This window comes from Arthrobacter sp. SAFR-179 (genome assembly GCF_059414945.1).
Window position 1 is genome coordinate 1 of sequence record NZ_JBPFDM010000009.1, and the last position, 56,737, is coordinate 56,737.

At 67.5% G+C, this 56,737-nt stretch carries 47 protein-coding genes and 1 pseudogene (1 of these 48 cut by a window edge); 28 read left to right on the forward strand and 20 right to left on the reverse strand.

The window, feature by feature from the left end:
* Positions 1-201 precede the first annotated feature (201 nt).
* Positions 202-1,917, forward strand: coding sequence for a thiamine pyrophosphate-dependent enzyme (locus ACR65K_RS14175; protein ID WP_440153514.1), 1,716 nt, complete (start codon positions 202-204; stop codon positions 1,915-1,917).
* Between the two features lie 101 nt (positions 1,918-2,018).
* Here ACR65K_RS14175 and ACR65K_RS14180 read toward each other — a convergent pair whose 3' ends face one another.
* The gene (locus ACR65K_RS14180; protein WP_440153516.1) at positions 2,019-2,366 is read right to left on the reverse strand and encodes a hypothetical protein; all 348 of its coding nucleotides are present in this window, start codon (positions 2,364-2,366) and stop codon (positions 2,019-2,021) included.
* Positions 2,367-2,579: 213 nt separating this feature from the next.
* Here ACR65K_RS14180 and ACR65K_RS14185 point away from each other — a divergent pair, with 213 nt between their 5' ends.
* Both ACR65K_RS14185 and ACR65K_RS14190 read left to right on the forward strand, forming a co-directional pair.
* A complete protein-coding gene (locus ACR65K_RS14185; RefSeq protein WP_440153709.1) occupies positions 2,580-2,789 on the forward strand; it encodes a hypothetical protein in 210 nt (69 codons plus the stop codon).
* A 199-nt stretch (positions 2,790-2,988) separates the two neighbouring features.
* A complete protein-coding gene (locus tag ACR65K_RS14190; protein ID WP_440153518.1) occupies positions 2,989-3,645 on the forward strand; it encodes a DUF4232 domain-containing protein in 657 nt (218 codons plus the stop codon).
* A gap of 127 nt (positions 3,646-3,772) precedes the next feature.
* On the opposite strand, the gene ACR65K_RS14195 is transcribed toward ACR65K_RS14190, so the two are convergent.
* Positions 3,773-4,246, reverse strand: coding sequence for a DUF4383 domain-containing protein (locus ACR65K_RS14195; protein ID WP_440153520.1), 474 nt, complete (start codon positions 4,244-4,246; stop codon positions 3,773-3,775).
* Positions 4,247-4,437: 191 nt separating this feature from the next.
* On the opposite strand from ACR65K_RS14195, the gene ACR65K_RS14200 reads away from it, so the two are divergent.
* The 3 genes from ACR65K_RS14200 to ACR65K_RS14210 are packed head-to-tail and all read left to right on the forward strand — an operon-like array spanning position 4,438 to position 12,089.
* Entirely contained in the window at positions 4,438-6,033 is a 1,596-nt protein-coding gene (locus ACR65K_RS14200) for an FAD-dependent oxidoreductase (RefSeq protein WP_440153522.1), read from the forward strand.
* Positions 6,034-6,082: 49 nt separating this feature from the next.
* Positions 6,083-11,266, forward strand: coding sequence for an Lhr family helicase (locus tag ACR65K_RS14205; protein WP_440153524.1), 5,184 nt, complete (start codon positions 6,083-6,085; stop codon positions 11,264-11,266).
* Entirely contained in the window at positions 11,259-12,089 is an 831-nt protein-coding gene (locus tag ACR65K_RS14210) for an Fpg/Nei family DNA glycosylase (protein WP_440153526.1), read from the forward strand. Before ACR65K_RS14205 ends, ACR65K_RS14210 begins: the two co-directional genes overlap by 8 nt.
* A gap of 68 nt (positions 12,090-12,157) precedes the next feature.
* Here the strand turns inward: ACR65K_RS14210 and yczE are convergent, their stop codons facing one another.
* Positions 12,158-12,793: a membrane protein YczE gene (gene yczE, locus ACR65K_RS14215; protein ID WP_440153527.1), complete on the reverse strand. Its 636-nt coding sequence runs from the start codon at positions 12,791-12,793 to the stop codon at positions 12,158-12,160.
* A 61-nt stretch (positions 12,794-12,854) separates the two neighbouring features.
* On the opposite strand from yczE, the gene yczR reads away from it, so the two are divergent.
* The gene (gene yczR / locus ACR65K_RS14220) at positions 12,855-14,441 is read left to right on the forward strand and encodes a MocR-like transcription factor YczR (protein WP_440153529.1); all 1,587 of its coding nucleotides are present in this window, start codon (positions 12,855-12,857) and stop codon (positions 14,439-14,441) included.
* Positions 14,442-14,549: 108 nt separating this feature from the next.
* Here yczR and ACR65K_RS14225 read toward each other — a convergent pair whose 3' ends face one another.
* On the reverse strand, positions 14,550-15,242 hold the full coding sequence (locus tag ACR65K_RS14225) for an SRPBCC family protein (protein ID WP_440153531.1): 693 nt from the start codon (positions 15,240-15,242) through the stop codon (positions 14,550-14,552).
* Positions 15,239-15,895: a helix-turn-helix domain-containing protein gene (locus ACR65K_RS14230; RefSeq protein WP_440153533.1), complete on the reverse strand. Its 657-nt coding sequence runs from the start codon at positions 15,893-15,895 to the stop codon at positions 15,239-15,241. Before ACR65K_RS14230 ends, ACR65K_RS14225 begins: the two co-directional genes overlap by 4 nt.
* Before the next feature lie 236 nt (positions 15,896-16,131).
* On the opposite strand from ACR65K_RS14230, the gene ACR65K_RS14235 reads away from it, so the two are divergent.
* Positions 16,132-17,094, forward strand: a complete 963-nt coding sequence (locus ACR65K_RS14235) for an RluA family pseudouridine synthase (protein WP_440153711.1) — start codon at positions 16,132-16,134, stop codon at positions 17,092-17,094.
* Here ACR65K_RS14235 and ACR65K_RS14240 read toward each other — a convergent pair.
* Positions 17,066-17,596, reverse strand: coding sequence for an O-acetyl-ADP-ribose deacetylase (locus tag ACR65K_RS14240; protein ID WP_440153535.1), 531 nt, complete (start codon positions 17,594-17,596; stop codon positions 17,066-17,068). The genes ACR65K_RS14235 and ACR65K_RS14240 overlap by 29 nt on opposite strands.
* 34 nt (positions 17,597-17,630) lie before the next feature.
* On the opposite strand from ACR65K_RS14240, the gene ACR65K_RS14245 reads away from it, so the two are divergent.
* Positions 17,631-18,260, forward strand: a complete 630-nt coding sequence (locus ACR65K_RS14245) for a DedA family protein (RefSeq protein WP_440153536.1) — start codon at positions 17,631-17,633, stop codon at positions 18,258-18,260.
* Here ACR65K_RS14245 and ACR65K_RS14250 read toward each other — a convergent pair.
* The 3 genes from ACR65K_RS14250 to ACR65K_RS14260 all read right to left on the reverse strand — a co-directional run bounded on the left by ACR65K_RS14250 (position 18,257) and on the right by ACR65K_RS14260 (position 22,143).
* On the reverse strand, positions 18,257-18,562 hold the full coding sequence (locus tag ACR65K_RS14250; RefSeq protein ID WP_056337408.1) for a hypothetical protein: 306 nt from the start codon (positions 18,560-18,562) through the stop codon (positions 18,257-18,259). The two genes, ACR65K_RS14245 and ACR65K_RS14250, sit on opposite strands and share 4 nt — an antisense overlap.
* A gap of 120 nt (positions 18,563-18,682) precedes the next feature.
* Positions 18,683-21,490: a phosphoenolpyruvate carboxylase gene (gene ppc / locus ACR65K_RS14255; RefSeq protein WP_440153538.1), complete on the reverse strand. Its 2,808-nt coding sequence runs from the start codon at positions 21,488-21,490 to the stop codon at positions 18,683-18,685.
* Between the two features lie 113 nt (positions 21,491-21,603).
* Positions 21,604-22,143 carry a hypothetical protein gene (locus tag ACR65K_RS14260; protein ID WP_440153540.1) on the reverse strand — a complete coding sequence of 180 codons (540 nt, stop codon included), beginning with the start codon at positions 22,141-22,143 and terminating at the stop codon, positions 21,604-21,606.
* A gap of 92 nt (positions 22,144-22,235) precedes the next feature.
* Between ACR65K_RS14260 and ACR65K_RS14265 the strand changes: the two genes are divergently transcribed.
* On the forward strand, positions 22,236-23,063 hold the full coding sequence (locus tag ACR65K_RS14265) for a DUF1684 domain-containing protein (protein ID WP_440153541.1): 828 nt from the start codon (positions 22,236-22,238) through the stop codon (positions 23,061-23,063).
* Here the strand turns inward: ACR65K_RS14265 and ACR65K_RS14270 are convergent.
* Both ACR65K_RS14270 and ACR65K_RS14275 read right to left on the reverse strand, forming a co-directional pair.
* Positions 23,060-24,265 carry an acyl-CoA dehydrogenase family protein gene (locus ACR65K_RS14270; RefSeq protein WP_440153542.1) on the reverse strand — a complete coding sequence of 402 codons (1,206 nt, stop codon included), beginning with the start codon at positions 24,263-24,265 and terminating at the stop codon, positions 23,060-23,062. The genes ACR65K_RS14265 and ACR65K_RS14270 overlap by 4 nt on opposite strands.
* Entirely contained in the window at positions 24,262-25,056 is a 795-nt protein-coding gene (locus tag ACR65K_RS14275) for an SDR family NAD(P)-dependent oxidoreductase (RefSeq protein WP_440153543.1), read from the reverse strand. Before ACR65K_RS14275 ends, ACR65K_RS14270 begins: the two co-directional genes overlap by 4 nt.
* 143 nt (positions 25,057-25,199) lie before the next feature.
* Between ACR65K_RS14275 and ACR65K_RS14280 the strand changes: the two genes are divergently transcribed.
* Positions 25,200-26,498 carry a glycoside hydrolase family 76 protein gene (locus ACR65K_RS14280; protein ID WP_440153544.1) on the forward strand — a complete coding sequence of 433 codons (1,299 nt, stop codon included), beginning with the start codon at positions 25,200-25,202 and terminating at the stop codon, positions 26,496-26,498.
* On the opposite strand, the gene ACR65K_RS14285 is transcribed toward ACR65K_RS14280, so the two are convergent.
* Together ACR65K_RS14285 and ACR65K_RS14290 are read right to left on the reverse strand one after the other, a co-directional pair.
* Positions 26,495-28,132, reverse strand: a complete 1,638-nt coding sequence (locus ACR65K_RS14285) for a glycoside hydrolase family 32 protein (protein ID WP_440153545.1) — start codon at positions 28,130-28,132, stop codon at positions 26,495-26,497. The genes ACR65K_RS14280 and ACR65K_RS14285 overlap by 4 nt on opposite strands.
* A gap of 161 nt (positions 28,133-28,293) precedes the next feature.
* A complete protein-coding gene (locus ACR65K_RS14290) occupies positions 28,294-28,896 on the reverse strand; it encodes a YdeI/OmpD-associated family protein (RefSeq protein WP_440153547.1) in 603 nt (200 codons plus the stop codon).
* Between the two features lie 111 nt (positions 28,897-29,007).
* On the opposite strand from ACR65K_RS14290, the gene ACR65K_RS14295 reads away from it, so the two are divergent.
* The 7 genes from ACR65K_RS14295 (at position 29,008) to ACR65K_RS14325 (ending at position 35,527) form a co-directional block, all read left to right on the forward strand.
* Positions 29,008-29,790 carry a VOC family protein gene (locus ACR65K_RS14295; protein ID WP_440153549.1) on the forward strand — a complete coding sequence of 261 codons (783 nt, stop codon included), beginning with the start codon at positions 29,008-29,010 and terminating at the stop codon, positions 29,788-29,790.
* A gap of 9 nt (positions 29,791-29,799) precedes the next feature.
* On the forward strand, positions 29,800-30,339 hold the full coding sequence (locus ACR65K_RS14300; RefSeq protein WP_056337381.1) for an NUDIX hydrolase family protein: 540 nt from the start codon (positions 29,800-29,802) through the stop codon (positions 30,337-30,339).
* 88 nt (positions 30,340-30,427) lie between these two features.
* The gene (locus ACR65K_RS14305) at positions 30,428-31,459 is read left to right on the forward strand and encodes a DUF6707 family protein (RefSeq protein WP_440153550.1); all 1,032 of its coding nucleotides are present in this window, start codon (positions 30,428-30,430) and stop codon (positions 31,457-31,459) included.
* A gap of 72 nt (positions 31,460-31,531) precedes the next feature.
* Positions 31,532-32,260, forward strand: coding sequence for an SRPBCC family protein (locus tag ACR65K_RS14310; RefSeq protein WP_440153552.1), 729 nt, complete (start codon positions 31,532-31,534; stop codon positions 32,258-32,260).
* A gap of 81 nt (positions 32,261-32,341) precedes the next feature.
* Positions 32,342-33,637 carry a tRNA guanosine(34) transglycosylase Tgt gene (tgt, locus tag ACR65K_RS14315; RefSeq protein ID WP_440153553.1) on the forward strand — a complete coding sequence of 432 codons (1,296 nt, stop codon included), beginning with the start codon at positions 32,342-32,344 and terminating at the stop codon, positions 33,635-33,637.
* A 34-nt stretch (positions 33,638-33,671) separates the two neighbouring features.
* Positions 33,672-34,421 carry a dienelactone hydrolase family protein gene (locus ACR65K_RS14320; RefSeq protein WP_056337369.1) on the forward strand — a complete coding sequence of 250 codons (750 nt, stop codon included), beginning with the start codon at positions 33,672-33,674 and terminating at the stop codon, positions 34,419-34,421.
* A gap of 167 nt (positions 34,422-34,588) precedes the next feature.
* A complete protein-coding gene (locus ACR65K_RS14325; RefSeq protein ID WP_440153555.1) occupies positions 34,589-35,527 on the forward strand; it encodes a type IV toxin-antitoxin system AbiEi family antitoxin domain-containing protein in 939 nt (312 codons plus the stop codon).
* A gap of 134 nt (positions 35,528-35,661) precedes the next feature.
* On the opposite strand, the gene ACR65K_RS14330 is transcribed toward ACR65K_RS14325, so the two are convergent.
* Positions 35,662-36,423 carry a queuosine precursor transporter gene (locus tag ACR65K_RS14330; protein ID WP_440153557.1) on the reverse strand — a complete coding sequence of 254 codons (762 nt, stop codon included), beginning with the start codon at positions 36,421-36,423 and terminating at the stop codon, positions 35,662-35,664.
* Between the two features lie 186 nt (positions 36,424-36,609).
* Between ACR65K_RS14330 and ACR65K_RS14335 the strand changes: the two genes are divergently transcribed.
* On the forward strand, positions 36,610-37,467 hold the full coding sequence (locus ACR65K_RS14335; RefSeq protein WP_440153558.1) for a hydroxymethylpyrimidine/phosphomethylpyrimidine kinase: 858 nt from the start codon (positions 36,610-36,612) through the stop codon (positions 37,465-37,467).
* Between the two features lie 93 nt (positions 37,468-37,560).
* Here the strand turns inward: ACR65K_RS14335 and ACR65K_RS14340 are convergent, their stop codons facing one another.
* On the reverse strand, positions 37,561-39,309 hold the full coding sequence (locus tag ACR65K_RS14340; RefSeq protein WP_440153560.1) for a pyruvate dehydrogenase: 1,749 nt from the start codon (positions 39,307-39,309) through the stop codon (positions 37,561-37,563).
* Positions 39,310-39,475: 166 nt separating this feature from the next.
* Complete coding sequence (locus tag ACR65K_RS14345; protein WP_440153562.1) at positions 39,476-40,870, reverse strand: MFS transporter; 1,395 nt, start codon at positions 40,868-40,870, stop codon at positions 39,476-39,478.
* A gap of 245 nt (positions 40,871-41,115) precedes the next feature.
* Here ACR65K_RS14345 and ACR65K_RS14350 point away from each other — a divergent pair, with 245 nt between their 5' ends.
* The 4 genes and pseudogenes from ACR65K_RS14350 (at position 41,116) to ACR65K_RS14365 (ending at position 45,014) form a co-directional block, all read left to right on the forward strand.
* The gene (locus ACR65K_RS14350) at positions 41,116-41,787 is read left to right on the forward strand and encodes a response regulator transcription factor (protein ID WP_440153563.1); all 672 of its coding nucleotides are present in this window, start codon (positions 41,116-41,118) and stop codon (positions 41,785-41,787) included.
* Positions 41,784-43,234, forward strand: a pseudogene (locus tag ACR65K_RS14355) (sensor histidine kinase). Before ACR65K_RS14350 ends, ACR65K_RS14355 begins: the two are co-directional and overlap by 4 nt.
* Complete coding sequence (locus ACR65K_RS14360) at positions 43,218-44,258, forward strand: TAXI family TRAP transporter solute-binding subunit (RefSeq protein ID WP_440153565.1); 1,041 nt, start codon at positions 43,218-43,220, stop codon at positions 44,256-44,258. The pseudogene ACR65K_RS14355 and the gene ACR65K_RS14360 overlap by 17 nt, the downstream one beginning before the upstream one ends.
* Positions 44,259-44,507: 249 nt before the next feature.
* Positions 44,508-45,014, forward strand: a complete 507-nt coding sequence (locus tag ACR65K_RS14365) for a hypothetical protein (protein ID WP_440153567.1) — start codon at positions 44,508-44,510, stop codon at positions 45,012-45,014.
* 1 nt (position 45,015) lies between these two features.
* Here the strand turns inward: ACR65K_RS14365 and ACR65K_RS14370 are convergent, their stop codons facing one another.
* Positions 45,016-46,527, reverse strand: a complete 1,512-nt coding sequence (locus ACR65K_RS14370; RefSeq protein ID WP_440153569.1) for a helix-turn-helix domain-containing protein — start codon at positions 46,525-46,527, stop codon at positions 45,016-45,018.
* A 149-nt stretch (positions 46,528-46,676) separates the two neighbouring features.
* On the opposite strand from ACR65K_RS14370, the gene aceA reads away from it, so the two are divergent.
* Together aceA and aceB are read left to right on the forward strand one after the other, a co-directional pair.
* Positions 46,677-47,993 carry an isocitrate lyase gene (aceA, locus tag ACR65K_RS14375; protein WP_142030126.1) on the forward strand — a complete coding sequence of 439 codons (1,317 nt, stop codon included), beginning with the start codon at positions 46,677-46,679 and terminating at the stop codon, positions 47,991-47,993.
* A gap of 204 nt (positions 47,994-48,197) precedes the next feature.
* The gene (gene aceB, locus ACR65K_RS14380; protein ID WP_440153571.1) at positions 48,198-49,850 is read left to right on the forward strand and encodes a malate synthase A; all 1,653 of its coding nucleotides are present in this window, start codon (positions 48,198-48,200) and stop codon (positions 49,848-49,850) included.
* A 237-nt stretch (positions 49,851-50,087) separates the two neighbouring features.
* Here aceB and ACR65K_RS14385 read toward each other — a convergent pair whose 3' ends face one another.
* A complete protein-coding gene (locus tag ACR65K_RS14385) occupies positions 50,088-51,284 on the reverse strand; it encodes an MFS transporter (RefSeq protein WP_440153572.1) in 1,197 nt (398 codons plus the stop codon).
* 142 nt (positions 51,285-51,426) lie between these two features.
* Here ACR65K_RS14385 and ACR65K_RS14390 point away from each other — a divergent pair, with 142 nt between their 5' ends.
* Together ACR65K_RS14390 and ACR65K_RS14395 are read left to right on the forward strand one after the other, a co-directional pair.
* On the forward strand, positions 51,427-52,386 hold the full coding sequence (locus ACR65K_RS14390) for a D-2-hydroxyacid dehydrogenase family protein (RefSeq protein ID WP_440153573.1): 960 nt from the start codon (positions 51,427-51,429) through the stop codon (positions 52,384-52,386).
* A 13-nt stretch (positions 52,387-52,399) separates the two neighbouring features.
* Positions 52,400-52,933 (forward strand): GNAT family N-acetyltransferase, encoded by a 534-nt coding sequence (locus ACR65K_RS14395; protein WP_440153574.1) that lies wholly within the window; start codon positions 52,400-52,402, stop codon positions 52,931-52,933.
* A gap of 31 nt (positions 52,934-52,964) precedes the next feature.
* On the opposite strand, the gene ACR65K_RS14400 is transcribed toward ACR65K_RS14395, so the two are convergent.
* Both ACR65K_RS14400 and ACR65K_RS14405 read right to left on the reverse strand, forming a co-directional pair.
* Positions 52,965-55,133, reverse strand: coding sequence for an amylo-alpha-1,6-glucosidase (locus ACR65K_RS14400; protein WP_440153575.1), 2,169 nt, complete (start codon positions 55,131-55,133; stop codon positions 52,965-52,967).
* 58 nt (positions 55,134-55,191) lie between these two features.
* Entirely contained in the window at positions 55,192-56,253 is a 1,062-nt protein-coding gene (locus ACR65K_RS14405) for a glycosyltransferase family 4 protein (protein ID WP_440153577.1), read from the reverse strand.
* Between the two features lie 213 nt (positions 56,254-56,466).
* On the opposite strand from ACR65K_RS14405, the gene ACR65K_RS14410 reads away from it, so the two are divergent.
* On the forward strand, positions 56,467-56,737 hold the 5' end (the start) of the coding sequence (locus tag ACR65K_RS14410) for a DsbA family oxidoreductase (RefSeq protein ID WP_440153579.1). It continues 428 nt past the right edge of the window; only the first 271 of its 699 coding nucleotides appear in the window; its start codon is at positions 56,467-56,469; its stop codon lies beyond the right edge, outside the window.

Sequence of the window (56,737 nt, forward strand, 5' to 3'; positions counted from 1 at the left end):
TTCATCGACTCACCCCTGACCATGCTCGTCACCGCCATCGCCTCCATCCTCATGGTCATCGGCTGGTACGCCTGCCGCCAACGCATCCGCCAAATCGCCGAAACCCGCGACGGCTACACCGGGAAATCCCCCGTCATCGCCAACCGCACGCCCATTTCCTGACCCCGGCACTTCCGCCACCCTCCGAGCTAAAGAAAGAACATGACACCAGAGCCGCAGTCCACCCTGACCTCCTCCCCTACCCCGCCCGCCGCCGTCGTCCCTCACCAGGACGCCGCGGTGCCCGCCCTGAAATCCGCGGGGCACGTGATCGTTGATTCGCTGGTGGCGCACGGCGTCGAACGCACCTACGTGGTTCCCGGCGAGAGCTTCCTGGACGTGCTGGACGGCCTGCACAACTCGACGATCGAAACCATCGTCTGCCGACATGAAGGCGGCGCCGCCTACATGGCCGAAGCCGACGGGAAGCTGAACCAGCGTCCCGGGGTGGCGATGGTGACCCGGGGGCCCGGTGCCGCCAATGCCCATGTTGGGCTGCACACCGCCTGGCAGGATTCCACCCCCATGCTGCTATTCGTGGGGCTGATCCCGTTTGCCCACCGGGACCGTGAGGCCTTCCAGGAATTCGACATCAAGTCCTGGTTCGACACCGGCGCCAAGCGGGTGATGGTCCTTGACCACCCGGAGCGGGCGTCCGAGATCGTGGCGGAAGCGATGTTTGCGGCCATGAGCGGGCGGCCCGGACCGGTGGTGGTGGGCCTGCCCGAGGACATCATCCGGCAGCAGGTCAGCCCCGCGCTGCACCCTGCGATCCCGGTTGCCGGCGGCGGCATGGCCAGCACGGACGCAGCAGCGCTGGAAGCGGCGCTGGCTGAATCGAGCAAGCCCCTTTTCGTCACCGGCGGCAATGACTGGACGCAGGAAACAGCGGACCAGCTCACCGAATGGCTGGAACGGCACCACATCCCGGCGGCGGCGGAGTGGCGGACGCAGGGTACGGTGCCCTTCGACTCGCCCTCCTACGTCGGCCCCATCGGCTACGGCCGTCCCCGCCCCACCTATGACCTGCTGGAGGAGACCGACCTCCTGGTCTTCGTGGGAACGGTGCCGGGGGACGTCATTACGGACGGTTTCGTCTGCCGCCAGGACTGGAACAAGGAGAATTTCCTGGTCACGGTGGACCCGTCACTGCGCGGAAGGTCAGGTCCGGTGTCGCGGCAGATCCTGGCCAAGCCGGAGGCGTTCGTGCGCGGCCTGGCGGACATCAGCCTGCCCGTGAAGGACGAGTGGAAGGCCTGGACGGGCCGGATGCGCGCCGAGCAGGAGGGCTTTGCCGCGCTGCCACCTGCTGCCCCAGCGGCAGGACAGGCCCGGATGGACACCCTGATGGCCAACCTCGTCCCCCGGCTGCCTGAGGACGCAATGGTGACCTTCGGTGCAGGTGAGCACACCAACTGGGCGCACCGGTACTTCCCCACCCGCCGTTACGCGTCCATGATCAGCGCACGCAACGGTTCCATGGGGTACTCCGTTCCCTCGGCCATCGCCGCGTCCCTTGCCGACCCCCGACGGCGCGTGGTCACCATTGCCGGGGACGGCGAGTTCCTCATGAACGGGCAGGAACTGGCAACGGCTGCCCAGTATGGCGCCACCCCGCTGGTGGTGGTCATGGACAACCAGGAGTACGGCACCATCCGCACCCACCAGGAGCGGCACTACCCCCAGCGCGTGTCCGGCACCCAGCTGAAGAACCCCGATTTTGCGCTGATGGCCAGGGCTTTCGGGGGGTTCGGGGTCACGGTGACCGAGGACCGGGACGTCCCGGCCGCGCTGGATGCCGCACTGGAAGCGATCGACCGGGACGGCGTGTTCGCGCTCATCCACCTCGTGGTGGAGCAGCGGGTCAAAGCGTACTAGGACCAGCGCCCGCCGGGCCTGGCGGCTGGCCCGGAACACAGGTGACGTGGACGACGGCGGGACCTCCCGCCGTCGTCCACGTCCTTAAGGTTCGGTGCGGGTTAGAGCCGGTCCGTCCGGTCCTCGCCGCCCTTGTGGCCGGCCCCGCGCAGGTTCTCCTGGACCTTCCCGAACAGGTCCTTGATGGTCGATTCCGCGTTGGAAATAACGTCCACCGGCACGTAGACCTCATGGGTCAGCGGAAGGTCGTACTCGTCCTTCAGGTGGGTACCGTTTCCCACCCCTGTCATGGACAGGTAGACCATGGCCTCAGTCCGCGCGATACCGGCGAGCTTGCCGAAGACGACGGTGAACTCATTCGGCTGGAAGCTGATTGTCTGCCCGATGTGGCTGCGGCCCAGTTCACCGGCGGGAACCGCCTTTTCCGACTGGCTTCCGGTGTAGTCCATGAACTTCTCCTTTGATCGCCAATGCGTACGCAGGCAGTCTAACCCTGCCGTTCCGCGCCGGCACAAGGACCCTGCTGGAGGGCTGCACAAAGCAACTCCGGAACGGGTGGCCATTCCTCCATTGAGCCGGACCCTCGCCGGGCTGTTTGATGGCATCACCGGGCGGCAGTGGCTGCCTGGCCCATTCTCCCCACAGGAAGAACCGTGACTTCAATGACGAGCCGCGTAAAAAGCCCCGTCCGCTGGGACAACGTCGACATCGGCGACACAGTGGAACTCCGAAGCAATGGGTACACCGCATTCAGCGGGCTGGTAGATGCCCGGACCCACGACGGCGACGTGGTGTGGGTAACCGCTCCGGCAGGTGGCCGGCGGCTGTTCCACATCGCCGACGGCTTCGACCTGGCAGGGGTGCCGTCATGACGGACTGCCCGGACGATTGCCCCTACTGCAGCGGGCCGGAAACGGACTGAGGGCGGAGGAAAGGCCGGCCGGCGAAATGACCGGGCAGGCGGTATTGCGGGCATGTTTGATGCCGGGATCATCACGATCCGGGCATCAAATTGCGGCTACTGCCGGTGGCATCGTTGACGCGGGCAACAGGTACGGCGAAGGTGGTGCCATGAGGTCTCAGAAAATTTCCCAGGGGTTTGCCATGACGACGGCGGCCGCAGCGGCAGCGCTGCTGCTCACCGCGTGCGGTCCAAGCCAGCCGCAGTCCCAGACAACGACGTCGCCCGCCACCGGGCAGGCCAGCCAGTCCCCGTCGCCAACCGCGTCAACGCCGCCTCCGGCCTCTTCGGCACCGGCCACGTCGACGCCTGCTTCCCCCGCTCCCGGGACCACCCCCGCCGGTGCCCCCGCCTTGTGCAAGGCGGCCGGGCTCACCGCCGCCACCGACGCCTCCGGCGGCGGCGCTGCCGGCAGTGTCTACATGAAGCTCAACCTCACCAACAAGGGCTCCGAGCCCTGCATCCTCAGGGGTTTCCCGGGCGTCTCCCTGGTGGCAGAGGCCGCCGGCGCCCCCATTGGTGCACCGGCAACGCGGGACGATTCCGCCGGTGTCGTCGACGTCCTGCTGGCTCCGGGCCAGACCGGCACGGCGGTGCTGCGCTACACCCAGGCAGGCAACTACATGGACTGCTCCCTCGTTGATGCGGCCGGATACCGGGTCTATCCGCCCGAGGACACCGAGTCACTGTTCATCCCGCAGCCCACCCGGGCCTGCAGCAACGCAAACATCACCCTGCTCAGCATCGGCGCATTCCAGCCCGTCTGACCCAACGGGATCTTTAACGGCCAAAGGCGGCCCGGCAATCAAGCCGGGCCGCCTTTCGTACTTCCGGGCCGCCGTCGAACGTTCCTGTTCCGCCGGCTGGCCTTACGTCGTTACCGCATTCTTGTTCTTAGCGGGTTGCGGTGGTGGTGCGGCCGGTTCGTGCCGTGCCGCGGGACAGGGCCACGCCCAGGCCGATCATGGCAACACCGAGGACGAAGTGCAGCCAGTTGTCCGCAGTATTGACCGGGACGAAGTTGGCAGCAGTGTCCTGGCCGATGAGCAGGCCGTAGAGCCACAGCACCAGGTAGATGGCGCCGCCCACCACCAGGTAGTTCTTCGAGCCGGGCACGCTGCGGGCCATGGCAATGCCTGCGACGCCGAACAGCAGGTGGACGATGTTATGCAGGATCGATACCTGGAAGAGACCCAGCAGCATTGCCCCGGATCCGTGCCCCGCGAACCCCAGGGACTCGTAGTTGGAAGTGATGCCGGGGATGAACCCCAGGATCCCTACCAGGAGGAAGACCACGCCTACGGCAAGGGCGGCTTTTTGGATGTTGGTCCGGCCTACAGTGCGACCGCCGGAATTCATGGTTGTCATGATTTCTCCTGCTTGTGTCGTTGAGTGCTTCTGGCTGCCGGGTGAAGCGTGACCTATAGTGCCCGACCATGGACTTAAACCCCGACATCGTAAGTATACTTAGCAAATCAGCAGCGGATAGCAGGGGTCGATAACAGACCCATCACAAAGTGGCCTGCGAGGGCCTTGCACCGGAGGCAGGTTGGACTGGCATGACGTCGATTTGGCTGGACCGCAGGGATCCCTTCACTTCTGATCCGTTCGAACCGGACACCAGGTACGACACGGTGGTGGCGGGCGCCGGCCTCACCGGACTGGTCACCGCACTGCTGCTGGCCCGCTCCGGGCAAAGCGTCCTGGTACTGGAAGCCCGATTTCCCGGGGCCGTGACCACCGGCAACACCACCGCGAAGGTAACCCTGCTGCAGGGAACCTTCCTGTCCCAGCTCGCCCGCCAGTACTCGCAGAAGCAGGTGCAGGCGTACGTGGACGGGAACCGGGAAGGCCAGGCGTGGCTGCTGCGCTACCTGGAGGAACACAACGTGCCCTTCCAGCGCCGCGACGCCTACACCTACGCCTCGTCTGCGCAAGGCACCGAGAAGTTGCGCGAAGAGGTGAGCGCCGCCAGTACCGCCGGGCTGGACGTGGATTACGTGCGTGACGCCGGCCTGCCATTCCCTGTCCACGGAGCGGTGCGGCTGAGGGACCAGGCCCAGATCAACCCCATTGAGGTCATCGACGCACTGGTGGCTGACATCCGCAGCCGGGGCGGCCATATCGTCAGCGGCGTGCGCCTCCGGGACGTGACCGGCGATGCACCCTCAGCGGTCAAGACCGACCGTGGCAGTGTCAGGGCGGACAAGGTGGTCCTTGCCACGGGCATCCCCGTCCTGGACCGTGGCCTGTATTTCGCCAAACTGAAGCCAAGCCGTTCCTACGCGGCGGCCCTTGAGCTGCAGGAGGACCAGGCGCCCCCGCCGGGCATGTACATCTCCGTGGAACAGCCTACCCATTCCCTTCGCGACTACGCGGTAGACGGCAGGAACCTGCTGCTCGTGGGCGGGCACGGGCATCAGGTGGGCCGGACGGATTCGGAAAAGGCGCACCTTTCCGGCCTGCTCGAGTGGGCGGGCGGGCATTACCCCGGCGCAGTCACCACGCACACCTGGTCCGCGCAGGATTATCTGCCCACCAACCTCATGCCCTTTTTCGGCAAACTTCCGCGCGGCAAGGGCCAGATCTATTTCGGCACAGGCTACAACAAGTGGGGAATGACCAATGCCGTCGCCGCAGCGCTGGGGATATCTGCGGACATCCTGGGCGGGCAGGTGCCCTGGGCGGACACCATCCACCACCGCATCACCTCACCGGCAGGCGCCTTGTCCGCCGTGGCGCTCAATGCCGGCGTGGCTGCACGACTGGCTTCCGACTGGGGGAAGGTGACCGCCGAGGGCCGGAAGTTTGATGGCCTGAAACGGGGCGCGGGCGGATCCGCTGTTCCGGCGGAGCCTGCCCCTACGGCACCCGACGCCCCGGGTCCTGCTGCAATCCCTGCCGGCCCGTCCGCCATCCCCGCCGAAGGCCAGGGCAAGGTCTACCGCGAGGGCAACCGGCCGGTGGCTGTCTCCACCGTGGCCGGAACAACCTGCCGGCTGTCGGCAGTCTGCACCCATCTGGGCGGCATCCTGCACTGGAATGACAACGAACAGTCGTGGGACTGCCCCCTGCATGGCTCGCGCTTCACCAGCCAGGGCAAGCTGCTCGAGGGCCCGGCCACCAAGGACCTGCCGGAGGCTCCGCCTGCGTGAACAGGCCATCCGGGAGTTCACTGTCAGTGCCTTGGGGCATGATGGAGGCATGAACCAGGAACAGCGTCCTGCCGGCAGCAGCGTCCCCGGCGCGGCCGCCTCAATGGGCCAATTCAGCCGGCCCACCAGGGACTGGTTCCTGGGCGCGTTTTCGGAGCCCACACCTGCGCAGGCAGGCGCCTGGAACGCCATCTCCTCGGGATCGCATGCGCTGGTGGTGGCCCCTACCGGTTCCGGAAAGACCCTCGCGGCCTTCCTGTGGGCCCTTGACAGGCTCCTGGTCTCGGCATCCCATGCCCCTGACCCCGCCGCTGAAGCGCCGGCAAAGGGCAAGCGGGTGCGGGCCCCCAAACGCAAAACCCGTGTCCTTTACATTTCGCCCCTGAAGGCCTTGGGCGTCGACGTGGAACGGAACCTGCGCTCCCCGCTGATCGGCATCACCCAGACGGCAAAGCGGCTGGAACTTCCCGCGCCGCTGATCACGGTGGGGGTCCGGTCCGGGGACACTCCCGCGGGCGACCGCCGCGCCCTTCTGGCCAACCCGCCGGACATCCTGATCACCACCCCCGAGTCCCTGTTCCTCATGCTCACCTCGAAGGCCCGCGAAACCCTTGCCGAGGTGGACACCATCATCATTGACGAAGTCCACGCCGTGGCCGGGACCAAGCGCGGGGCCCACCTTGCCGTGTCCCTGGAGCGGCTGGACGCGCTGCTGCCCAAACCCGCGCAGCGTATCGGGCTGTCCGCCACGGTGGAGCCCCGGGAACTCGTGGCTCAGTTCCTTGCCGGTTCGGCCCCCGTCGAGATCGTGGCGCCGCCTGCCAGGAAGAACTGGGACCTCACGGTCTCGGTGCCGGTGGAGGACATGTCGGACCTGCAGGGAGCGGCCGGGGCGTTCGATTCCGGCCCGGCGTCCGGGCTGCAGCCGCAGGCTTCCATCTGGCCGCACGTGGAGGAAAAGATCGTGGACCTGGTGCTGGCCAACCAGTCCACCATTGTCTTCGCCAACTCCCGGCGGCTTGCCGAACGCCTTACTGCCCGGCTCAACGAGATCCATAGCGAACGCCAACTGGTTGCCGTGGGCGGCGGCTGGGACGATCCCGGCCCGGAAGGGCAGGCGGGTGCTGCCGGTACGCCGGGGGGACCGCCGTCGGGCATTCCCGCTTCCACTGCCACCCCTGCACACATGATGGCCCAGGCCGGGAGCTCGGCCGGCGCCGACCCGGTGCTGGCCCGCGCCCACCACGGTTCTGTGTCCAAGGACCAGCGGGCCCTCATCGAGGACGACCTCAAGTCCGGGCGGCTGCGGTGCGTCGTGGCCACGTCGTCCCTGGAACTGGGCATCGACATGGGTGCCGTGGACCTGGTGGTGCAGGTGGAGTCGCCGCCGTCCGTGGCCAGTGGGCTGCAACGGGTGGGCCGCGCCGGGCACCAGGTGGGCGAGATTTCCCAGGGCGTCCTGTTCCCCAAGCACCGGGCAGACCTGGTCCACACGGCCATCACCGTGGAACGGATGCTGGACGGCAAGATCGAACGGCTCAGCATCCCGGCAAACCCGCTGGACATCCTGGCCCAGCAGACCGTCGCCGCAACCGCCCTGGGCAGCATCGACGTGGAGGAATGGTTCAGCACCGTCCGGCGCTCGGCCCCTTTTGCCTCGCTCCCCCGGTCAGCGTTCGAGGCCACCCTCGACCTGCTGGCAGGGCGGTACCCGTCAGACGAGTTTGCCGAACTGCGGCCAAGGATCATCTGGGACCGCAATGCCGGCACCATCGAAGGCCGGCCTGGCGCCCAGCGCCTTGCCGTCACGTCAGGCGGCACCATCCCGGACCGCGGCTTGTTCGGCGTCTACATCATCGGCACCGAACAGGAGGGCTCCGCCTCCCCCTCGGATGACGGCAAACCGGCCCGCGCCCCAAAGGGCGGCCGGCGGGTGGGCGAGCTGGACGAAGAAATGGTCTACGAGTCCCGGGTGGGGGACGTCTTTGCCCTGGGTGCCACCAGCTGGAAGATCGAGGACATTACCCACGACCGCGTCCTGGTCTCCCCCGCGTTCGGCCAGCCCGGAAAGCTGCCGTTCTGGAAGGGCGATTCGCTGGGCCGGCCCGTTGACCTGGGCCGCGCCCTGGGCGCCTTCGTGCGTGAACTGTCCGCATCCGACGTCGGGCCTGCCACCGAACGCTGCAAAGCCAGCGGTCTGGATGAATTTGCCGCGAACAACCTCATCCAGTACCTCAGCGAGCAGAAGCAGGCCACGGAGGTGGTCCCCAGTGACACCACCCTGGTGGTGGAGCGGTTCCATGATGAACTGGGCGACTGGCGGGTCATTTTGCACAGTCCCTTCGGTATGCCGGTGCACGCGCCGTGGGCGCTTGCCGTGGGGCAACGGCTGCACCAGCGCTACGGGCTGGACGGCTCAGCCATGGCAGCCGACGACGGCATCGTGCTGCGGGTGCCCATGATGGAGGACGAGCCGCCCGGCGCCGAGCTGTTCCTCTTCGATCCCGAGGAACTCGAGCAGCTCGTCACGGCCGAGGTGGGCGGCAGCGCCCTGTTCGCCTCGCGGTTCCGGGAATGCGCTGCCCGCGCGCTCCTGCTGCCCCGCCAGACCCCCGGCAAACGGCAGCCACTGTGGCAGCAGCGCCAGCGGTCGGCGCAGCTGCTGGATGTGGCCAGGAAGTACCCCACGTTCCCCATCGTGCTGGAAACAGTGCGCGAATGCCTGCAGGATGTCTACGACCTGCCCGCGTTGAAGGACATTGCCGCTTCCGTGGAACGGCGGGAGCTGCGGATTGTGCAGACCACCACCCAGCAGCCTTCGCCCTTCGCCAAGTCACTCCTCTTCGGCTATGTGGCGCAGTTCCTCTACGAGGGCGACTCCCCGCTCGCGGAACGGCGGGCCGCCGCCCTGGCCCTGGACTCCACCCTCCTGAACGAGTTGCTGGGCCGGGTGGAGCTGCGCGAACTCCTGGATGCCAAAGTCATCGAGGCTACCGAACGCGAGCTGCAGCGCCTGGCGCCGGACCGGCGGGCACGGGGAATGGAAGGCGTAGCCGATCTCCTGCGGCTGCTCGGCCCGCTTGCGCCCGAGGAGACGGCGGCGCGGCTCCAGGGTGCGGCGGTGGTTGGGCAGGGTGCCCCTCCGGGTGGGCAGGACGCCGCCGGAGCTGGGCAGAACATCGCAGGGGTTGGGCTTGATGAAGCCGGCGATGCGTTGGCAGTGCCCGCTGACGCAGGGCCCAATGAAACAGGGTTCGACGAAAGCGGGCCCGCCGAAACCCCATCGGCCTCGGCTGCAGCCACCGTGGAAGAGGCGGCGGCGCACCTGGCAGTGCTTCAGCGCGCCAACCGCGCCATCAAGGTCAACATCGGCGGCGTGGAACGCTTCGCCGCGGTGGAGGACGCGGCACGCCTCCGCGACGCCATTGGTGTTCCGCTGCCCATGGGAGTTCCGCTGGCTTTCATCGAGCCGGTGGCCGATCCCCTGGGCGACCTCGTTTCCCGGTATGCCAGGACACATGGTCCCTTCACCGCAGCCGAGGCGGCCGCCCGGCTGGGCCTCGGTGTGGCTGTGGTGGGAACGGCCCTGAAACGCCTGGCAGCGGATGGACGCGTGGTGGAGGGTGAGTTCCGGCCACATGCCGCACCGCCGGAGGCCGCACCCCTGGAGGCCGCAGAGCCGGATTCCAACGGTGACCGGGACGCCTCGCTCGATACCGGAGAACCGGGCGGACCACATCCAGCGGATGGACCAGCAGCCGGCTCTCCTGCCTCCGATGTTCCGCACATTGTTGACAGCGAATGGTGCGACGCCGAGGTGCTGCGCAAGCTTCGCCGTCGTTCCCTGGCGGCGCTGCGGGCAGAAGTGGAACCCGTGGATGCCGCCGCCTACGGACGTTTCCTGCCGGCGTGGCAGCATGTCAGGACTCCCGGGGGCGGCCGCGGACAGCCGTCGCTGCGGGGCCTGGACGGCATCATCACCGCCATCGACCAGCTCTCCGGAGTGCCGGTTCCTGCGTCGGCCTGGGAGCCGCTGGTCCTGGCCACCCGGGTCTCCAACTACCAGCCCGCCATGCTGGATGAACTGATGGCCGCAGGTGAAGTGCTCTGGTCCGGGGCCGGAGCGCTTCCGGGAAACGACGGCTGGATCAGCCTGCACCTGGCGGACTCGGTGGAACTGACGCTCAACCCCGCGCCCGGGTTCGAACCGGGGGACGCCGGCCAGCGGCTCTTGGACCACCTGCGCAACAACGGCGGCGGGTATTTCTTCCGCCAGCTGACCGAGGTAGCGGGCGGCATGGATGCCGTCCTGGGTGACCAGGAAGTGGTGGCTGCGCTGTGGGACCTCGCGTGGGCCGGCCGGATCACCGGGGACACGTTCGCCCCGGTGCGGGCCCTGATCGCCGGCGGCCACACGGCCCACCGGCAGGTGGCCCGGGCACCGCGGGCCAGGGCGCCGCGACTGAGCCGGCTGGGACGTTCCCACGGCACCGGCCTGATGGGGTCCGCCGGACTGGCCGGGGGCCGGTACGGACCGCAGGGTGCCGCCACCCCGCCCACTGCCGCAGGCCGCTGGTCCGCGCTTCCCGAGCCGGAACTCGATGCCACCATCCATGCCCGGGCCACCGCGGAACTCCTGTTGGACCGCTACGGCGTGGTCACCAGGGGCTCGGTGATGGCGGAACAGATCCTGGGCGGCTTCGGCCTGATGTACAAGGTGCTGGCCCGGCTGGAGGAGGCCGGCCGCTGCCGCCGGGGTTACTTCATCGAACACCTTGGTGCCGCACAGTTCGCCGTTCCCGCCACAGTGGACCGGCTCCGCTCCTATTCTGAGGACACGCAACTGGCCAAGGCGGACCCTGTTGCCCTGGCACTCGCCGCCACCGATCCTGCCAACCCATACGGTGCGGCGCTCCCCTGGCCGGCACTGCAGGACGACGCCGGCACCGGCCACCGTCCCGGCAGGAAGGCGGGTGCACTGGTTGTCCTGGTGGACGGTGCGTTGGTCCTCTATGTGGAGCGGGGCGGAAAGACACTGCTGGCGTTCAGTGATGACGAGGCCGTCCTCGCGGCTGCGGGCGCGGCACTGGTGGGTGTTGTAACCCGCGGAGCCGTGGACAAGCTGATCATGGAGAAAGTAAACGGGCACGGCATCCTGGACACCCCCGTTGCCGCCGCGCTCAGCGGCGCCGGCGCCTATTCCACCCCGAAGGGATTGAGGATCCGTGCCTGAGGGCGATTCCGTCTGGCGGGCGGCCCGCCAGCTGCACGAGGCCCTGGCCGGACAGACATTGCTGGCATCCGATTTCCGGGTGCCCCGGTTCGCCACGCTGAACCTGGCCGGCTGGACCGTTGCGGAGGTGGTTCCCAGGGGCAAGCACCTCCTGATGCGGGTGGTCAGCCCGGGGGACAAGAGGCTGACTATCCACTCACATCTGAAGATGGAAGGCGCCTGGCAGGTCTATCCGCCCGGCGGAAGGTGGCGGAAGCCGGGTTTCACTGCCCGGTGCGTGCTGCGCACGGCCGCGGCCGACGCCGTCGGCTTCTCACTGGGCATTGTGGAAGTGGTGCCTACGTCCAACGAGGACTCCATCGTCGGGTTCCTCGGACCGGACCTCCTGGGCCCGGACTGGGACTTGGACGAGGCGGAACGCCGGATCCGCTCGCGCCCCGAGGTGCCGGTGGGAGTTGCGCTTCTGGACCAGCGGAACCTCGCGGGCATCGGAAATATCTACCGTTGCGAGGCCTGCTTCCTGTCCGCGGTGCATCCCGCCACGCCTGTTTCAGAGGTCGCCGACGTGCGGACCCTGATGACCGACGCAAAACAGCTGTTGGAGGTCAACCTGGGGCCTGGTCGCCGCGTGACCATCCTCAACGCACGCGGCATGCCGGTGGGCAGGATGGCGGGCAGGCCCGGGTACTGGGTTTACGGACGGGAGCGCCAACCATGCCTGAAGTGCGGCACCGCCATCCAGCGCGGACTGCTGGGTAAACCGAACGGCGAGGAAGAACGGGACATCTACTTCTGCCCGAAGTGCCAGCCTGCACCGGCTTGATCTGTTCAGGCTCTGATCTTTCAGGCCTTGATCCCTTCAGGCAGAGGGTTGTTCAGGCAGAGGGTTGTTCAGGCACAGTGTTCCGGAGCCTTGACGGCAGTGGCCTCCCCGGCGGTCTTCGGCGGGGAGACGGGAACCATGAAGCGCGGCAGCAGCACATGGACCAAAGGACCGATGGCCAGCGCGTAGGCCACGGTGCCCACGCCCACTGAACCGCCCAGCAGCCAGCCGATGGCCAGGACGCACACCTCAATAAGCGTGCGCGACAGCCGTACCGACCACCCGGTGCGGCGGGCCAGCCCGGTCATCAGCCCGTCCCTCGCCCCTGGCCCGAAACGCGCCCCGATGTAGCACGCGGAAGCGATGCCATTAAGCACAATGGCACCGCCCAGGAGTGCAAACTGGCCTGCGATCTGGGACACCGCCGGGATAAGCGCCAGCCCAACGTCCGCAAACACTCCCACAAGCACCGCGTTGCACAACGTTCCGAAGCCTGGCCACTGCCGCAGCGGGATCCAGAGCAGCAAGACCAGGAAACTCACGATGATGACCACCCCGCCGATGCTCAGGCCGGTGCGGTTGGCCAGGCCCTGGTGGAACACGTCCCAGGGGTCCAGGCCGAGGCCCGCACGGATGAACATGGCGAGCGATATGCCATACATGGCAAGGCCGGTGAACAGCTGGAGGAGTCTGCGGGTCATCATGCACACAACCTTTCCACGCAACTGGCATTGGAATACATAGCCAGTTTGAGATACTGGCCTGATGTCTTCCCTTACCGCATCGGCACTTGCGCGCCTCCTGGGCACGTGGAATCCGGGCGCCTCCCCCGCTTACCGTGAGCTGGCCGACGTCGTCCGTCTCCTGGTGCTGGACGGCCGGGTAGCCCTGGACACGGCACTGCCCAGCGAACGTGCCCTTTCCGTAGCCCTGGGCGTCAGCCGGACCACGGTGACGGCAGCCTACGGCCACCTCCGCGAACAGGGCTTCCTGAGCAGCGGTCAGGGCAGCAGGAGCCGCACCAGGATTCCGCGCACGACGGCGGCGGGCACCACGGTGCTTCTTGGGCCACTGATTGGCGGCCCGGGGACGTCCGGGCAGGGAAAGGCGGCAGCTGCAGCTGCCGCGGGCCCTGGTGCGCTGGGATTGGCAGCACCCGGGCTGGCAGCGCCGGAGGGTTTGATCGACCTGGCTTATTCGTCCCTGCCCGCCAGCGGCGAAATGGTGCACCGGGCCTTCGCGGCGGCCCTGACCGAGCTTCCGGCGCTGCTGCCCGGGTTCGGTTATGACGCCATGGGCCTGCTCCCCCTCCGCGAAGCAGTCGCAGCACGCTACACGGCTGCGGGTGTACCCACCACGGCAGGCCAGGTGCTGGTGACCTCCGGTGCGCAGCACGCCCTGAACATCATCCTTCGCGCCCTGACCGGCCGGCAGGACAAGGTGCTGGTGGAACATCCGAGCTATCCGAACGCACTCGATGCCATCCGTGCCGCGGGGTGCCGTGCAGTACCCGTGGCGTTCGCACCCCTTCAGGTCCTCCAACCCGCAGATTCCAGCAGGACAGGCGACCTGGCCACCGTGGCCTGGGACATGCAGGGGCTCAAGGCGGCAATCGTGCAGCAGCGGCCCAGGATGGCCTATGTAGTGCCGGACTTCCACAACCCCACCGGCCAACTCATGCCGGACACCCAGCGCCGCCAGCTGGTGAAGGCGGCCGCGGCGGCCGGTACAACCCTGGTGGTGGATGAGACCCTGCGGGACCTGAACCTCGATGGCACCCACACAACTCCCGTGGCAGCGTTCAGCCCGGCCGTGGTGACCATCGGCACGCTCAGCAAGTCCCACTGGGGCGGGCTGCGAACTGGCTGGATCCGTGCATCCGAGGACATGATCCAGCGGTTTGCGTCCGCCCGGACATCCCTGGACCTGGGAGGACCAGTGATGGAACAACTGGCCTCGGCCCACCTGGTCCGCGCCCTGGACGAACCGCTCCCGGCCCGGCTCGCCGGACTCCGGGAGAACCGGTCAGTCTTGCTGGAACTCCTCGCAGGCCATCTCCCGGCGTGGGAAACCCTCTACCCATCGGGCGGCCTGTCCGCGTGGTGCAGGCTGCCCGGCCCCACCAGCACCGCCCTGACGGTCATTGCTCCCGACTTTGGCATTCGGCTGGCGGCGGGGCCACGGTTTGGAATAGGCGGCGCCTTCGAACAGTATCTCCGCGTGCCGTTTACGCTGCCGCCGGAAAAGCTGGAGACCGCGGTGCTGGCGCTGCGGTCCGCGCAGGACCGGCTCGACGCCGCCCCGCAACTGCGCCGGAGCCTTGGGAAGGCCCCGGACGTGGCTATTGCTTGACCAGCTGACCCGCCAGCACCGGAATCGCCGGATGTGTGCGTAACCGCCGGAGAGTTACGGCGGTTACGCACACATCCGGCGACTGGGGCGCCAAACGGGGAGTCCCCTTTACGCGTACACGCGCTCCAGGAAGCCGCCCCAGGCCTTGGCCGTGGTTTCGGAATCACCGGCGCCGCTGAAGTCGTGGACAGTCATGCCCACAGGGGCGCCGAAAGCGTTGCGGCCGAAGAACCGGTAGAGGGCGTCCTCAGTGCGCAGGCCCAGGAAGTGCTCGTTCGAAAAGTCCACCTCGCCCGCAAGCCGGCCTACGCCGTCGAGCTCCACCTCCACCGCAGCCCCCTGCCTGGCGGAACTGACACCCAACGCTTCGCGGAGCCGGATGAAGCCGTCCGGTGCTTGGGAGGCCGCCGGTGCCTGGATGTCCGTAAACACCACCGGCCTGCCGTCGAAGTACTGCAGGTATTGGCCCAGCGTGTGCAGGTAGAACTCGGTGTGGCGGCTGGCGCCGTCGTACTGCTGGTCCCAGTTGTCCGCGAAAATGCCGCTGTGGACGTAGTGCAGCCGGGCCCTGCCGCCGTCGAGCGGTTCCAGCACATGTTCCAGCTGGTTGAACCAGCCGTCCGGACCATCCATCCGGGAGACCAGGTGGTGCGGGTACTCCTCCACAGTCTTGACGTCCGGCCACTGGTCCGTGGGGAACATCCACGCGGGCGTTCCGTTGGTTACCGCTTCCCATACCCGCTCCGGAGTGCCGGGGAGCTCCATGTCGTAGACGATCTCGAAGTTGCGGTTGTCGGTCATTTGTCCTGCTCCTTGCCTGGATGGGATTCGTTGCGTGGATGGGATTCATCGGTTGCCTTGAGGGCACTGGACTCTTTAAGTGCAGGGTGCAGCGCCACGACGAGCCGGTGCCGCCGTCCCTTCGGTGACGCCCCGCCGTCGTGGTACTTGTCCACCAGCCGGGTGACCTCGGCGCCGAGCTCCTCGGCAAAGGCCGCACGGTCGGCGGCGGTGCGGAAGGTGATCTCGCCGTCGATGGCGAAGGTGGCCAGCTTCTGCCGGGCAGCGGCGGCGCCGGCAATCAGCTTCCCCACCTCCTGCACCATCCGGCCCGCGAGCGCCAGCAGCCAGAAGGCGGAGAAGCGGTCGGCGAACTGGCGCGGATCCGGGGAAACTTCGTTCAATGCCGACGGTGAGATGAGGTAGGAGGCTGCCGTGGCCTGCAGAACCCGCTCGGTCACGTTGCCCTTGCGCCGTTCCTCCACCAGCTCCACCAGCCCGTGCCGCTCCAGCGCCTTGAGATGGTAGTTCACCTTCTGCCGGGGCAGTCCCACCCGGACCGCCAACTGGGCGGCGGAGGACGGCTGGACGAGCTCCCGCAGGATCCGGGCGCGAATGGGGTCCAGGGATGCCTCGGCCGCTGCCGGGTCCTCGATGACTGCGATGTCCTGCATGCCTCCAGTGTCGCAACCGACAACTTTTTTTGTCAAGAACTTTTTTGTCGTCGGAAGCGAGCTCGCCGGGAGCGGACTCGCCGGAAAGCGCTGGGATCGCCGGAACGTTCCGGCGTACTGGACGCGTTCCGGCGAGCTGGAAGCGTTCCGGCGACCTGGACGCGTTCCCACGGTTCGGCGGCGGCAACCCCGGTGGCCGGCTTCGGCCACGGCGGCGCCGGTAGAATGGACCGGTGATGCAATCCCCCCTCCCCGTGCGCGACGGCGTCAACGCCACCCGTCTTCGCCTCCCGGAAGGGGGGCCGTGGGACACTGCAATGGACTACATGATGCACCGGTGGGGGCACATCGATCCGCAGGGCATCGAGGACAGGTTCGACGCGGGCGAGATCGTTGGCGAGGGCGGCATCCCCCTGAGCCGGCACACCAGACTAGAAGACCACACCTTCATTTGGTACTACCGCACCCTGCCGCCGGAGACGCGGCTGCCCGTGGAAATCAACATCCTCCACCAGGACGGACACCTGCTGGTGGTGGACAAGCCGCATTTCCTGCCCACCACGCCGGGCGGCACGTACATCCAGGAGTCGGCCCTGGTACGGCTGCGGAACCAGCTGGAGCTGCCGGACCTGATCCCCATGCACCGGCTGGACCGGATGACCGCGGGCGTCCTGCTCTTCTCCACCAACCCGCAGACCCGCGGCAAATACCAGGTGTTGTTTGAAAAGCGGCAGGTCCAGAAGGAGTACGAGTGCGTGTCCGCCGCCGAACCTGCGCCGGGGTACCCCGCCGTCGAATTCCCCGTGGTGGTCCGCAACCGGATGACCAAGTCCCGCAGCTACCTATTGGCCGAGGTCATTGACGGCGAGCCCAACGCGGAAACCAGGATTGAGCGGCTGGAAACGTTCGACGGCGGGCCTGCGGCAGGTGCCGACGGCGCGGGGCAGCGCCTGGCCAGGTACCGGCTGGAACCGCACACCGGAAAGACCCACCAGCTGCGGGTCCACATGGCGTCGTTGGGGCTGGGGATCGTCAACGATGCCTTCTACCCAGACCTGCTGGACAAGGCACCTGACAACTACGCCAAACCGCTGCAGCTGCTGGCCCGGGGCATCAGGTTCGTGGATCCGGTCTACGGCAGGCCGGTGGAGTACCGCAGCAGCCTGGAGCTCAGCGAAGCGGCTCCAGTACGTCCCTGAACAGCGTCTCCACCTCCTCCGTGTGCAGCACGAACTCCACCAACTCCAGGCTGCTTGCCGGATGCAGGGCGCGGAAGCCCACAACCGCGTCCAGCGCTGTTTGCGCCACCGCCGCAGCCGGCCAGCCGTAAGCACCGGCCCCCACCGCCGGAAAGGCCAGCGTTCCCGCCGCCAGGCTATCTGCCAGCCGCAGGCTCTCGCTGAAGCAGGACACCAGGAGCGCGCGGTTGGTCTGGCCGGCGTGGCGGTTGGGTCCCACCGTGTGGATCACCCAGCGCGCCGGCAGCCGGAATGCCGGTGTTGCCACGGCGGCCCCGGTCTGGAGGCCGTGCGGCAGCTGCATCGCGCGCAGTTCCCGGCACGCGGCCAGCAGTTCCGGCCCGGCAGCGCGGTGCAGCGCCCCATCCACTCCCCCGCCGCCCAGCAGCGACGCATTCGCGGCGTTCACCACCACATCCACCCGCCGCTGCGTAATGTCACCCTGCAGAACCGAGACCCGCATGCCGCCAGTTTCCCAAGTGCGGTACCTTGTGGCAATGGACTTCGGCAGCGTTGACAGCTGGGGGACGGCCCTTTATTTCTGGGTCATCCCGGTGGTCCTCGGCGATGCCATTTTCCCGCCCATCCCGTCGGAGATGGTGGTGATCACCGGTGGCGCGCTGTCTGCTGACGGCCGCGCCAATGTGTTCCTCGTGCTTGTCCTCGCGGCCCTGGCGTCCTGGCTGGGCGACATGGTGGTGTTCCACCTCTTCCGGCGGCGGCTGAGCCACGTGCTGGACCGCTGGAAATGGGGCCGCCGCGTCCATTCCGGCATCCATGCGGCCCTGGCCAAGGCAGGCCGGTCGTCCACCTACGGGACCATCATCGGGGCCCGCTTCATCCCGGGCGGCAGGCTGGCCACATCGGCCGCCTCCGGCATCGCCAACGTCTCCGTCCGCGGTTTCAGCCTCTGTGCCGGACTGGGCGCCGTCCTGTGGGCGTGCTGGCTGGTGGGCCTGGGCTACTTCACGGGATCAGCCACCAAACTGCCGTTCTGGGCGAGCTCGCTGATCGGCGTGGCCGTGGGCCTGGTGATCGGCGCCGTGGTGGGCATCATCGTGACCCGGCGGCGCGGCGACCGGTCCCCCGTGGTCGATGAACCCGATTCCCTCCCCGACGCAGGCTAGACGGGCAGCCACTTGCCGCGGCTGCGCCGCAGCACGCTGAGTGGGCCTGTCAGCGCAACGCGTTCGACGGCGTCGCGCATCATGGCTGCCGACTCCACCGCCTGGCGGTTCTCGCCGCTGTACTCGCTGGCTTCCACGAGGAAGCGCAGGTTCAGCTGCGGGACGCCGCCGGCGAGCTGGAGCTGGTGCGCCTCCACGTGGTGGCGGGTGCCCAGCGCCTCGACGGCCGCGTCCATCACGGACTCGGGCGGATTGCCCGGCCGCAGCCCGGTGATTTTGAGGCGGGTCTGGAAGGAAGGCATGCCTCCAACCCTATCCAAACCCCCGCTCACCTCCTGCGCCTAAAACCGGAACGCCCGCTCACCTTCCAGCTGGAGGGTGAGCGGGCGTCTCGGGAAAAGCTGTCAAAGGTGAGCGGGCGTCTACCCGGTGTTGCGGAGGCCGGCCGCCACGCCGTTGACGGTGATCAGCATGGCCCGCTGGAGGCGTTCGTCGATTTCCGCTCCGCTGATTTCGCCCTCGGTACGGATGCGGCGCAACAGTTCCACCTGGAGGTAGCTGATGGGATCCAGGTACTGGTCGCGGATTTCCAGGGACCGCTTCAGCGTGGGCTGTGCGTCCAGGAGCAGGTTCTCGCCGGTCAGCTTCCGGACCTCGGCCACGGTCAGCTCATACTCTTCCCGGATGGCCCGGAACAGATGGTGCAGCTCCTCGGGGACCAGGGTGGCCACGTAGTAGCCGGCGATGTCCATGTCTGTCTTGGCGAGCGTCATCTCCACGTTGGAAAGCACCGAGCCGAAGAAATGCCAGTGGTCCATCATCTCCACCAGCTGGGCGGAATGTCCGGCCTCACGGGCGGCCTTGAGCCCGGAGCCCACGCCAAACCAGCCCGGCACGATCTGCCGCGACTGGGTCCAGCCAAAGACCCACGGGATGGCGCGCAGGCCGCCGAGCCCGGCGCCGGAGTCGGGGCGCTTGGACGGACGGGAGCCGATGTTGAGGGAGCCCAGCTGCTCCACGGGGGTGGAGGCCATGAAGTAGGCTGGCAGGTCCGGGTGATCGATCAGCTTGCGGTAGCGGTCGAAGGCGGCGTCGGAGATGGCCTCCATGACGTGCCCGTACCGTTCCCGTTGGTCCTCCGAGGTCCGCGGATCGCGGTGCAGGGCCGAACCCTGCAGCACCGCGGCCAGGGAAAGCTCCAGGTTTTCGCGGGCAAGCTCCGGCAGCGAGTACTTGTCCGAGATGACTTCGCCCTGCTCGGTGAACTTGATTTCGCCTTCCAGGACGCCGTTGGGCTGGGCCAGGATGGCGTCGTAGGTGGGCCCGCCGCCGCGGCCCACGGAGCCGCCGCGGCCGTGGAAGAGGCGGACGCGCACCCCGTGCTTCGCGGCAACGTCGCGCAGCTTGCGCTGGGTCTTGTGGATCTCCCACTGGCTGGTCATCACGCCGGATTCCTTGTTGGAGTCCGAGTAGCCCAGCATCACTTCCTGGATGTCGCCGCGCAGCCGCACCAGTTCACGGTAGGAGGGGTCGGACAGCAGCTGGTCGATGATCTCGGCCGAGGCCCGCAGCTCCTCCACCGTCTCCAGCAGCGGCGCGAAGCCGAGCTTGGCGTAGGGCTTGTCGCCGAAGAGGTTCACCAGGCCGGCTTCACGGGCCAGCACGGCGGCGGCCAGGACGTCGTCGGCACCGCGGGTCATGGAGATGATGTAGGTCTCGATGACGTCCGGGCCGTACATGCGCAGGGCCCGGCGGATCTCGCGGAAGACGTCGTAGGTTCCGTCGGCCGCGCCGTCGAGCTTGATCGGGTGGCCGGACAGCGGGCGGCGGGAGGCCAGTTCGGAGCCCAGCACCTCGAAGCGCTCCTTACGGCTCAGCTCGGCGTAGCGCAGTCCGGGGCCGCCGATCCGGTCCATCAGCTGCCCCACGGCGTCGTGGTGGTGGTCCGCGTGTTCGCGGATGTCCAGGGTGGCCAGGTGCAGGCCGAAGGAGGCGATGGCGCGGCGGACGCGGGCCAGCGCGCCGTCCGCGGCCAGGGCTGCGGAGTGGTTGCGCAGCGACAGTTCCAGCAGCTGCAGGTCCGCCATGAGTTCATCGGTGCCGCTGTAGTCGCGGCCGTGCTCGTGGTTGGTGTTCGCGGCCACGCGCTTGCCGGTGTTGATGAGCTTGGCCTTGATGCAGGTGAGCTTCAGCCGGTACGGCTCCTGGGCATTCAGTTCCAGGACCCGCTTGTCCAGGCCGGGCAGCTTCTTCAGGTCCTCATCGATGGACTCGAGCAGCGCATCATCCGCGCCTGCGAGCGCCGTGGAGTTGGAGAGGATGGAGATCAGCTCATCGATCATGCCGATGCTGATGCGGATGGCGCTCTGGTTCTGGATCTGCAGGATTTCGCGGGTCACGGCGGCCGTGACGTTCGGGTTGCCGTCGCGGTCGCCGCCGATCCAGGAGCCGAACCGGATGGGGGCGTCCTTGGAGGCCAGGGTGACGCCATGCTCGCCGAGGAGTTCGGAGAGCTCGGAGAGCATTTCCGGCATCGCGTCGGTGAGGATGCCGCCCAGGTAGTAGATGGCGTTCCTGGCTTCATCAACCGGCGTGGGCCGGACCTGGCGCAGTTCGTCGGTCTGCCACATCTGGTCGATGATCTCGGCCAGCTGCCGGTCCTGCCGGCGCCGGGCGGTGGATCCTTCGGCGGTGGGCTGGGACAGGACGTCCGAGAGCTTGCGGATCTTGTCCAGGACGGAGCGGCGGGAGGCCTCGGTGGGGTGTGCCGTGAAAATGGGGCGCACGTCCAGACCGTTGACAACTTCCTGCAGGACTTCAGGACCGGCCTGGGCGGCGATGTCCGCCACGGTTTTAGCCAGCCAGCCGTCCTTTTCGGCGCGGGTCCGCAGCCCGCGGACCCGGTGGACCTGTTCGGCGGCGTTGGCCAGGTGGAAGTAGAAGGCGAAGGCGCGCACCAGGTCGGTTGCCTGCTCGATGGGCAGGGAGCCCAGGAGTTCACGGACCTGGGCAACGACGTCGTGCGCGCTCCACGGGCCGGTGGCGTGCGCACCGCCGCGGGCCGCTTCCTTGGATTCCTTGGTCAGGAGCCGGACCTGCTCCACGAGGTCCAGGAGTTCCGGTCCGTGCTGGCGGACCAGCGATTCCCCCAGCAGGGTGGAAACGCGCCGGACGTCCGCGCGCAGTTCGGAGGCGAGATCTGTTTCGGGCGCTGTTGCAGTGTGTGCCATTGACGCAATCTTTCGAGGGTTTTGGACTTGGCTCGTACACTGCGCTGGATACTGTGAGCCACGTTACTAGCTAAAGATGCTACCCCCGGCGGGTTGCAGCAGTGGAATCCGTCTCAAAAGATGTCGCGGTACCCCACGTGGCGCTTCACTCCGTCAAGCTCGGCACGGAGTTGCGCCACCTCGGTGCGCCAGGCAGCCAGCTCAGCGTTCCGACGGCGGACCCTTCCAGCCTGGACGGCGGCGGCTGCCAGCGCCACCGGCACCGAAACGGCCAGGGCCCAGCCGGCGGCTGCGAAGAAGTCCAGCGCCACAGGCAGCGCGGCGCGGAAGTCGATGAAGTCGTTGACCCCGCCCGCCATGCCTGCCATGGCGCCGTCGAGCGGTCCCAGGAACTGGCCCACTACCGGAGTCCCGGAAAGCGACGGCGCGACGAGCCTGGCCTGCGCGTCCCCGCCCCAGCGCCCGTCCGCCAGGTGGTTCAGGACATAGATACCGGCGCCGACGTTTGCTGCCATGAAAACCACGACGGCGGTGAGCACGGCGAGGTCTGCACACCGGCGGCGCCAGAGCAGCACACCCGCGCCGGCGGACAGCGCCGCCAGCCAGGTCAGTGCCGCCAGCCATTCCCGGTTTACTCCTGCAAGGATGTCCACTCACCCATTCAACCCCGGCGGACGTCCAGCCGCGGGAACAAGCGGCATGCGGCGGGGGTTGTAGCGGTGGCAGAACCCAACCGGAAGGAACCATGGCCACCACCCCAGCCGCCAAAGTCGAGCGCTGGCAGCGCTTCCGCACCAACCGCGACAACGCCCTTGCAACGCCGCACGGCTGGCTCACCCTCACCTCCTTCCAGTGGCTCGAAGGCTCCCCCGCCGCCGTCGACCTGGCCCCGGGCCTGTGGTCCACGGACGGCGCGGGCACGACGGCGTTCCTCACCGCCGTCCCGTCGGACGGGCTCACGCTGGTGGAGACCGGAGAACAGGTGGACGGCACCATTTCCGCGGTCCTGGCCGACGAGGAGTCGCTGATGTGGGTGCAGTTCGGCGGGCCCAACGGGGACCGGGTGGTGGTGGAACTGGCCATGCGCGGCGGGCGGTACGCCATCCGCACCCGGGACTCGTCGTCGCAGGTTTTCACAGATTTCGACGGCGTCCCCACCTATCCCTACAACCCGGATTGGGAGGTGACGGGCCGGTTTGAGCCCTACCCCGCACCAGTGGACGTACCGATCGGAACCGCGAACCCGTTGGTGGACGGCGTGCACCGCAGTGTGGGCGAAGTGGTTTTCCGCCTCCCCGGCAGCAACCACGAATTCCGGCTCCAGGCGGAGGAAGAGAAACTCGGCGCCCTGACCGTCACGTTCCACGACGAGACCAACGGCGACACCACCGACGACTGGCGGAAGCTCTCGCTCCCCCGCCCCCGTCCGGACGGCTCCGTGGTACTGGACTTCAACCGGGCCATCAACTACCCCAGCGCCTTCACCCCCTACGGCACCTGCCCCATGCCGGTGCCGAACAACAGCCTGGACATCCGGGTGGAGGCTGGCGAGAAGCAGCCGTACCCCGCTTAGGAGATGGCCGAGATTCCGGTAATGGCGCGCCCCACGATCAGGGTGTTCACCTCGAACGACCCCTCGTAGGTGTAGATGGCCTCGGCATCGGCGAAGATCTTGGCCATCCGGTAATCGGTGACGATGCCGTTCCCGCCCAGGATAGACCGGCCCAGCGCCACGGTTTCGCGCATCCGGGCACTGAGGTAGGACTTGGCCAGGGCCACCTGCGGCATGTCGGCGGCGCCCTGTTCCTGGAGCCTGGCGATTCCGGCCATCATGGCCATGCTGGCCACGGCGTTGCCCAGCATGGTCACCAGCTGCTGCTGGATCAGCTGGAAATGTGCCAGCGGGCGGCCGAACTGCTCGCGTTCCACCGCGTACTGACGGGCGACGTCGAACGCCGCCAGCTGCTGGCCCACCGTCTGCCAGGCCACCATGATCCGGGAGCTGCGCAGCAGTTCCTTGGTATCCTCGAAGCTGCTGATCCCGCTGAAACGGTCCGCCTCCGCTACCCGGACGTCCTGGAACACGATGTCCGCGTTCTGCACCGTGCGCAGGGCGATCTTGTTCTCGATCCTGGTCCGGCTGACCCCCGGCAGGGTGGCGTCCACGATGAAGCCCCGCACGGAACCGTCCGCCTCGTCCCGGGCCCACACCAGCATGTAGTCGCAGAACGTCCCGTTGCCGATCCACCGTTTAGCGCCGTTGAGCACCCAGGTGTCGCCGTCGTCGTCCGCTTCCCCGGTGCTGGTGGATATCCGCCGGGCCCGCGTCTCCATCCCGCCCGCCACGTCCGAGCCGTGCAGGGGTTCGGTGAGGGCGAACGCCCCCGTGGTGCGCAGCTCCGAGGCGTCGGCCAGCAGCCGCTGCTTCTGGTCCCCGCTGCCGAAGGTGTGCAGGGACTCGACGAAGAGATCGTGGTGGACCAGGAAGAACGTGGCGAGGGATGTGTCCACGCGGGTTATTTCCGCGATGACCAGACCCGCGAACAGGTGGCTGTAGCCGCGGTGGGCGGGCGTGCTCAGTTCCAGCGCGGCCAGCTTGGGCAGGATGTGGGCGGGAAACTCCGCCTTGTTCCACCAGTCGGCGGCGTGCGGCGCCACCTCGGCTGCCAGGAAGTCCCGGAGCTCGGCGAGCTTGTTCCGCTCGGCGTCGCCCAGCAATGACTCCACAGCGAAGAAATCGGCCTGCGGCAGCTGTGACGTGTCCCGCGCGCTCATTTCGGCCCCATCCGGATGGCGCCGTCAAGGCGGATGGTCTCGCCGTTCAGCATGGCATTGTCCACGATGTGCGCCACCAGGCTGGCGTACTCGGCCGGCTTGCCCAGCCGGGACGGGTGCGGAACCTGGGCGCCCAGCGAATCCTGCGCCTCCTGCGGCAGGCCGGCCATCATGGGCGTCTCGAAGATGCCGGGCGCAATGGTGACCACGCGGACCAGCGAGCGGGCCAGCTCCCGTGCGATGGGCAGCGTCATGGCAGCCACGGCCCCCTTCGAAGCGGAGTAGGCGGGCTGGCCAATCTGCCCGTCAAAGGCGGCCACGGAGGCGGTGTTGATAATGACGCCGCGCTCCGGGCCACCCAGTTCGGTGACCGCGGGCTCGGTGGCCACCATCGCTTCGGCGGCCAGCCGGAGGACGTTGAAGGTGCCGATCAGGTTCACCTGGATGACGCGGCTGAAGGCTTCCAGGGGCAGCACGCCGTCGCGTCCCAGCACCTTGCCCGGGGTGGCAATCCCGGCGCAGTTCACCACGATCCGGAGCGGCCCCATCCCTGCAGCGGTCCCGACGCCGGCCCGCACGTCAGCCTCGCTGGTCACGTCCGCAGGGGCAAAGGCGGCGGCCTGGCCTGCTTGGGCACGGCCGTTGAGTTCGTCCGCTGCTGCCTGCCCGTTGGAGGAAGGGAGGTCAACGAGGACTACGGACGCCCCGTCGTCGAACAACCTCTGTGCTGTGGCTGCCCCCAGCCCGGAGGCGCCGCCTGTCACCAGTGCGACGCTGCCTTTGATGTCCATACATCCTCCTTGATGCGTGTTCCCGTGCCGCGGCGCGGCCTCGAGCAACAGTTAATGAATGTTAACTGAAATTAGCCGCTGCCGCACTCTTGGCGGACTTCAGGCTGCACCCGGGCCGCGGTGCCACGGTTAGGGTGGACGGCATGACTTCCAGCAACTCCTTGACCGCCTGGCAGGACAGGGCTGAGCATGCGGCCCAGTCGGTGACCGCGCTGTTCGGCCGGAAACTGCTGTTCCTGCCCGGAACCCACCTGGGCGCCGTGCTGTGGCAGGGCAGGCACCCGGCGGGGCAGGACCAGGCTGGACCCGGACCGGGCCAGGCAGCACCGGGACAGGAGCCGGGAGGCGGACGGCGGGGATGGTGGCTCGCGGCGCTCCGGCGTGTCCGGCCTGCCGCAGCGCTGGCCCTCCCGTGGCACTACTGGTGGCAGGCCCATTACGTGGACTGCCTGGTGGACACCGGCCGCCGGGAGCTGGGCGGCGGAGCCACCCCCGCAGCCCGGTTCAACGGCCCGGACCGGCCCAGCGCCGGGCGCCTGGCCTCACGGCTGGTCACCGGAATCCGGCTCCGCAACGCCCTGACCTTCGTCAACAACTACTACGACGACATGGCCTGGCTGGCGCTGGCAACGCTGCGGCTGGACGCGCTGGCCGAGGAGACGCGGCGCCCCGGCCGCCGCCGCAACGCCACAGTCCGCGCGTCCCTGGCGCTGCAGTTTGACGCCGCCTGCACTGACGACCTGGGCGGAGGTGCGTTCTGGAGCAAGAAGCGGGACTTCAAGAACACCCCGGCCACAGCGCCTGTGGCATTGTTTTACGCCCGCACCGGCCAGCACGGCAAGGCACAGGCACTGCTGGACTGGCTGGACGCCACGCTCTTCGACCAGGACCAAGGCCTGTACCTGGACGGCGCCCGCCTGAACCCCGCGGGCGAAGTGGTGCTGGAACGCGCGGTGTACACCTACAACCAGGGTCCGGTGTTGGGCGCCCTCCTGGAACTGGGCGGCGACGCCAACCTCGCCCGGGCTGCCACCTTGGTGGACGCGGTAGGCCTGAAGCTCACGGTTCCGGGCAGTACCGTCCTACGCTGCGAAGGAACGGGCGACGGCGGCCTGTTCACCGGGATCCTCTGCCGCTACCTGGCACTCGCCGCAGCCGACCCCCGGCTGCCACAGGCAACCCGGGCCACGGCTGCCCGGCTGGTGACGGACACCGCGGAGGCGTTCTGGTCCGGCCGGCGCTCCGTGGAACCGAAAGAAGGCCGATCAAGGCTTGCAGGCAAGAGCGTCTTCTCGCTGCACGCCGCCCAACCTGCCGCTGCTACGTACCCGCCGGGGGCCGTCGTCGAACTTTCCACGCAGCTGCAGGCGTGGATGACGCTGGAGGCTGCCGCGGCCGTCACCGCGGCACTGCCCGGCCGCAGCACCCCGGCCGGAACCTAGCGGATGCCGGACAGCGGGGTGACGGTGCCGGCCCTGAGCGAGACCGGGCCGTCCCCCGCGAGGCGGGCCTCCCTGTGGCCCGCCGGGGGGAACACCAGGGCCGTCAGGGCCTGCCCGTCCAAGAAGACCTCGACGGAGGAGCGGTCCACGTAGGCAGTGAGGCGCACGGTGTCCCCGGCGACCCGGGCCTCGACCGAACGCGCCTTGCGGTACTCGTTGGCCCCTTCCGGACCTCCAGCCTTGCCTTGGCCCCCTGCCACCGCATCGCCGTCGCGGACCACGTAGGCCCGGCCGTCCCGGAAGTCGTAGCCGATGGTGGCGTAGGTGGTCCCGCCGCTTTGCAGGAGCAGCCGGGCATCCCCGGTCCCGTTCCCGGGTTTTTCCAGCTCGACGTCCAGCTTGAACGCACCGCTGTCGGGCACCTGGAGCGGTTGCCCGTCCCTAAGGCTGCCCGCCGGGACCTGCGCCGGCTCCCCTTCGAGGGACTTCAATGCCGTGGTGGGCGATGACGCCAGAGCCGGGCGGCCGCCGTCGGATACCAGCCGGATGTCGCGCACCAGCGAGGCGGAACCGAACCAGCTCTCCGTGGGAAGCTCCCTGGCGTAAGCCCAGTTGTTCATCCAGCCGATGGCGTGCCGGGAGGCCTTCCGCCGGCCGTCGCCAAGCCGTGGATCATCCCAGGTGACGGCCGCGTAGAAGTCCGGGCCGCCGTCGAGCCACTGATGGCCGCCATCGGCAGTGAAGGCTTTGCCGTCAAAACTGCCGGTCCAGTAGGCCAGCCCGGTGGTCCGGCCCTCCGCCGCGCCGTTGCCGCTCGCCGCCAGCACCCAGGTGCGCTTAGCGGGATCGCCGTCAACGTCCATCTGGAAGAAGTCCGGGCACTCCAGGATGCCCAGCCCGTCCTGCTGGAAACCCGACACGTAGTTCCACTGCTTAAGGTCCTTTGACGTGTAGAAGCCAATCTTGGACCCCTCGGCAAGCAGCATCAGCCACTGGTTGTTGGCGTCGTCCCGGACGATGCGCGGATCCCGCCAGTGTTCGGCGCCGGGGTTCTCCATGACCGGGTTTTGCCCATAGCTCTGGAAGCTGTAGCCGTTGTCCGTGGAGTAGAACAGGGACTGGCGCTGGACGCCGTCGTCCTGCTGGGTGAGGACCGCGATCACCGCCCCCTTGCCAAAGCCGGCTGTCCCCTCCGTGTCCACCACGGCGGAGCCCGTCTCGATATCACCCAGGCCGTTGCGGAACTTCTGGATGGCCACGCCCTCGTTCTTCCAGTGCACCAGGTCCGTGCTGGTGGCGTGGAACCATTCGGTGCCGTTCCCCTCCGGATAGTCCGCGTTGTAGAGGTAGTAGTAGTGCCAGACGCCGTCCAGCAGGAAGGGCCGCTGGGGATCGTTCATCCAGCGCTGGTCCGGGGTGAGGTGGTACGCAGGGCGGTAGCCGGGGCCGTCAGCCGGGGCAGCCTCCGTGGGCGCGGCCGTTGATTCTCCGGCGCCCGGCTGGGCGCGTTCCTGCTGGTTTCCTGCCAGCACCAGCGCACCGGCCACCACCAGCACGGCCACGGCTGCCGCGAGCCACAGGAAGGCCCGTCGCCGAAGGGCGGCAGGAACGGTTCGGAAAAAGGTGGGAGGCATGGTTGCGTCGATCCGTCGCTGAACGCACAAGTGCCGTCCCCCGGGTTCGGGAAACGGCACCAGTGCAAGTGAACCGTCAATCCTACCGGCCGGGCCGCCGGGATCCGAATCCCGGACTGCCAAGCTGCTGCAGGTCCTGCCCGTGCTAGTGATTGCCCGCGCTAGTCCTGGCCGGCGGGACGCTTCTTCTGCGGAAACGGGGTTTCGCCGCGCGCCAGCATGTCCACGAACCCGGCGATCCGGCGCTCCCGGGTGGCTGCCTGCTTGGCGGAATTGGTCCGGTAGACCAGGGCGAACAGGTTGGTTTTGGTGAGGACGTCGAACATCGCCTGGGCCGCGGGGTTCGCGGCGATGGCGGCCGCAAGATCCGCCGGAACTTCCAGGTCTGCCTGCCCGCCGTAGGCCGCGTCCCAGCGGCCATCGGCCTTGGCCGCCTCGACGGCTGCCCTCCCGGCGTCGGTCATCTTTCCCGCCTCTTCCAGGCGGGCGACGTGCCCCACGTTCCGGGCAGACCAGACGCTGCGTGGACGCCGCGGCGTCATCCGCTGGAAGGAGCTTTCGTCGTCCCGGCGCCGCAGCTGCCCGTCAATCCAGCCAAAGCAGAGGGCCTCGTCCAGCGCGGCCGGGTAGTCAAGGGCGGTGACGGTGCCGCCCTTTTTGTGCAGGACCAGCCACACGCCCGGGCTGGTTTTGTGGTTTTCCTCCAGCCAGGCGCGCCAGGCAGCAGCGTCAGGTACCAGCAGTTCCTCAAGGTCAACGGCCATGGCCCAATTCTGCCCTCGGAATCCCCTGCCACAAGCCCCGTGTGCGCCGGCGCGTCCGGTGGCATCATGGCCATACAGCAGCACACACCATTTCTCACCGAGGACAATGCCATGCTCCGAGTCCGTCCCGTCCACTTCACCTCCCGTATTGAGCCCTGGAAGCAGTTCCTGACCGCGCTGGGAATGGTCCAAACAGAGGACGACGGCGGATGGCAGGTCTTCGACTCCGCGTCAGGCCGCCTGGCTTTGCATGGCGCTGACGCCGGGTCCGGCCAGGACGGCCGCACCGTTTTCGCCGTGGAGGTGGGCGACGTGGCGGAGTTCGCCCGCCGCACCAACCTGTCGGCGCAGGAAGACGGGGCGCAGGAGGACAGCGCGCAGGAAGACGGGGCGCAGGAGGACAGGAAGCAGGCAGCGCAGCTGGCGGAACTTGTCACGGCGGACCATGGCGAGGCCTGCCGGATCAGTGCGCCGGACGGGTTCAGCTTCCTGGCGGACAAGGCCCTCCATGGCGCCCAGTGCGCCGATGCTGACCCCGCGCTGGCGGTCGCCGCCGTCTGGTACACCGCCGAACCCGGGGCTGCCATCCGCACCCTCCTGCACGTGGGCGCGCGCCCGCGCCCGGTCCCGGACAACGACGAAACCGCGGATTTCACGGCCAAGAACGGCGGCGTGCTCCTGGTGCGGCCGGCGTCGGGGCCTCCGCGCTCAGGCCTGGGCTTCGAGTACGACGGCGGGCTGGAACCGCTGCAGGAGCGGCTCACCGGCGCCGGTTTCGCCGCCAGCCTGACTGAGGAGGCCTTTGGCAGCACCCTCCACGTGGCCAATCCGGACGCGGGCAGCCCCAACGCGCCCGCCACGCTTTGGATCTCCCAGCGGCGCCCCATGGGGTAGAACTTAAGCATGAACGTGCGCACACCTGACCCGAATCCCGGCTGGCTCTCCGAAGAAGACCTCTTTGAGGCGCGGGGGCGGCTGCCCATGGTGTACGTGGAGGCAGTGCCCGTGAGGCTGGATCCGCTGGGATACGTCAACGAGGTGGGCACACTGCTGCAGGCAGACGCCGACGGGACCATGGTGCGCTCGCTGGTCTCCGGCCGGGTCATCTACCGCGAAACCATCCGGGCCGCACTGCTGCGGCACATGGAGAAGGACCTGGGCCCCCTGGCATTTCCGCAGCTGCCGCTCAGTCCCGTGCCGTTCACGGTGGCCGAATATTTCCCGGCGCCGTCCCAGACCGGATTCACGGACGAGCGGCAACACGCCGTGTCCCTGGCCTACGTCATCCCGGTCACGGGCGAATGCGAGCCCCGCCAGGACGCCCTGGAGCTGACGTGGATGACCCCCGAGGAAGTCCTCAGCCCCGGCGTCCAGATGGAGTTCGTGGGCGGCCGCGGCGGCCTCATCCGGCAGGCCCTGGCGTTCGCAGGTGTGGGCTTCTGACAACCCCGCCGGGACGTGGGGGTCCCCGGTTTTAGGCGTCCGCCTTTGTAGACTGTAGGGCGGACCGCAAGAGAACTTAAGGACTCCCATGACCGAATCACCAGCCGCCAGGCACCACCGTGAACAGCAGGCTGGATCTCTGACCACCGGCACCCACATCCTCCTTCCGGACGGCCGGCGTACCGCCGAAATTGACCAGGTGGAGCTAGAGCACGACGACTTCGGCTCCCCCGCACTGGTGCTGGCCAGCCTCTCCGGCGGCGGGACGTTGCGGGTGGCCATCGGCACCACGGTCACCGTGGTGGACGGAGCGCACGACGACGTCACCCAGCTTCCGCTGCCGGCCAACCTTCCGGAGGCCACACCGCCGCTGGAGGCCGCCGCACCCGCCGATGGCCGGCGGGAGCAGCCCGGCGGCGGGACGGGACCCATCGCCGTGGCGCCCGCCGTCGTCGTCCCTCCCCTGCCGCCGGTGCCGCCTGCGGTGACCGGGCCCAGCGAGGAGGAACTCGCGCTCATCCCGGCGCCGGCCGGCACACCCGAATCCGTGGTGGAAGCGGCCGCCGAGGCGCATCCGGATGCGGAGGGCGTCCTGCTCCTGGCCGACCGGCTTTCCAAAGGCGTCAATTTCAAGTCCGGAAGCTGCCTGAAGGACCTCAGCGACCTGGCCCACGAACTGTTCATCACGCTCAAGGACGCCGACGGGGCACTGTCCGTGGCCGACCTCCTCACCGTGCTGCCCTACGACGGGAACCCCGGCCGGTGGACCTCGGTGGAGGCTTCCCTCGCCCTGGCCAGCTACATTTGCCGGCAGGATGGCCAGAACGCGCGCGCCGAGGTCTACGAAAAGCTGATCCGCACCCCTGAGAACCAGGAAACGGACCCGTTCAAGGCGCGCATGGCGGCCAAGGTGCGCCAGCGCTCACTCAACGAGCCCAACCTGTACGACAAGGAAATCTTCCGCTCCATCGACAACTCCAACCACGACGCCGAGCGCGAATGGCGGCTGCTGCGGCTGGAGTCCCTGTTGTTCCTGCGGGCGCACGGCGGTTCGGAAACCATCGGGATGTCCGAGCTGGAACGACGGATCAGCAACGAGCTGGAGGCCGTGCGCTCCTGAGCGCCGGAGCGGCGTCCGGGCGGGGGAAATTACCCCTACCCGGGGCGTGGCCGGAGTTGTACATTCGGGGCTATGACCAACAATCTCAGCGTAGTGATCAACGCCGACGCGCCGCAGGTCTGGACCATGCTGCGCGAACCGTCCAAGGTGGCCCAGTGGCACGGCTGGCAGGCCGAGGACCTGGACTCCGAGATCAAGGAGATCTACTTCTCCGGCGACGTGGAGGAATCCGCGGACCACACCCGCCTCACCGTCCACGGCGGGGACACCTTTGAGCTCCACCCGGAGGCCGGCGGAACCCGGGTCAGCGTGACCCGCGGGGCCATGGACCATGACTCCGAGTGGGCTGCCTGGGACGAGGACATCACGCAGGGCTGGCTGACCTTCCTGCAGCAGCTCCGCTTTGCCCTGGAACGCCACCCGCACGGCAAGCGGCACACCCTGTTCCTGCACTTGACGGAAGGGAAGGGCTCCGCGATCGAGAAGCTCGGGCTGGCCGATCTTCCTGCCCCGGGCGAGCCGTACCATGTGACACTGGACACCGGCGAGGAGATCAGCGGCAAGGTCTGGTACCGGACCAGCCACCAGGTGGGACTCACGGTGCACAACTACGCCGAGCACGGCGAAGGGCTGCTGGTGGTGGCCGACCATCCCGCCATCAAGGACGTCCGCGCAGAGGGTGAAGGCTCGCTGGTCATCGCCTCTACGTATGACCTGGGCGCCGGCAAGCTTGAGGCCATCCGGTCCGAATGGGACTCCTGGCGGACCAGAAACTACCCGGACTCGGAACCGGTCAGCTGACCCCGTCTGCTGATTTTTGGGGCACGCGCATTGCCGGCGCTGGTTTATTGAGGCGGCGCCAATTGCTGGCACACTGGTACGGTGCCAGCCAACCCCGCCTTCGCCCTGCCTGATACCCGGTCACAGTTTTCCTATACGGTAGGCACGCGCCTGGCGGAAACCTGCCCGCCCACCGGGGCGCAGGTGGCCGACAACGGCGGGGAATTCCTCGGCCGCACCGGCACCATCTCCACGCCGCATGGTGACATCCAGACCCCGGCGTTCATCGCCGTCGGAACCAAGGCCACGGTCAAGGCGGTGCTGCCGGAAGCCGTAGCGGATCTCGGCGCGCAGGCTGTGCTTGCCAATGCCTACCACCTGTACCTCCAGCCCGGCGCGGACATCCTGGATGAGGCGGGCGGCCTGGGTGCGTTCATGAACTGGTCCGGGCCCACCTTCACGGACTCCGGCGGGTTCCAGGTGATGAGCCTGGGTTCGGGGTTCAAGAAGGTCATCGACATGAAGACCGTCGCCGCCGCCGGTGCTCCAGGACCGGACGACGCCGTGGCGCCGGGCAAGGAACGCCTGGCGCACATCGACGACGACGGCGTGTGGTTCAAGAGCCACCTCAACGGGGACCGCCACCGCTTCTCCCCCGAGATCTCCATGCAGGTCCAGCACCAGATCGGCGCCGACATCATGTTCGCGTTCGACGAGCTCACCACGCTGCAGAACTCCCGCGGGTACCAGGAGGAATCGCTGGAGCGCACGCGGCTGTGGGCAGAGCGGTGCATCACGGAGCACTTCCGCCTCACGGAGGAACGGGCGGGCAAGCCGTACCAGGCATTGTTCGGCGTGATCCAGGGCGCCCAGTACGAGGACCTGCGCCGGAAGGCCTGCCGGGACCTGGGCGGCATGCCGTTCGATGGCTTCGGCATCGGCGGCGCTCTGGAAAAGGAGAACCTGGGCACAATTGTTCGCTGGTGCAATGAGGAACTGCCGGAGGACAAGCCGCGCCACCTGCTGGGCATTTCCGAGCCGGACGACATTTTCACCGCCATCGAAAACGGCGCCGACACCTTCGACTGCGTCTCCCCCACCCGGGTGGCCCGCAACTCAGCGTTCTACACCCCGGAGGGCCGGTACAACCTCTCGGGGGCGAAGTACAAGCGCGACTTCGGGCCGCTGCAGGACGGCTGCGACTGCTACGCCTGCGCCAACTACTCCCGGGCGTACATCCACCACCTGTTCAAGGCCAAGGAGATGCTGTCCGCCACCCTGATCTCCATCCACAACGAGCGGTTCGTGGTGAAGATGGTGGACGACGCCCGGCTGGCCATCGAGTCCGGCACCTTCTTCGATTTCAAGGCAGAAACCCTGGGCCGGTACTACTCCTAGGCTGTGCACCTGGGAGCTCCGGTAGTGTGGGCGGATGCCTATCGAAATCCCTGCCGCAGAAGGCACCGCAGAGGCCCTGGTGGCCCGCCCGTCCACTGGAGCCGGTCCCTTTCCCGCCGTCATCCTCTACATGGATGCCTTCGGCCTGCGCCCCCGCATCCAGGAGATGGCCCAGCGCATCGCCGACTGGGGCTACGTGGTGCTGGCGCCCAACGTCTTCTACCGTGAAGGAACGGCCGCGGAACTCGCCCCCACCGGGGACATGTCCACCCAGGAAGGCCGGGAAGCCGCGGGCAAGGCCGCTTTCCCGCGGGTTGGCCGCCTGACCCCGGACAAGGCGCTGCCGGACATCGGTGCGTGGGTTTCGGCCCTGGCAGCGCTCGACGGCGTGGCGCCCGGCCCCATCGGCACCGTGGGCTACTGCATGGGCGCCCGGCTCGCCGTCCGTACCGCCACCTCCCACCCTGACCTGGTGGCTGCATGTGGCGGCTTCCACGGCGGCGGCCTGGCCACTGACGAGCCGGACAGCCCGCACCTGGGGCTCCCGAATGCGCGGGCCCGGTTCGTGTTCGGCCATGCGGACCATGACCGGAGCATGGCTCCCGACGCCGTTGCCCGGCTGGGCGAAGCCCTCCAGGCTGCGGGGCTCGAGGCCTCGAACGTTATCTATGAAGGGGCGCCGCACGGATACACCATGGCCGACACTTCGGCCTTCCACCCGGACGCCACCGAGCGTCACTTCAAGGAACTGCGGGCCCTCCTGGACGCGACCCTGAAGGGCTGAGCCGGCGGTCCGTCGTCGAACCCGCCGGAAAGCGTCCGGCGCGCCGGAACGTTGCGGCGAGCCGGACGGGTTCCGGCGGTCCCGGGAACCAGGGCGGCGGTGGCGGGTTGTCCACATGACGACGGCGGCGCCTTCCGCAGCTGCCACAGCCGCGGGATCCTGCCGGGATGACACCACAGCAGCCAGTCCGTCTCCCCTCTCTTCCGAGCACCGGCAACCTGTGGCGGACGGGGCAACTGCACGAGAGGGGACTCAATTCCCGGGCCATCAAGGCCTTGGTCCTCCAGGGGAAGCTGGTCCGCCTTCGCCACGGCTGCTACATCCGCGCTGAGCTGTGGGAGAAGCAGACACGTCCCGTCCGCAGCAGGCAGCTGATTCGCGCCCATGCCCACGCGACGTTGACCACTTCAACGGGCGGCTATGTGTACAGCCACACCTCGGCGGCCCGGCTGCACGGTTTGTATCTGTGGGATGTTGATGACCTGGTGCACATTCTGCTGCCGGGGAGCCCTTCCACTGAGCGGCTCGGCAAGGACGTCCGGGGCCATACCCGGCCGTGGACCGCGCCGGAGGTGGTCACTCTCCGCGGCCTCCGGGTGACCTCGCTTGAGCGGACGACAGTGGATTGCGGCATGATGCTGGGCTATCGCCAGGCACTGGTGCTGATAGACCACGCCCTCCGGCTCGGCGCTGACAAAGCCCTGATGGAGAGTATGGCTGAGGGCCTGCAGGGACGCCGCGGGATCCGGACCCTTCGACGCGCACTCGCCCACGCAGATCCACGTTCGGAGTCACCCGGTGAGACGCTCACCCGGGAACTCCTGACACGGCTGAAGCTTCCCCTGCCGGAGCCCCAGGTTGAGGTGGCTACACGCGCTGGCCAGTACCGGCTGGATTTCGCCTGGAAGGAAAAGAAGGTGGCGCTGGAATTCGACGGGAAAGCGAAGTACTTCGACTACCGGCCAACGGCCGAGGTGCTGTTCCAGGAGCGGCAGCGCGAGAAGGCCCTCACCGAGAATGGTTGGACCTTCGTGCGTGTTTCATGGGCCGACCTGTTCCGCGAACATGAGTTCAAGGCCCGAATCCTTGCCGCGCTCCGGCGGTAGCCATGCTGCCTGAACGCCAAACCGCCGGAACGCGACCAGGCCGCCGGTACTTTCCGGCGATCCGGCAGCGTTCCGGCGTGCGGAAGCAGGCAGCCAACAGGCCAGCAGTCAGAATATGCGACGCCGGGCGGCAGTTACGCGGGGTTTGTCACTGCTGGCGCGGCCTGACCTGCAACGCCGTAACTGGGTTCGCGCCTCTTGACCCAGTTGATGGCCAATGAGGTGACGGGTACGAAGAGGAACTCCACCAGGGTCTTGTACACAAAGCCCACCACCACGTAGTTCACAAAGCTGCCGAAGTCCGCAATGCCGATCACGGATGCCGCGATGCTGCAGAAGATCAGCGTGTCCACGAACTCTCCGGCGCCCGAGGAGCCCATCAACCGGGCCCACAGCGACTTCTCTCCGCTGCGGGCCTTCATCCGGACCAGGATCCAGGAGTTGATGGTCTGCCCGGCCAGGAAGGCCAGCAGTGACGCCAGCACGATCTGCGGCACGGGACCCAGCGCACCCTCCAGCGCCGACTGCTTCGCGGCACCGTACCCGTCGTCGAAGCCCGGCAAGGCAATGATCACCCAGTAGCAGACGGAGGCGAAGACAGACAGCGCGAAGGTGGTGAAAATGGCCTTTCGCGCCACCTTGAAGCCATAGACCTCGCTGATGACGTCGCCCAGGATGTACGCGAGCGGGAAGAGGAAGAAGCCTCCGTCGGTGATGATCGGCCCGATCGCAACACCCTTGGACGCCCCGATGTTGGAAAGGATCAGCACCACGGCCATCGCGGCCAGCATGATGCCGAAATAGGGCGAGCCGACGGCGGCGAAACGGACAACGGGGACTGCGGCCGCAGTATTGATGGCGTCGGGCGCGGCGCTCTGGCCGGGGGCAGGGGACATGATGGATCCGTTCAGAAGTGGTTGGCCGGCGCCCGGAGCGGGACTGCCGGTTGTATTAGCACTCAGGCCATTCTTCCATTGCCGCTGCCCACGAACCCGGCTCTTGTGGCGGTGAACACTTCCCCGCAGCCTCCGCTGTACTTCACTACATGGAAAGCGTCCGACGCCGGGTGGCAGGATGGGTGCATGACTTCCGCTTCCCCTGACGCAACGCTGTCCGCCAACGGTCCCGCCGTCGTCCTCACCATCGCAGGCTCCGAAGCCACCGGTGGCGCCGGCGCGCAGGCCGACCTGAAGACGTTCCAGGAACTGGGTGTCTTCGGCATCGCGAACCTCACCTGCATCGTCTCCTTCGATCCGAAGGACAGCTGGAATCACCGCTTCGTGCCGGTGGACCAGCAGGTGATCGCTGACCAACTGGAGGCGACGACGGCGGCGTACGGTCCGGGATCGGGCGCGCCGTCCGCTTTGGACACGGTGAAGATCGGCATGCTGGGCAGCCCGGCAACGATCAGCACGGTTGCCCGTGCCCTGCAGGAGAACAGCTTTGCCAACGTGGTCCTGGATCCGGTGCTGATCTGCAAGGGCCAGGAGCCCGGCCACGCGCTGGACACCGACCAGGCCCTCAAGGCGCAGATCCTGCCGCTGGCCACGTTTGTTACGCCCAACCACTTTGAGGCGGAGTCCCTGTCCGGGCTGGAGATCACCGACGTTGAGTCCCTCAAAGCCGCTGCCGTCCGCGTTCATGAGCTCAGCGGCGCGGCAGTGCTGGCCAAGGGCGGGGTGCGGCTGGAAGGCCCGGACGCCGTCGACGTCTTCTACGATGGCGAGACCCTGGAAGTCCTGAGCGCCCCGAAGGTGGGGGAGGTGGCCGTCTCCGGCGCCGGCTGCTCCCTCGCCGCCGCCGTCACGGCTGAACTGGCCAAGGGCGCCAGCCCGTTGGAGGCTGCCCGCACGGCCAAGGACTTCGTCACCGCCGGCATCCGCAACCGCGTTGCCTCCGGCGCCCCCTTCGACGCCCTCTGGCAGGGCGGCGCCCGCTAGAACCTTTCTCCCCGCGCCGGATTCGCCGGAAGCCCTCGAGATCGCCGGGATTCTGCGGCGAACCCGGCAGTTTCCGGCGAACTCGACGTGTGCCTACCGCCGGGGGATGTTGCGCAGGTTGGAGCGGGCCATGCTCACGGCCTCGCCCGCGCCACGATTAAGGACCACCTTGGACATGGCCGTGGCGAACCCGATCACCTGGGAGCCGGAGATCTTGGGCGGGATGGACAGCGCCTTCGGATCGGTGATCAGCTCCACCAGCGACGGGCCCGGGTGCGCGAACGCTTCCCGGTAGGCGGCCTCGATCTGCGCCGGGTCCGTGACCCGGACCGCGTGGAAGCCCAGCGACTGCGCCACGGCAGCGTAATTGGCGTCCGGCACGTCCACGCCGAAGTCGGGCAGCCCGTCCACCAGCATCTCAAGCTTCACCATGCCCAGCGTGGAGTTGTTGAACACCACCACGTTGACCGGCAGTTTGTAGGCGGCCGCGGTGATGAGCTCGCCCAGCAGCATGGAGAGTCCGCCGTCCCCGGACACCGAGACGACCTGGCGTCCGGGGTATGCCAGCTGCGCGCCGATGGCGTGCGGGAGGGCGTTGGCCATGGAGCCGTGCAGGAAGGATCCAATCAGCCGGCGCGTGCCCAGCGGGTTGATGTAGCGGGCAGTCCAGACGTTGCACATTCCGGTGTCCGCGGTGAAGATGGCGTCCTCCGCCGCCACCTGGTCCAGCAGCGAGGCCGCGTACTCCGGGTGGATGGGCTGCTTTTTCTCCACCTTGCGGGTGTAGGCGCCCACGGCCTTGTTCATCAGCCGGTCGTGCTTCTTGAGCATCTGGTCGAGGAACCGGCGGCTCTTCTTGGCCTTCACCAGCGGCAGCAGCGCGCGCAGGGTGGGGAGTAGGTCGCCATGGACGGCGATGTCGACGTCGGTCCGGCGGCCCAGCCGCTGCGCCGCCCGGTCCACCTGGGCGGTTCTGGTGTCCGGCAGGAACTGGTCATATGGGAAGTCCGTGCCCAGCAGGATCAGCAGGTCGGCGTCCTCGATCCCTTCCGCAGCCGCACCGTAACCGAGCAGCCCGGTCATTCCGATATCGAACGGGTTGTTGTACTGGACAAAATCCTTGCCCCGCAGCGAGTGTCCCACGGGCGCCTTCGCCAGCTCGGCGAGCGCCATCAGTTCACTGTGGGCCCCTTCCACTCCGGCACCGGCGAAGATGGCCACCTTCCCGGCGTGGTTGATGGCATCCGCCAACTCCTGCACGCTTGCCGGGTCCGGGACCAGCGCGGCAGGGCGGAACGTGGCCGGGAGCGGTGTGGGTGCCGTTGCTTCCAGCCCGGCGATGTCGCCGGGAAGGGTCACGACGGCGACTCCCCCGAGTCCCAATGCGTGCTGGATGGCGCTGTGCATGACGCGCGGGGCCTGCTCGGCCGTGCTGACGAGCTCGGAGTACACCGAGCACTCGTTAAAGAGCCGGTCCGGGTGGGTCTCCTGGAAGAAAGTGCTGCCGATCTGCTTGCTGGGAATGTGCGAGGCGATGGCCAGCACCGGAGCGCCGATGCGGTTGGCGTCGTACAGGCCGTTGATCAGGTGCAGGTTGCCGGGGCCGCAGGAGCCGGCGCAGACAGCGAGCTTGCCGGTGAGCTGGGCTTCGGCGGCCGCTGCAAAGGCGGCGGCTTCTTCATGGCGGACGTGGATCCAGTCGATGCCGCCCTTCGCCGAGCCTCCCGTCTGGCGGACCGCGTCCACGATCGGGTTGAGGCTGTCACCGACTATCCCGTAGATCCGCTGCACGCCGGCAGCCTGGAGTTGTTCGATGAGCTGGGTGGCAAGTTCCTTGGCCATAGGTGCAGACTCCCGCGATTGTGGTGGTGTGCCGACATGGCCCAATATAGTCCGCCCGGCTGATGCGGCCATGTGGACCGGCAAACAAAGGAGGCGTACGACGGCGGCCGGGCAGCCGCCGTCGTACGCCTCCTTTGGGAACAATCGCCTTGGTTCAGGCCGGGCACTACACGCCGAGGGCGTCCTTGTCCTTGCCGCCGCCCGTGGGAGCCTGGTCCCAGGCGTGGCCCTGTTCGGTGTCCAGGTGCGTGGCCTTCTTGTTCTTCAGGGCGAAGATGTAGACCAGCAGGGAGATGGCGATGGCCACGGTGACGTAGGTGAAGAACAGGTCCTCGCGTTCCGCCTTCTGGAAAGCGGCGCCGATCAGCGGGACTGTGCCGCCGAAGAGCGAGTTGGCGATCGCGTAGCCCAGGCCCACGCCCAGGGCGCGGATGGAGGCCGGGAAGAGCTCGGCCTTCACCAGGGCGTTGATGGAGGTGTAGCCACCCACGATCAGCAGGCCGCCCATCATGAGCAGGAACGCGGTGAACGGATCCTTGGTGCCGGCCAGCGTGGACAGCAGCGGCCAGGTGAACAGGACGCCCGTGATGCCGAACCAGAGCAGCAGGGGCTTGCGGCCCACCTTGTCCGAGATGATGCCGTAGACCGGCTGCAGCAGCATGAAGATGAACAGGGCCCAGAAGTTGATCACGGAAGTGTCGGTCTTGGCGATGCCGGAGGTATCGTTCATGAACTTCAGGATGAAGTTGGTGTAGGTGTAGAACGCCACGGTGCCGCCCAGGGTGATGCCGATGCAGACCAGCAGCGGCTTCCAGTAGCTGGTGAACAGCAGCTTCATGGTGCCGGGCTGGGCCTGGCCGGCCACTGCGGGGGTCTTGGCCGCCTCGATCTGTTCGGCGGAGACGGTCTCCTCCATGGAGCGGCGCAGCCACAGCACCACCAGGGCAGCGACGCCGCCGATCGCGAACGGGATCCGCCAGCCCCACTCGTTCAGGTCGCCCTTGGGCAGGGCGTTCTGCAGGATCACCAGCACCAGCAAGGCCATCATCTGGCCGCCAATCAGGGTGACGTACTGGAAGCTGGAGAAGAAGCCGCGGCGCTTGGAGGTGGCGGCCTCGGACATGTAGGTGGCGCTGGTGCCGTATTCGCCGCCAACCGAGAAGCCCTGGATCACGCGGACCAGCACCAGCAGGATCATGGCCCACAGGCCGATCACGTCCTGGGTCGGCAGCACCGCGATGGCGAAGGAGCCTGCGGACATCAGGGTGACGCTGAGCGTCAACGCGGCTTTGCGGCCCTTGCGGTCCGCGTAGCGGCCGAAGAACCAGGCGCCGATGGGACGCATGAGGAACGACGTCGAGAAGACGGCCATTGCTTCGAGGCCGGCCTGCAGTTCGTCCTTGGAGTTGAAGAAGTGGGCTTGGAAATAGGCGGCGAAAACGGTGTAGACGTAGAGGTCGTACCATTCCACAAGGTTGCCGGCGGAGCCCTTCAGGATATTGCCCACGGCCCGTCGGGTCTGGGCTGCCTCCGATGGGGGCGCGGCTTGTTGGGTGCTCATCGGCGAGTTCCTCCTTGTAGTGACGGCGGCCTCCGACAGCGGAGGGCCTTATCCAAGGTATGGGTGATCCACCGCACAACCTACGTGGCGGGGCATTTCCTAACACTTCCTTAGGATTCGGCGCGGGACGGCGTGCGCGCCGGCCTGGCAAGCCCCCGCCGTCGGGCAAATTCTGCCGCCGCGCGGTAATCTCACGGAGCGGGGATGAACCGGCAACCGCGGATAACGCAGCAAGGAAGATGGCCATGGACGTGCTGATCGTCGAAGACGACGACGCCATGGCCGGCGCCCTGGCCGCCGCCGTCGAAAGCGCCGGGCACCACCCGCAGCGGCTGTCCCGGGGCGCCGACGCCCTGCTCTCGCACCGGAACTTCCAGGTGATCCTGCTGGACCTGGGGCTGCCCGACATGGATGGGCTGGAAGTGCTGCGCAAGCTGCGCCAGGTGACCGATGTCCCCATCCTGATCCTGACCGCCCGCGACGACGAACGCAGCGTGGTGCTCGGGCTCCGCTCCGGCGCCGACGACTACCTGGTCAAACCCGTAAAGCTGGTGGAACTGCTGGCCCGGATTGAAGCGGTGACGCGGCGGGCGGGACGGGGCCGCGGCACGCCGCAGGAGGACGTTATTGTCCTGGACGACCTGGCGATAGACCTCAACCGGCGCAGCGCTTCCAGGGCAGGCACGCCCCTCCCCCTGACCGCCACGGAATTCGAACTCCTCGCACTGCTGGCACGGCATGCCGGCTCCGTGGTGACGCGCGAGCAGATCCTGGACGCCCTGTGGGGCGACGCGTTCCTGGCGTCCTCCCGGTCCCTGGACGTGCACCTCACCGGGCTCCGGGCGAAACTGCAGAAGCCCGGGTTCATCATCAATGTGCGAGGGGTCGGGTACCGGGTGGAGGCGGCTTCCGGATGAGGCTGCGGGTGCTGGGCGTCCTCAGCGTGCTCTGCCTGGTGGTGGTGTTCCTGATTTCGGGGACCATCCTGGGTTCCGCGTCCCGTGAGCTGACCCAGGAACTGCAGATCAACCGGGCGGCGTCCCTGAACCGGCTGGCACAGGTCGCCTTTGACGCGGCAGGCGACGGCGATACGGCCCGCCTTCAGCGGGAGATGGACACGTACTCGGGGCTCTACGGGGAAGGCATCGTAGTGCGGGTGCAGCAGCGGACCCTCGCTTCCGGCGGCCTTGATGCGGGGCAGCCCGACGTGCAGGATGCCTTGTCCCTGGCCCGGCTGAACGTGAGCAACACAGCCCTGGAACCCCTCGAGCCCTTTGGCTCCGCTTCCCGCGTCATCTTCCGGCCCTTCGGCAGCGCCAGCCAGGTCCTGGGCGCCGTGGTCCTGGACGTCGATGCCGCAACGGCGCAGCAGAAACTCCGGGAGCGGTGGCTTGCGGTGGGAATCGCTGCCCTTGCACTGGCCGCCGTCCTTTTGGTGGGGGCCGCCCGGGTCACCGGATGGGTTCTGCGGCCCGTCCTGCGGCTGGATTCGGCCGTGCACCAGCTGGAGCGGACCGGACAGGCAGGGCGCCTCCCCGAGGATGGCCCGCCGGAGCTGCGGGAACTGAGCCGGTCCTTTACGGCCATGGCACGGACCGTCAGCGCCAGCATGGCGGCGCAGCGGCAGCTGATCGCTGATGCGTCCCACCAGCTGCGGAACCCGGTGGCGGCGCTCCGGCTGCGGCTGGACCTGCTCCAGCTTGAGCTGAAGTCCGCCCGGGAACACGATGCCGCCGAGAAGGCCCTCGCAGAGCTCGAAAGGGTGGAGGAGATCCTGGACGGAGTACTGAAGCTCGCGGCCGCGGAACACCGGGCGTCCGAGGGATACCTGCGGGCTTCCGGCAGTCCTGCAGGCCGTGCGCCTGCCCCACCGGTGGATCCCTTCCCCATCCTCCAGGGGGAGCTGGAGCGGGCAGCGCCGCTGGCGGAACAGGCCGGCTGCCGGCTGGCCCTTGCCCCGCCGCCGCAGCCGCCGGCACTGGTGGCCTGCCACCCTGCAGAGCTGGCCAGATGGCGGGCGAACTCCTGAACAACGCCATCAAGTACGCCCACGGTGCCACCATTGCCGCTGCCGTGCGGACGGAACCGGACAAGGTGGTGGTGGAAATTTCCGACGACGGTCCCGGGCTTTCCGCTTCAGAACGCGCCTTGGCTGCCACCAGGTTTTGGCGGTCCCCCCAGCACTCCGCTGTTCCGGGGACCGGACTGGGCATGACCATCGTGGGTGAGCTTGCCGCCGCGAACGGGGGGCGCCTGGTCCTGGCCGAAGCGGCCCCCCATGGACTGGCGGCCCGGACCGAGTTTCCGGTGCCCCCAGCGGACCAGCTGGCAGCAGGGTCCGGCAGGGATGGTGCCCGTGAGTGAGCCCGGCGCCCCAAACAGCCCTGGTGCCCCGGGCGGTCCGGCCGCCCTCCCGCCGCGGCGGTCCGTGCTCAAGTCGGCCTTCGCCGTCGGACTCGCCGCATGCCTGCCATCTGCCCTCGCTGCCTGTACCGGCGGGGACCGGCCGGAGACCCTGATCGTTGCCGGCGGCGAACCGGGCGGCTTCTACCTCGAGTTCTCAACGCTCCTGGCCGCGGCGCTGGAACGCCACGGACTGGCGAACCATGCCAGGCCCCTGGCCACCGGTGGCAGCCTGGACAATATCGCGGAGCTGCGGGCCGGGCGGGCTGCCTTTGCCGTGGCACTGGCAGATGCTGCCACCGACCAGCCGGGCGGGGACACAGCGGAGATCTCCGCGGTCGGCAAGGTGTACGAAAACTACGTCCACTGCGTGGTCCGGAAGGACAGTGGAATCCGGGACATCTCCGGGCTGGCCGGACGCCGGGTCGCCGTGGGCCAGCCCGGTTCCGGCACATCGCTGACCACGCCCCGGCTGTTCGAAGCGGCGGGAATCGCCACCTCCGAAGGTGCCGCTGCGCCTCCGTCCGGAACCGCCGCCGTCGAAAACCTTGGCCTGAACGATGGCATCGCCGCGCTCAAAGCGGGGAGGGTGGACGCCCTGTTCTGGTCAGGCGGAGTTCCCACTGCTGCCATCGCCGCAGCCCAACAGGACGTTGCACTGGCCCTCCTGGACCTGTCGGGCCTGCTGCCGGAACTGCGCCGGCGGTACGGCGGCATCTACGACCGCGTACTCATCCCGGAGGGAAGCTATCCAGGCGTGCCCGCGGTGTGGACTGTGGGTGCGCCCAACCTGCTCCTGTGCCGCAGGGACCTGGACAACGCCACGGTGGAGCGGACGGTGCAGCTGCTGGTGCACTCCGCCGCCGAGCTGATCCCCCAGTCGAGCCTGGGCGTGCAGTTCCTCAGCGCCGAAAGCCTCATCAATACCGCCGGCGTCCCCCTGCATCCCGCCGCTGCGGACGCGTACCGGGCGCTCCACGGCTGACCCCAACGCCCGCTCACATTTGACGGGTCACCCCTTAACGCCCGCTCACGTTTGACGGACATTCCCCAAACGCCCGCTCACGTTTGACGGCCATTCCCCAAACGCCCGCTCACTTTCTTCAGGAAAGTGAGCGGGCGTTGAGTCAGCCTGCACGCGGTCTTTCCACATACGGTTCTCGGGGCGTAGCTATCCGGTCGCTTCCTCCTTAGCGTTTGATCCGACCGAAACCCCAAGCAAACGAGGAACAAAGTGGCACGGAAGCAGGGCCAGCAGGCGGCACGAGCGAACCATGTGCGGAACCAACCAGGAGACCCGTTCAAAGCCGCCACCGGAAGAGTGACATTTCCTTCATCCGGCAACGTGCGGGAGTTGGAAGCCCTGGCACCGGCCTTTATCGAATGGTACGTCCGGCACCAATTCAGTGCAGACATCGAGGAGGTGCTGGAGAGCCTGACACACTTTTTCCGCTATTACCCCGAGTTCGATGGAAGTCGAACCATCACTGCCCTTGAACCAGCGGAGGTGATTGCAAAGCTGACGACGCTCATGACGCATGCCCTCCTCGAAGGCGTCATGGCCACCTACTCCCTCATGCGGCTTCTGGGCTTCCTCCGGGATTCCGGCCGATGGTGCGGCAGCCAGGAATCCTTCCAGACCGTGCACGGCATCTTGGAGGACATTTTGCACTCCGAGGTGCAGGTGGTAATTCGCCATCGGCCAATTACAGACCATGCCACCACCGGAACCGCTGAGTAGGTCAGTTCCCCGAGTGCGCCTGCAGGAAGCTGTACACCTCGGTTTCGTCCACGCCCGGGAAAGCGCCGGGGGGCATGGCCGCCAGCAAGTGCGAGTGCGCACGGGCCGAGGGCCAGGCGTTGCCGGCCCACTCGCTGGCGAGGGTGGCCGGCGGCCGCTTGCAGCACGTGGGATCCGGACAGTTGGACGTGGCCCGGGCGGTGGTCTCCCGCCCACGGAACCACTTCACGTGCTGGTACGGCACCCCGATGCTCAGGGAGAACTCCCCACTCGGGGACCGTTCTGTGCGGGCCGTGCACCAGTAGGTGCCAGACGGGGTATCCGTGTACTGGCTGTACGCGCTGAACTTGTCCGGAACATCGAACACGGCCCGCGAAGTCCAGGCCTTGCACGACGGCTGCCCTTCAATGGCGCCGGTGTGATCCTGCGGAAAGTTCACGCCGTCGTTCTCATAGGCCTTGTAGATGATGCCGCTCTGGTGTGTCTTCTGGAAATGCGTGGTGATGCCCAGGTGTTTGGTGGCCAGATTGGTGAAGCGGTGCGCCGCGGTCTCGTAGGAAACGGCGAAGGCGTCCCGGATATCCTCCACCGCGATTTCCTTGGCAGCTTTGGCTTTTTGCAGAAATTCCACGGTGGCCTGCTCCGGAAGAAGCAGGGCGGCGGCGAAATAGTTGGTGGCCACGCGTTGTGCCAGGAAGTCCCCGTAGTTCTTGGGCGTCTCGTGGCCCAGGACGTAGTGGCCCAGGGCCTGCAGCAGCACCGAGCGGGGGTCGTGGTCCTGCCGCTGGCTCTGCGTCAGGTAAATTCTGCGGTTCTTCAAATCGGTCACGGAGCGGGTGGAATGCGGCAAATCACCCACATGGTGAAGGGTGAACCCAAGGTGCGCGGCGATGTCCGCGATGACGTGCTGGCTCAGTGGACCGGTGGTGTACCCCACCTCCTTGAGGACCTTCTGGGCCTCGGCCTCGTACTCCGGAAAGTAGTTCCCCCGCTCCCGCATCATGGCCCGCAGTTCACCATTGGCGCGGCGGGCTTCCTCAGGGGTGGCCACCTGCTCGTTCATCTTCCGTTCGAGCTCATGCAGCAGCCCCACCTGGGCCTCCAGGACATCCAGCGGAAGCCGCGAACTGATGCGGATTTTGGGCAGGTCCAGGGATTCGTACAGTGGGCCGCGCTGGTAACGCTCCAGCTCGATTTCCAGTGCAGCGCGCCGGCTTGGCGGCTCGGCCCCAAGCAACTGGTCAATGCTGACGTTGAGCGCCCCGGCGAGGTGCTGGAGCAGGGTCAGCTTGGGCTCACGCTTGCCGTTCTCGATCAGGCTGAGCTGGCTTGGAGCGGTCCCGACGGCGGCGCTCAGGTCATCGAGCGTCAGCCCGGCTTGTTTGCGCAGATGGCGGACGCGGCGGCCCAAGGCGATGACGTCGAGTTCCGCCGCGGCGGGGGACGGCGGCTGGGAAACGTCCCTGCTCCAGCTTGAAGGTGACATTTCTGAAGAATACGTGAAGAAGTGCATTTCTTTCCAGAGGTTTTATCTAGAAAGGGGGTTGAAAGTGCTGAAAAGTAGTGGCTACGGAAAGAAACACCGCCCCGGTAAAGCCGGTGGGAACCTCAACGACGCGGTTCCCACCTACTCCCTCCGGAGCTCAATCAAGGAGATCAACGATGACTGCAGCATTTGAGCCCACCCAGCAGACGCCCGAACAGCAGGCTGCCGCCCTGGAGCTCGAGTGGGCCGCCAACCCCCGCTGGGAAGGTGTGACCCGGGACTACTCAGCCTCCGACGTCGTCCGCCTCCGCGGCCGCGTCTCCGAAGAACACACCCTGGCCCGCCGCGGTTCGGAGAAGCTGTGGAAGCAGCTCACCGAAGAGCACAAGGAAGGCAAGTACACCAACGCCCTGGGCGCCCTCACCGGCAACCAGGCCGTCCAGCAGGTCAAGGCCGGCCTGCGCGCCATCTACCTCTCCGGCTGGCAGGTCGCCGCGGACGCCAACAACTCCGGCCACACCTACCCGGACCAGTCGCTCTACCCGGCCAACTCGGTTCCCACCGTGGTCCGCCGCATCAACAACGCGCTGCTCCGCGCCGACCAGATCGAATTCTCCGAGGGCGTGCAGACGGTCGAAGACTGGCTGGTCCCGATCGTTGCCGACGCAGAGGCCGGCTTCGGCGGCCCGCTGAACGCCTACGAACTCATGAAATCCATGATCCAGGCCGGCGCCTCCGGTGTTCACTGGGAAGACCAGCTCGCCTCGGAAAAGAAGTGCGGCCACCTCGGCGGCAAGGTCCTCATCCCCACCCAGCAGCACGTCCGCACCCTGAACGCCGCCCGCCTGGCAGCCGACGTCGCCGGCACCCCCACGGTCGTCATTGCCCGCACGGACGCCGAGGCCGCCACCCTGATCACCTCGGACGTCGACGAACGCGACCAGGAATTCATCACCGGCGAGCGCACCGCCGAGGGCTTCTACAAGGTCCGCAACGGCATCGAACCCTGCATCGCCCGCGCCAAGGCCTACGCCCCGTACTCCGACCTCATCTGGATGGAGACCGGCACCCCGGACCTGGAGCTGGCCCGCAAGTTCGCAGAATCCGTCAAGGCCGAGTTCCCGGACCAGATGCTCTCCTACAACTGCTCGCCGTCGTTCAACTGGCGCAAGCACCTGGACGACGCCACGATCGCAAAGTTCCAGCGCGAGCTCGGCGCCATGGGCTTCACCTTCCAGTTCATCACCCTGGCCGGCTTCCACGCCCTGAACTACTCGATGTTCGACCTCGCCCACGGCTACGCCCGTGAAGGCATGAGCGCCTACGTCGAGCTCCAGGAAAAGGAATTCGCCTCCGAATCCCGCGGCTACACCGCCACCAAGCACCAGCGCGAAGTCGGCACCGGCTACTTCGACACCATCTCCACGGCGCTCAACCCCAACGCCTCCACCCTCGCACTGGTCGGATCGACCGAAGAGGGCCAGTTCCACTAACTTCCCGACGGCGGCGCTTGCGTCCGTCGGCAAACCGGACGATCCTCTGCGTGCTATTCCCCAAAGCCGCCTTTGCCTCGCTGGAGCTCGGCGAGGCGGCTTTGGGGCCCCTTTTACGCACGCTGCCGGATGTCCAGTTCACCGCCTATTCAGGTACGTCACCACCCGCCGTCGAACTTCCCTTTTGTCTTTAAGGAGACTGAGATGAACAGCTTTACTGACAGCTTCACGATCAATGGAATTACCCTGACCGCCCAGCCCATTTGCCGGCAGGACGAGGTGCTCACGCCGGATGCACTGGCCTTCATTGCAAAGCTGCACCGGGCCACCGCTGAGCGCCGGCAGGAACTGCTGCAGGCACGGCGGACCAGGCGGGCTGACATCGCCGCCGGCGCGGATCCCCGGTTCCTGCGGGAGACCGAGGAGATCCGCAACGATCCTTCCTGGCGCGTGGCTCCCCCGGCCCCCGGCCTGGAGGACCGGCGCGTTGAGATCACCGGCCCGGTGGACAAGAAGATGACCATCAACGCCCTGAACTCCGGTGCCAAGGTGTGGCTCGCGGACATGGAGGACTCCTCCACCCCCACATGGCGCAACGTCATCAAGGGCCAGCTGAACCTCGCCGACGCCCTGGAACGCCGGATCGACTTCACTTCCGAGGAGGGCAAGGAATACAAGCTGCGCCCTGCCGGGGAACTGCCCACCATCGTGGTGCGTCCCCGCGGCTGGCACCTGCCGGAGAAGCACATGCTCATCGACGGCCAGCCAATCGCCGGTGGCATCGTGGACTTCGGCCTGTTCTTCTTCCACAACGCCCGCCGCCTGCTGGCCCAGGGCAAGGGTCCGTACTTCTACCTGCCCAAGATCGAGAACCACCTCGAAGCCAGGCTCTGGAACGACATCTTCATCCTGGCCCAGGACCTGCTCGGCATCCCGCAGGGCACCATCCGCGCCACCGTGCTCATCGAAACCATCACCGCAGCCTTCGAAATGGAGGAAATCCTCTACGAACTGCGCGACCACGCTTCAGGCCTGAACGCCGGCCGCTGGGACTACATCTTCTCCCTGATCAAGAACTTCCGCACCCGCGGGCCCCGCTTCGTCCTGCCGGACCGCGGACAGGTGACCATGACCCAGCCGTTCATGCGCGCCTACACCGAACAGCTGGTCCGGGCCTGCCACAAGCGCGGGGCCATGGCCATCGGCGGCATGGCCGCAGCCGTCCCTAACCGCAAGGATCCGGAGGCAAACGCCAACGCCCTGGAGAAGGTGCGTGCGGACAAGACCCGCGAGGCCAACGACGGCTTCGACGGTTCCTGGGTGGCCCACCCCGACCTCGTGCCCGTTTGCCGCGAGGTGTTCGACGGCGTCCTGGGCGCCAGGCCCAACCAGCTGGACCGGCTCCGCGAGGACGTCACTCCCGATGACCGCGCCCTGATCGACGTGGCCGCCACCACCGGCACCATTACCGAACAGGGCATCCGGAACAACATCGAGGTGGGCATCCGCTACATCGAGTCCTGGCTGCGCGGCAACGGCGCGGTGGCCATCCACAACCTGATGGAGGACGCCGCCACCGCCGAGATCTCCCGGTCCCAGCTCTGGCAGTGGATCTACGCCCGGGCCATCACGGACCACGGCGAGATCATCAGCCACGAGTGGGTCGAAGAACTGCTGGATGAGGAATTCGCCCGGCTGGAGCGCTTCGACGGCGACCGGTTCGAGGACGCCCGGGACATCTTCGAAGAGGTCACGCTCAGCCGCGAGTTCCCGTCCTTCCTCACCCTCCCCGCCTACGCCCGCTACCTGACCGAGGCCCGCGAGAAGGCCACCGTGGAGGAACTGGCTGCGGCCTGACACGCAGTAGATTTCCGTCCGCCGGGCCGGCACGCCCTCCGCAACAGGCCCCCCGAAATCCGGGGCGCCGGTCCGGCGACGGAGCACGCACCACACGCCCGCTCAGTTGATGCGGGAAGACACGGGACGCCCGCTCACTATCCTCAGGAAAGTGAGCGGGCGTCGTCGTAATTGTTGCGATAAGTGAGCGGACGTTTAGGAAACGCCGGCGGGTAAGGTTCGACGGCGGGAGGGGCCTTAGCGCCCTTTCGGCACCTTCCGCACGGACAGGGTGGTGGCGGCGAAGAAGGTGAGCACCGAACCCAGGACCAACAGCAGGGGCGCGGTCCAGGACCCTGAAGCGTCATGGACAAAGCCCACCAGCGGAGGGGCCACGGCAGCGAAGCAGTAGCCCACCCCTTGAACGGTGGCGGACATGCGCCCTGCCGACGCCTGGTCGCGGGCAAGCTTGATGATCGCGATGAAGATCAGGGTGATCCCGCCCCCTTGGGCGACACCGCCAAAGGCCGACCACAGCCACCACCACCCAGGCGCCAGGAGAAGGCCTGCCGGAACAGTTGTCCACAGCACGCCCAAGGTGACCGCCACCGCCGTCGTACTCATGGAGCGGGCCACCAACGGCACGCCCAGTCCGCCCACGATGGCGAGGATCTGGAAGAGCGAGGAACCCGCGCCTGCCGCAGAGGCTGACATGCCCAGCTCATCGTTGAGATAGCTCGGCAGCCAGGCCGTCACCGCGTAATAGGAAAATGCCTGCCCGGCGAATCCGGCGGTAAGCCCCGCAGTGATCCCCGCCGAACCGTTGACGGGGGCCTGCCGGATTTCATCGCCGCCTCCGTCAGGTTCCGGCAGGAACGCAGTCCGCGGCCCCACCGCCAGGATCCAGAAGACAATCGCAGCCCCCGCGAGCACTCCCACCGACGCCAACGCGGTCCGCCAGCCAACGGCTTCGGCCAGCGGTGCGGTGACCACGGAGGTCACGAACGAGCCGATGTTCAGGGCGGCTGTGTAAATCCCCATGGCCGCACCGTGCCGGCGGGGTGAGAAGTCGCGCCGGATGATGAGGGGAACGGCGATGTTCCCCACGGTGATGGCCAGGCCAATCACCACCGTGCCCAGCACCACCAGCCCGGGACCGCCCGCGGACCGGACCAGCACCCCTGCCAGCACACCCAGGATGGTGAGGGTCACCGCGAACTCTGCCCCGAACTTCCTGGCCGCCAGGGACGCCAGCGGAGCCGCGAGCGAGAAGCAGAGCACGGGAATGCTGGTGAGCAGCCCCAGGACCACGGGCGAAAACCCCAGGTCCGCCTGCATCAGCCCAACCACGGGGGCCACCGCCACGAACGGCCCCCGCAGGTTCAATGCCAACAGTCCGATGCAGGCGAGCAGGATCCAACTGCTGGGAAGGCGGGCCAGTTGACGGCCGCTCACGAAGACCGGCCGGGAAAGTGAGGAGAGTTCATCACTCCCATTGCTATCATGCCCGGCGTGACGGGAGTTTCAGGCGCCCTGCCCGCTGCCCCTGCCATACGATGAACGTGACCAAGGACTCAGGACACCGCGAAGGACAGCCATGACGCACCGCCTTGCCATCCTCGACGACTACCAGGACGTGTCCCACGGCTTCGCCGACTTCGCGGCCCTGGAGGCGGAAGGGGTCACGGTGACGTCCTACCGCGAGCCCTTTGCGTCCCCGGACGCCCTGGTGGCGGCACTGGCGGACACCACCATGGTCATCGCGATGCGCGAGCGGACGGCGTTCCCGCGGGAGGTCTTCGAGAAGCTGCCGGCGCTTGAGCTGCTGGTCACCACCGGAATGGCCAACGCCTCGATCGACGTAGCCGCAGCAGCCGAGCACGGGGTGACGGTGTGCGGCACCCCGGGCTCACCCACGGCCGCGCCGGAATTGACCTGGGCCCTGCTCCTTGCCATCGCCCGGCACCTGCCGGCGGAGGAAAACTCGCTCCGGGGCGGTACCTGGCAGTCAACGGTGGGCGTGGAGCTGGCCGGGAAAACTCTGGGCATCGTGGGGCTTGGCAAGATCGGCCGGCGGGTGGCCGCATACGGGCAGGCGTTCGGCATGGACGTCGTGGCGTGGAGCCAGAACCTCACAGCCGGCGCTGCCGCGGAAGCCGGCGCCCGGCTGGTGTCCAAGGAGGAGCTCTTCACCGTCGCGGACGTCGCCACCCTCCACCTGCGGCTCTCCCCGCGGTCGGAGAACACCGTGGGAGAGGCCGAGCTGCGGCTGCTGGGCCCGGAGGGCATCCTGGTGAACACAGCCCGCGGGCCGCTGGTGGACCAGGATGCATTGATCAAGGCGCTCAACCAGGGCTGGATCCGCGGAGCAGCCCTGGACGTCTTCGACCAGGAGCCGCTGCAGGCCGGGCATCCTCTTCTGGCCGCACCGAACACCGTCCTGTCCCCCCACCTGGGCTACGTCACCCAGGAAAGCTACCGCCAGTTCTACGGCGGGGCCCTTGAGGACATCACCGCGTGGCTCGCCGGCTCCCCCATCCGGACCATCACCGCCTGACCTGGAAGTGCGCATGACCCACACCATCCGTAAAGCAACAACGGACGACGCCGGCCCGCTCGCCGCGCTGGCGGCCGTCACCTTTCCGCTGGCCTGCCCGCCGTCGTCGTCGCCTGCCGACATTGCCGCCCACCTGGCCAACACCCTCAGCGAGGAACACTTCGAGGAGTACCTCGCGGACCCGGACACCACCATCGTGGTCATTGACGCGGACGGGCAGCTCAACGGCTACAGCCTGCTGGTGGACCGGCCTGCGGCGGATCCGGACGTGTCTTCCGTCCTGACCCTGCTGCCGTCCGTGGAGATCAGCAAATGCTATGTCCACCCCGACTACCACGGACTGGGGGCCGCCGCCGAACTCATGCACGCCAGCCTGGCGGCGGCTGCAGACTCCGGCTGTGCCGGTGCCTGGCTGGGGGTCAACAGCCAGAATGCCCGCGCCATCCGCTTCTACGAAAAGTCTGGCTTCCGCAAGGTGGGCACCAAATCCTTCCGGCTGGGCAGCACGGTGGAGCACGACTACGTGCTGGAGCGTCCCCTGCCGTAAGCGGTACAGCCCCTCGGTGCCGCCGGGCCCGTCAGTGCAACCGGCGGGCGTCCATCCCGGCCGCCACTCCTTCCACCGGGTAGGCCAGCGGCGGCCGCGGTTCGGCGAGGAGCTTCAGTCCCGGGGGAAGGCCGTCAATGGTGCCGGTGGATCCGGCGGCGCTAATGGTCACGCGGCTGGTATCCAGCAGCACGTTCTCCGCCCGGAAACTTCCCACGGTCTCCGGCAGGATCGGTGCCAGGTGCACTACCCCGCGGGTAAAGACGGGGTCGAAACGCAGCAGGATCCGCGCCAGCTGCACCGGCGCCGCCGCTGCCCAGGCCTGTGGTGAGCACGCGGTGGGATAGGGAACAGGCCCGGGGAACTCGCCGCGGTCAAACCCGCAGAACAGCTCCGGCAACCGGCCGTCGAAATGTTCGGCAGCATCGAGGACGCCCAACGCCACCCGTTTGGCCTCGTCCACGAACCCGTACCGCATCAGGCCGGTGGCCACCAATGCCGTATCGTGCGGCCACACCGAGCCATTGTGGTAGCTGACCGGGTTGTAGGCGCCCATGTCGGACGCCAGGGTCCGGATGCCCCAGCCCGTGAACATCGTCGGGGACATCAGGTTCTCCATGACGGATTCCGCTTTGTCTTCGTCCACGATGCCGGTCCACAGGCAATGCCCAATGTTGGAAGTCAGCGCATCAACGTGCCGCTTGTCCTTGTCCAGCGCCACTGCGAAATAGCCCTTGTCCGGCAGCCAGAACCTCTTGTTGAACTCCTCTTTGAAGGCCGCTGCCTTCCCGGCCCAATGCTGTTCCAGGCCCGAATCCCCGCTCCAGTGGGCCAGTAATGACCTGCCCAGGTAGGCGGAGTAGACATAGGCCTGGACCTCGCAGAGGGCGATCGGTGCTTCCGCAATGGTGCCGTCAGCGAAGTTGATCCCGTCCCAGGAGTCCTTCCAGCCCTGGTTCACCAGGCCATGGTCGTTGGGCCGCTGGTATTCCACAAAGCCGTCGCCGTCGCGGTCGCCGTACTTCTCGATCCATTCAAGCGCCCGGTCCGCGTGCGCCAGCAGCGGCTGGATCGCATCCCGGGACAACCCCCACCGGCTCAACTCGCCCAGGGTGGACACGAAAAGAGGCGTGGCGTCCGCTGTCCCGTAATACGCCGTGCCGCCCAGCGACAGCCCGGCGGTGACACCCAGCCTGACCTCGTGCGGAATACGGCCGGGTTCCTCCTCGGAATCGGGGTCCACTTTCTTTCCCTGGATTCCGGCCAGGGTCTGCAGGGTGCCCAGGGCCAGGTTGGGGTTGACCATCAGGCTCATATAGGACGTCAGCAGCGAATCCCGCCCGAACAACGCCATGAACCAGGGGGCACCGGCGGCAACCGCGGCGCGGTCGGGATGATGCGCATCGAAGATCCGCAGGGCGCCAAGATCGCTCTGGCTCCGGTTGAGCACGTTCTGGAAGCTGGAGTCCTCGATGCTGATCCGGGGAAGGTTCTCCTCCCAGGCCAGGTGCCGCCGCACGCCCTCGCGGTGGTGCGGCAGTTGGCCTTCCGTGAAGGGCTTCTCCGGTGCTTCCCCGTTCACCAGCGGCACCACGATCACGCTGGTGGCCCATTTGCCCCTGGCCGGGACGGTGATCCGGAAACGGAGGCCATCCGTGCCCACCTCGGCACCCCGTGCCCCGATGGCGGAACCCCGCTGCTGGCCATGACGGGATGCTTCGATAATGAGCTTTCCGTCCACCACGGTGCGGGTGGTGTCGTCCGGGCCCGTGGTGCGCCCGCCCTTCACCTCGAACAGGTCAGCCTGGTCCGCATCGACCAGGAGTTCAATGTCGCACTCGACGGCCTCAGCCGCATAGTTCTGCAGTGTGATGTCGTCCTGCAGGCCGGGTCCAATGTGGCGGACCTGACGGACCACCAGGGGACTGTCGAACCGGCCACCCGGCCAGGTGGCACGGCCCACGAAAGTTGCCTCGAACGGATGGGGCCGCTGGGCTGACAACGGCTCCCGCAAAGACCCGTTGATGCGCAGCACCCAGCGGGAGATGATCCGGGTGTCCTGGTAGAACGCGCCGTTCGTCCCGGCGTCGGGACTGATGTCACCGGTTCCGGCGGAGATGCAAAACGAAGACCCCTCCAGGACGGTGACGGCGCCCACGTCGGAGCCGGAGGCTTCGTTGTCTTCGTTCCAGGCGGTCATGGAAGGACTCCCTTCTCAGGCGGAATGCTGCCGGGGAGCCGAAAGCCCGCCCGCCCCCTTAACGATTTTGGTGCACGGGCGCGGCATCCGGAACCCCTCCCGGCAATCTGCCTGCCAACAGATCGTCAAAGAGCCTCAGGTGCTGGGCCACCATCCGTTCCGCACTGAATCTTTCCTCCACCGATGCCCGGCACCGTTCCCTGCTCAGGCCGGCGGCTGCCTCGACGAAGCCGGGCAGATCTTGCGTCTGCCCCAGGAAACCTGTCCGGCCGTGCTCCACAATCTCGGGCGCGGAGCCGATCCGAGTGCCAATGACGGGGGTCCCTGTGGCCAGCGCCTCGATCATCACCAGGCCGAACGGCTCGGACCACTGGATAGGGTTCAGGAAGGCCATCGCCTCGCCCATCAGCCGGTACTTGGTGGCGTCATCCACTTCCCCCACAAAGTCCTCATTGGGGCCGAGCATCGGTTCGATGACGTCGCGGAAGTAGCGGATCTCGTCGGGTTCCCGCATCTTGACGGCAATCTTGAGGTGCATGCCCACTTCCCGTGCGAGGTTTATTGCCTCGAGCAGGCCCTTGTCGTGGCATGCGCGCCCGACGAAGCACAGATACCCGCCGTGGCCGCTCCCCACCGGGACGGCGGAAACGTCCATGCCGTGGTGGATCACCTGGGTCACGGGAACCTCCGGAGCGTGCGACGCCTGGTCCCGGGAGATCGCCACGATCGCCACGTCCTGGGCCATGGCCCGGTACAGGTCCTCTGCATCCTTGTGGAGCGGCCCGTGGATGGTGGTGACCACCGGGATCTTAGCCGGACGGCGGGCATAGAGCGGACCGGCCAGCGTATGGTCGTGGATGATATCCACATCCCGCAGCCCGTCGTAGGCCCGGATGACGTGGCTGAGTTCGGACATGGTCAAGCCAAGCTCATCCCGCGACGCGGGCCGCATGCCCGGCACCAACGGCACGGGGCAGGCGCTGTCCGAAGGGGCCGCGAGCAGCACCTCGTGTCCGGCGGCCGCGAAACCCCGCGCCAGGGTGTCCACCACCCTTTCGATGCCGCCGTAGGTCAACGGCGGAATGGGAATCCAAGGTCCGGCAATAAGTCCAATTCGCATATCTGGCCTCCAGGGAACGGGGCCTGAGCTCCCCAGCCGCCAGGCACATACCACCGCAGGGCATCGTTGTCCCGTGGTGTTCTAATTCGTGGGCGTCTGCATCACCTAACTCCGACTATTACCCGCGATTGGCCCCCGCGACAAGACCCCCATGTGATGGATGTCATGCCGTACCAAAGGAATCCGGACCCGGCCAGGCAGGTTGTGCAAGGCATGAAGATTGAGATCTGGTCAGACGTCGCCTGCCCATGGTGTTTCATTGGCAAGCGCCGGTTCGAAGCTGCCCTTGCAGCCTTCCCGCACCGTGATGCCGTTGAGGTGGTGTGGCGGAGCTACCAGCTGGACCCCACACTTCCGGAGCACTATGACGGGACCGAACTGGAGTACCTGAGCAGCCGCAAGGGCATGCCGGCGGGGCAGATTTCGCAGATGTTCGAGCACGTGGCGCAGCAGGCCAAGGGCGAGGGCCTGGACTACCACTTCG

Coding starts and splice junctions, on each gene's coding strand:
- ACR65K_RS14175 (WP_440153514.1), top strand. CDS start 202: ATGACACCAGAGCCGCAGTCCACCCTGACCTCCTCCCCTACCCCGCCC.
- ACR65K_RS14180 (WP_440153516.1), bottom strand. CDS start 2,366: ATGGACTACACCGGAAGCCAGTCGGAAAAGGCGGTTCCCGCCGGTGAA.
- ACR65K_RS14185 (WP_440153709.1), top strand. CDS start 2,580: ATGACGAGCCGCGTAAAAAGCCCCGTCCGCTGGGACAACGTCGACATC.
- ACR65K_RS14190 (WP_440153518.1), top strand. CDS start 2,989: ATGAGGTCTCAGAAAATTTCCCAGGGGTTTGCCATGACGACGGCGGCC.
- ACR65K_RS14195 (WP_440153520.1), bottom strand. CDS start 4,246: ATGACAACCATGAATTCCGGCGGTCGCACTGTAGGCCGGACCAACATC.
- ACR65K_RS14200 (WP_440153522.1), top strand. CDS start 4,438: ATGACGTCGATTTGGCTGGACCGCAGGGATCCCTTCACTTCTGATCCG.
- ACR65K_RS14205 (WP_440153524.1), top strand. CDS start 6,083: ATGAACCAGGAACAGCGTCCTGCCGGCAGCAGCGTCCCCGGCGCGGCC.
- yczE (WP_440153527.1), bottom strand. CDS start 12,793: ATGATGACCCGCAGACTCCTCCAGCTGTTCACCGGCCTTGCCATGTAT.
- yczR (WP_440153529.1), top strand. CDS start 12,855: ATGTCTTCCCTTACCGCATCGGCACTTGCGCGCCTCCTGGGCACGTGG.
- ACR65K_RS14225 (WP_440153531.1), bottom strand. CDS start 15,242: ATGACCGACAACCGCAACTTCGAGATCGTCTACGACATGGAGCTCCCC.
- ACR65K_RS14230 (WP_440153533.1), bottom strand. CDS start 15,895: ATGCAGGACATCGCAGTCATCGAGGACCCGGCAGCGGCCGAGGCATCC.
- ACR65K_RS14235 (WP_440153711.1), top strand. CDS start 16,132: ATGCAATCCCCCCTCCCCGTGCGCGACGGCGTCAACGCCACCCGTCTT.
- ACR65K_RS14240 (WP_440153535.1), bottom strand. CDS start 17,596: ATGCGGGTCTCGGTTCTGCAGGGTGACATTACGCAGCGGCGGGTGGAT.
- ACR65K_RS14245 (WP_440153536.1), top strand. CDS start 17,631: ATGGACTTCGGCAGCGTTGACAGCTGGGGGACGGCCCTTTATTTCTGG.
- ACR65K_RS14250 (WP_056337408.1), bottom strand. CDS start 18,562: ATGCCTTCCTTCCAGACCCGCCTCAAAATCACCGGGCTGCGGCCGGGC.
- ppc (WP_440153538.1), bottom strand. CDS start 21,490: ATGGCACACACTGCAACAGCGCCCGAAACAGATCTCGCCTCCGAACTG.
- ACR65K_RS14265 (WP_440153541.1), top strand. CDS start 22,236: ATGGCCACCACCCCAGCCGCCAAAGTCGAGCGCTGGCAGCGCTTCCGC.
- ACR65K_RS14270 (WP_440153542.1), bottom strand. CDS start 24,265: ATGAGCGCGCGGGACACGTCACAGCTGCCGCAGGCCGATTTCTTCGCT.
- ACR65K_RS14275 (WP_440153543.1), bottom strand. CDS start 25,056: ATGGACATCAAAGGCAGCGTCGCACTGGTGACAGGCGGCGCCTCCGGG.
- ACR65K_RS14280 (WP_440153544.1), top strand. CDS start 25,200: ATGACTTCCAGCAACTCCTTGACCGCCTGGCAGGACAGGGCTGAGCAT.
- ACR65K_RS14285 (WP_440153545.1), bottom strand. CDS start 28,132: ATGCCTCCCACCTTTTTCCGAACCGTTCCTGCCGCCCTTCGGCGACGG.
- ACR65K_RS14290 (WP_440153547.1), bottom strand. CDS start 28,896: ATGGCCGTTGACCTTGAGGAACTGCTGGTACCTGACGCTGCTGCCTGG.
- ACR65K_RS14295 (WP_440153549.1), top strand. CDS start 29,008: ATGCTCCGAGTCCGTCCCGTCCACTTCACCTCCCGTATTGAGCCCTGG.
- ACR65K_RS14300 (WP_056337381.1), top strand. CDS start 29,800: ATGAACGTGCGCACACCTGACCCGAATCCCGGCTGGCTCTCCGAAGAA.
- ACR65K_RS14305 (WP_440153550.1), top strand. CDS start 30,428: ATGACCGAATCACCAGCCGCCAGGCACCACCGTGAACAGCAGGCTGGA.
- ACR65K_RS14310 (WP_440153552.1), top strand. CDS start 31,532: ATGACCAACAATCTCAGCGTAGTGATCAACGCCGACGCGCCGCAGGTC.
- ACR65K_RS14320 (WP_056337369.1), top strand. CDS start 33,672: ATGCCTATCGAAATCCCTGCCGCAGAAGGCACCGCAGAGGCCCTGGTG.
- ACR65K_RS14325 (WP_440153555.1), top strand. CDS start 34,589: ATGACACCACAGCAGCCAGTCCGTCTCCCCTCTCTTCCGAGCACCGGC.
- ACR65K_RS14330 (WP_440153557.1), bottom strand. CDS start 36,423: ATGTCCCCTGCCCCCGGCCAGAGCGCCGCGCCCGACGCCATCAATACT.
- ACR65K_RS14335 (WP_440153558.1), top strand. CDS start 36,610: ATGACTTCCGCTTCCCCTGACGCAACGCTGTCCGCCAACGGTCCCGCC.
- ACR65K_RS14340 (WP_440153560.1), bottom strand. CDS start 39,309: ATGGCCAAGGAACTTGCCACCCAGCTCATCGAACAACTCCAGGCTGCC.
- ACR65K_RS14345 (WP_440153562.1), bottom strand. CDS start 40,870: ATGAGCACCCAACAAGCCGCGCCCCCATCGGAGGCAGCCCAGACCCGA.
- ACR65K_RS14350 (WP_440153563.1), top strand. CDS start 41,116: ATGGACGTGCTGATCGTCGAAGACGACGACGCCATGGCCGGCGCCCTG.
- ACR65K_RS14360 (WP_440153565.1), top strand. CDS start 43,218: ATGGTGCCCGTGAGTGAGCCCGGCGCCCCAAACAGCCCTGGTGCCCCG.
- ACR65K_RS14370 (WP_440153569.1), bottom strand. CDS start 46,527: ATGCACTTCTTCACGTATTCTTCAGAAATGTCACCTTCAAGCTGGAGC.
- aceA (WP_142030126.1), top strand. CDS start 46,677: ATGACTGCAGCATTTGAGCCCACCCAGCAGACGCCCGAACAGCAGGCT.
- aceB (WP_440153571.1), top strand. CDS start 48,198: ATGAACAGCTTTACTGACAGCTTCACGATCAATGGAATTACCCTGACC.
- ACR65K_RS14390 (WP_440153573.1), top strand. CDS start 51,427: ATGACGCACCGCCTTGCCATCCTCGACGACTACCAGGACGTGTCCCAC.
- ACR65K_RS14395 (WP_440153574.1), top strand. CDS start 52,400: ATGACCCACACCATCCGTAAAGCAACAACGGACGACGCCGGCCCGCTC.
- ACR65K_RS14400 (WP_440153575.1), bottom strand. CDS start 55,133: ATGACCGCCTGGAACGAAGACAACGAAGCCTCCGGCTCCGACGTGGGC.
- ACR65K_RS14405 (WP_440153577.1), bottom strand. CDS start 56,253: ATGCGAATTGGACTTATTGCCGGACCTTGGATTCCCATTCCGCCGTTG.